Genomic DNA, 40,665 nt, shown 5'->3' with positions numbered 1-40,665 from the left:
TGCTGGAACTCATCAATGTGATAGCGATGGGTGATGATCGGCGTCAGATCGAGGCCGGACTGAATCAGCGCCGCCATCTTGTACCAGGTTTCGAACATCTCGCGGCCGTAGATGCCTTTGATGAACAAGCCTTTAAAGATCACCTGATTCCAGTCGATGGACATCTCGCCCGGCGGAATGCCCAGCAGCGCGATGCGGCCGCCGTGGTTCATCACTTCCAGCAAGGTGCGGAAGGCCGGTGGCGCACCAGACATCTCCAGACCGACATCAAAACCTTCGGTCATGCCGAGCTCATTCATCACGTCACGCAGGTTTTCCTGCGCCACGTTCACTGCGCGCGTTACACCCATTTTGCGCGCCAGATCGAGGCGATAGTCGTTGATGTCGGTGATCACCACATGGCGCGCACCGACGTGCTTACATACCGCCGCCGCCATAATGCCAATTGGCCCGGCACCGGAGATCAGCACATCTTCGCCCACCAAATCGAACGACAGCGCGGTGTGCACCGCATTGCCGAAGGGATCGAAAATTGCCGCCAGTTCGTCAGAAATGTTGTCAGGAATTTTGAAAGCGTTAAATGCCGGAATCACCAGATATTCAGCGAAACAGCCCTGACGATTGACGCCAACGCCTACCGTATTGCGGCACAGATGCGTGCGTCCGGCGCGGCAGTTGCGGCAATGGCCGCAGGTGATATGACCTTCACCGGAAACGCGATCGCCAACGGCAAAGCCCTTAACTTCCTCACCCATTCCCACCACTTCACCCACATATTCATGGCCGGTGATCATCGGCACTGGAATGGTTTTACGCGACCAGTCATCCCAGTTATAGATGTGCACGTCGGTGCCGCAAATAGCAGTTTTACGAATCTTAATCAGCAGGTCGTTATGGCCGGGCTCGGGAATCGGCGCGTCCTTAACCATCCAAATGCCTTCTTCGGCTTTTAATTTGGCGAGTGCTTTCATTTCCCGGCTCCTGAAATAACGCCCAGCTGTTGACCAATGCGGGTAAAGGCAGCCACAGCGTGTTCCAGCTGCGCCTGCGTATGTCCGGCAGAGATCTGCGTGCGGATACGCGCTTGACCTTGTGGTACCACCGGATAGAAGAAGCCGGTGACATAGATGCCTTCCTGCTGCAACAGACTGGCAAACTGCTGCGCCACTTTGGCATCGCCCAGCATTACCGGGATGATGGCGTGATCGGCGCCGGCCAGCGTGAAGCCTGCGGCAGTCATCTGTTCGCGGAAGAAGCGGGCATTTTCCCACAGGCGCTGACGTAAACCGTCGCCTTCACTCAGCAACTCCAGCACGCGCAGCGAGGCGGCAACAATCGCCGGCGCCAGCGAGTTGGAGAACAGATACGGACGTGAGCGCTGACGCAGCCATTCAACCACTTCTTTCTTCGCTGCCACATAACCGCCCGATGCGCCACCCAGCGCTTTGCCCAACGTGCCGGTCAGAATGTCGACGCGATCCATCACGCCGCAATATTCATGCGTGCCACGTCCGGCTGAACCGACAAAACCCACCGCATGAGAATCATCGACCATCACCAGCGCATCGAACTCATCTGCCAGATCGCAAATGCCCTGCAAGTTGGCGATCACGCCATCCATCGAGAACACGCCATCAGTAGCAATCAGGATGTGGCGCGCGCCTTTATCGCGTGCTTCCTGTAAACGCGCACGCAGTTCACTCATGTCATTGTTGGCGTAACGATAGCGCTGCGCTTTACACAGACGCACGCCATCAATGATCGAGGCGTGATTGAGGGCGTCGGAAATAATCGCGTCTTCAGCGCTGAGCAGCGTTTCAAACAGGCCGCCGTTGGCATCAAAGCAGGATGAGAACAGAATCGCGTCTTCCATGCCGAGGAACTCAGCCAGCTTGTGTTCCAACTGCTGGTGGATGTCCTGCGTGCCGCAGATAAAGCGCACCGAGGCCATGCCAAAACCGTGCGAATCCATGCCGTCTTTCGCCGCCTGGATCAATGCCGGATGATTAGCTAAACCCAAATAGTTATTGGCGCAAAAGTTGATAACGGGCGGGCTGTTGGCAACGTTGATTTCTGCCTGTTGCGCCGACGTGATGGTACGTTCTTGTTTGAACAATCCGTCCTGACGTGTTGTCTCAAGTTGTTGACGGATTTGCGAATAAAACTGATTGGACATGATTATGCTCCTCAGATAGCAAATATTTGGCACATATTACTGATCGAAAAGCGAAGCAACGACATTTCAGCCATCAATATCTCGGTTTTGCAGCATAGTTCACGCTGCGGACAGGATTTGTGCAGCGCTTACGGAGTCATCTGGCTGCCTGCGTCTGGCTGAAATGTTATGATGATAGGCATTCGTGGGTGAAACCTCCTGTTTCCCCCCAACTCTTTAAAGGCAAAGCATATGATTATCGTAACCGGTGGCGCTGGCATGATTGGCAGCAACATTGTTAAGGCGCTGAACGACCGCGGTCTGACCGACATTTTAGTGGTGGATAATCTGAAGGATGGCACCAAGTTCGTGAATCTGGCAGATCTCGACATCGCCGATTACATGGATAAAGAGGAATTCCTCAGCTACATCATGTCTGGCGAAGATCTCGGCCCCATCGAAGCCGTTTTCCACGAAGGTGCGTGTTCCGCGACCACCGAGTGGGACGGCAAGTACATGATGGATAACAACTATCAGTACTCGAAAGATCTGCTGCACTTCTGCCTCGAGCGTGAAATCCCGTTCCTCTACGCCTCTTCCGCTGCCACTTACGGCGGCCGCAACGAGAACTTCATCGAAGAGCGCCAGTACGAGCAGCCGCTGAACGTATACGGCTACTCGAAAATGCTGTTCGATCACTATGTGCGCCAGATTCTGCCTGAAGCCGAATCGCCGGTGTGCGGCTTCCGTTACTTCAACGTGTATGGTCCGCGCGAAGGCCATAAAGGCGGCATGGCAAGTGTTGCGTTCCATCTCAACACGCAGATCAGCAACGGTGAAAATCCAAAACTGTTCGAAGGCAGCGACGATTTCCGCCGCGACTTCATCCATGTTGATGACGTGGTCGCGGTGAACCTGTGGTGCTGGGAAAACGGCGTTTCCGGTATCTACAACTGCGGAACAGGCCGTGCTGAATCTTTCCAGGAAGTGGCGGATGCGGTGCTGAACTTCCATCAGAAAGGCCAGATTGAATACATTCCGTTCCCGGACAAGCTGAAAGGCCGTTATCAGGCGTTTACTCAAGCCGACCTCACCAATTTGCGTGCAGCGGGTTACGACAAGCCGTTTAAAACCGTCGCGCAAGGCGTGGGCGAATACATGGCATGGCTGAACCGTAACGCATAAGGAAATCGGCAGCAGCGATGAAAATTCTGGTTATTGGCCCATCATGGGTCGGCGATATGATGATGTCGCAAAGTCTCTATCGCACGCTCAAGGCTGAGCATCCTGAAGCGGTGATCGACGTGATGGCGCCGGCCTGGTGCCGCCCATTGCTGTCGCGTATGCCGGAAGTGAATCAGGCGCTGGCGATGCCGCTTGGCCACGGTGCATTAGCGCTGGGCGAGCGTCGTCGTTTGGGGAAAACCCTGCAGGCCAGCGGCTATGACCGCGCCTATGTACTGCCGAACTCCTTCAAATCTGCGCTGGTGCCGTTTTTCGCCGGGATCAAACGTCGCACCGGCTGGCGCGGCGAGATGCGCTATGGCGTAATGAATGATGTGCGCGTGCTGGACAAAGCTGCCTTTCCGTTGATGGTTGAGCGCTATGTGGCACTCGGCTATGACAAACCGGTTGCTTCCGCGCAGCAGCTGCCGCAGCCATTGCTGTGGCCGCAATTGCGCGTTGATGACGATGAAAAGCAGATGACGGCGGCGCAGTTTGCGCTGTCGGCCGATCGACCGGTAATCGGGTTTTGCCCGGGTGCAGAGTTTGGCCCGGCGAAGCGCTGGCCGCACTATCATTATGCCGCGCTGGCAGAGCAGCTGATTGGCGAAGGTTATCAGGTGGTGCTGTTCGGTTCAGCGAAAGACCGCGAAACCGGCGACACCATTGTGCAGACGCTGTCCGAAGCGGCGCGTGCGCACTGCAAGAATCTGGCCGGCGATACGCAACTCGAGCAAGCGGTGATTCTGCTGGCGAACTGCGCAGCGGTTGTCAGTAACGATTCCGGCCTGATGCATATCGCTGCAGCGTTGAATCGTCCGCTGGTGGCGCTGTATGGCCCAAGTAGCCCGGACTTCACGCCGCCGTTGTCCCAACAAGCGCGCATTATTCGTTTGATCACCGGCTATCACAAAGTCCGCAAAGGTGATGCCGAGCAAGGTTATCATCAGAGCCTGATTGATATTCAGCCAGCGCGCGTTCATCAGGAACTGAGCGCGCTGTTGCATCCGGTGCAGGAGTAAAGATGCACGTTTTGATTGTTAAAACTTCCTCAATGGGAGACGTGCTGCACACCTTACCGGCGCTGACAGATGCGATGCAGGCGATTCCTGGCATCAGGTTTGATTGGGTGGTTGAAGAGAACTTCGCTCAAATCCCAGCCTGGCATCCGGCGGTCGATAAAGTACTGCCGGTGGCGATTCGCCGCTGGCGCAAGCACTGGTTCGGCAGCCAGCAGCGTGAAGAGCGTGTGCAATTTAAGCGTGAGCTACAATCGCGTCAGTATGATGTAGTGCTGGATGCGCAAGGGCTGATCAAAAGTGCCGCGCTGGTTACGCGCCTGGCAAAAGGCGAGAAGCACGGGCAGGACAGCCGCAGTGCACGCGAACCTTTCGCCAGCTGGTGGTATGACAAACGCCATGAAATCAACAAGCAACAGCATGCGGTGGAACGTACGCGCGAGCTGTTTGCCAAAAGCCTCGGCTATGAAAAGCCCTCTACGCAGGGCGATTACGCGATTGCTGGCCATTTCCGTTCTACGCTGCCTGACAGCGCTCAGCCTTATCTGGTGTTTCTGCACGCCACCACGCGTGATAACAAACACTGGCCGGAATCACACTGGCGTGAGTTGATTGAGTTAGTGCAGCCAACAGGTTTGCGCGTGAAGTTGCCGTGGGGCGCTGAGCATGAACATCAACGCGCACAACGTTTGGCGGAAGGCTTTGACCATGTTGAGGTGCTGCCAAAGCTAACGCTGGAGCAGGTAGCGCAGCAGTTAGCCGGCGCGCGTGCGGTGGTGTCGGTGGATACCGGTTTGAGTCACCTGACGGCGGCGCTGGACCGCCCGAATATCACCTTGTTTGGTCCCACAGATCCGGGACTGATTGGCGGGTATGGCAAGAATCAGCATGAGCTGAAGGCGCAGGATAACAATCTGGCATCGGTTTCTGCGCAACAAGTCTTTTCCCAGCTTGAGACGTTAATAGGTTCCTCTGAAGATTGCGGACAATTCCACCGTGGATAAGAAAAAAAAATTTGCCAGGCTGCGTGCGCTTAATCGTCAGCGTAACTATTTGATGAAATCGCTACGCTTACACATTGCTCGGCTGATATTGGATCATCGCACCAAACGTGAGTTTGCAATTTCTGCACGTAAATCGGTTCTTTTTTTACGTGATGACGATAAAATCGGCGATATGGTTGTTTCAACCTCACTATTTCGTGAATTTAAGCGCGCGGGTTATGTGGTTGATGTCTTGGCAGGAAAGAACAATGCCAAAATTATCGAATTCAATCCTTATGTGAATAAGTATTACGTAGTAGAAAAAGATAACCAGCATAAGCTTGAGCAAGCTAAAGCTCTGGCGAAAAATAACTATGATGTGGTTATCGATATGGGAGATAAAATATCTCCCTTCCACTTGCTGTTACTCAAGAAACTCAACGCCCGTAACGTTGTTGGGTTTAATAAGTCAGGCTTCAATATCTATAACAAGTCATTAGATTATCTCGGATACTCTAGTCACGTTACAGAGCGTTACCAGTTACTGATGGAGAGTTTTGAGTTTATCTCATTCAGTACGGATTATGATATTCATGTACCAGACTCGGTGCGCAGTGAAATTCATGACTTTATGTCGACTATCGCAGCGCCATGCAAAGTTGTTATAAATCCCTATGCTGCCGATCCGCGTCGGGATATGTCTCTGTCGCAACTGAGTGCATTAATTGAAAGAATTAAACACGAATGGGATCAGGTTGAAATCATTCTGGTAGGTGATCCTGCAAGAATTAGCCAGTTGACGCATCTGGATGCAGTCATTAATCCATATCATACTTTAGCCAGTGCCTGTGAAATTGTCCGTTTGGCGGACATGGTGATTTCACCTGACACGGCGATTGTACATATTGCCGCAGCATGGAAGAAGCCATTGGTGAGTTTATATGGTAATGACCTTCACGGTGAATATGTTAACAGTAGGGTTTGGGGGCCGGGATACGATGCCGCTCGCCAGCTCTATACTAAAGATAAACATCATCCAGTTTCATCTATTGAAGTGGATGACATTATCCTTACTATGAAGGAGTTGAGCGTACTTAGTTGCAGCCGATCGCAATAAATATTAGCGCATAGATGATTCTTTTACGGCCAGTCTGCGCGATATTTTTTCAATGACAATACTGGGTTGAATAACGTCCATAATGTGTTCGTGTTCCTGATGACCGTTGTCTGGAACAACATGGATGATATCGTGTAATTCGGGATTCTGCAGCGGACCAGTAGCATATGGATTTGCTGTAGTAAATAAACCCACCGTAGGCGTTTTGATTGCAACGGCAATATGCAAAGGCCCGGTGTCGCCAGTCAATAGCACATCCATGTTATTGAGCAGTGCTGTCAACTCAGGCAGGCTGGTATTACCGACGCGATTACTCACCTGAGCATGCAATGATTCCGGTAAATGCTGGAGAAAAGTTTCGGCACGGTGTTTATCATCTGGACCACCGATAAGAATAATACGTAAATCTGCATGTGCAGAGCATAACGAAGCCGCAACACAAGCGAAATTTTGTGGTGACCAGCAACGTTCTGCAGTTGAAGCACCTAATTGAAATCCAATAACTGGCGAGCTATCAAACACTTTTTCAGTTACCGCAAACGGCATCTTCATTTCAATATTTGATGAGTCACAGCCCAAACAACTTACTAATGAAAGCTTACGCTGGATGATATGACCGCGAAAATCGATGAGGTACTTTGATAACCATTTGTCGCGGTAATTGAAATGATCAACGTAATTATCTTTGATAATGCATTTTGAACCTGCCAGCAGTGCAGCAATGTAGTCGTAAGGTTCATGCGAGTGCAACAGAAGCGTTAAATCAGGTTTGGGGAATTTGCCTAAATTTTTAAGCATGTCAGACAAAGTAATGGCTTTATTATTCCAGAAAACCAAATTATCCCAGTCTTCACCATTTTTTAGAAATTCAGAAAATTTCTGGTGGGCAACGAGTGTAATAATGGCAGCAGGATAGCGTTCTCTAACCGCTCTTATTGCGGGTGAATTGAAAAGAAAGTCACCTAATGCCGTAGTGGAAAAAATAACAACATGACGCGCATCGATATTTGCCAGGTCTGGAGGTGTTTGCAGTGGATTGCCTCTCACTAGCATGTACAGCCTGATCGCTTTATCAAGCGCTTTTATTTTCCACAATTTACGCATTATAGGAACTCATTCCATCATCATTAAAATTCTCAAATTCAAGTCTTTAAGACCTTCATCGGTTTTATAAGTTTCATTTTTCCGGAAGTGTCGTTGTTAAGTGGCCCAGAACGGTGTCTCCGGGCCACGATGAGGAGGTTAAAACAGCTGATTCAGTTGATGCGCAACATAACTATTTACGATGCTTTCTTCCACTACCTGCCATGCCCTGCTCTGCGGCACCGGCGACAACGGCTTGTTCGGCTTACACACGCCGGGCGCGCGGAAGCGTGGAGGCTGCGTTTTGGATGGCGGCGGAGTCGTGCCCTGATGCAGCGGCTCATTCAGTAACTGGCTTGGCCGCACTAACGTGATATCGGCTGGCAATGTCGGCAGCATCTGCTGCAGTACGCGTACCGTCGTAGGATGCGGATGGCCAATGGCGATGGCATAACCGTCGCGCTGCGCCAGTTTCACCGCGCGGGTAAACTGCGTGCGGATTGAAGCCTCATCCTGGCTATCGTCGAGGAACACGCGACGTTTCAGTACTTTAACGTTGGTACCTTGTGCGGCCGGGATCGACTGACTGTTGCCAATCGTCATGCTATCGAGAAAGTAGTAGTTGTAGTGATTGAGCACCTGCATCACTTTCTGCATGCCGGGCAGGCTGGAGGTCATTTTGCTGCCCATATGGTTATTCAGGCCGACGGCGTAAGGCACTTTTCCACTGGCTTCACGAATAATCCGCTCGATTTCCGTGCTGCTCATCTCTGGCGTCAGCGTGTCTTTCTCCAGCGGCTGCTTGCTGAGCGGCGCCATCGGCAGGTGAATCAGCACTTCACGACCGCCTTGATGCGCTTTGGTGGCCATCTCGCGTGCATGTGGCGCATTAGGCAGGACCGCAACGGAAATTGCGGTGGGCATCTGCAGCACTTTATTCTCTTCTTTTGGCCGATAACCGAAGTCGTCGATCACGATGGAGAGTTTTCCCGCATGGGCGGAAAGTGTTAGAAACAGGCCGCACAGGGCGGCCGAGAGCTTAGAGGGTTGAAACAAAACTTATCTTCCTAACCACGGTAGTGGATTGACGGCCTGTCCCTGGCGTCGGATTTCAAAGTAGAGCGAAGGCGTGCCGCGGCCGCCGCTGGTGCCCACAAGGGCGATAGGCTGTCCTGCCTTCACCTGAGCACCCACGCTCACCAGTGCGCTTTGGTTGTAGCCATAAAGGCTCATATCACCTTTACCGTGTTCCAGAACCACAACCAGACCATAGCCTTGCAGCCAGTCGGCCATCAGTACGCGTCCATCAGCGATGGCTTTCACTTCGGTGCCTTCTGGCGCATCAACCACCAGACCTTTCCAGCGCAATTCGCCCTGCATCGATTCACCGAAGCGATGTTCAATACGTCCACGTACCGGCCAAACCGCTTGCCCGCCGGGCTTGCCTAATCCGCCGGTACGCGCCATCAGCTCGCGCTCACTCTGCGTTGGCTGATAGTTTGATCCTTTAGCTTTCGCCTGTGCCTGACGTTGACGCACTTTTTCCGCCTCGCGCGCTTCCCGTTCGGCACGTTCACGCGCTTCACGCTCAGCCTTGGCGATTTTGCTCTGCAGTCGGCTTTCGTTCTCACGCATCTCAACCAGGTCAGCCTGATCTTTCTCCAGCGAGCTTTCCAGTACGGTGAGCGTTTTCTTACGCGCCGCGCTGGCCACTTCCAGCTTGCTTTGCTGCGTCTGTTGTTGAGCTAACAACGATTTTTGCTGATCCTGTTTACCCCGCAATGATTGGCGCTGTTCCGCTAATTGCTGTTGGGTTTGCTTGAGATCGTCGATGTTTTTCTGACGTGCGGCGTTGAGATAGCCGAAATAGGCAAGAATACGCTCACTGCGCTGGGCTTCTTCACCACCAAGCAGCAACTGTAGACCATTGTGCTGTCCCTGACGGAAGGCGGCATCAAGCTGTTGTGCCAGCAGTTTTTCCTGCTGCGCTTGCTGCTTTTCCAGCCGCGAGATAGAAGAGGTGACCTGCGCAATTTCACCCTCGAGCGTGCTGAGGCTGTTACGCGTTTCGCGCAGCTGACGGCTGGCCTGCGCAATCACTTTTTCCTGACTTTGCAGTTGATCCAACAGCTTACTGCGCTGCACTTTCTGCGCCTTAACGCTCTTCTCTTTCTCGGCGATGTCCTGCTGGATGGACTTCAGCTGCGTTTTACTGTCATCCGCACTGCGAGCGGCAGCAGGAAGTAATAATGTGCCCGCCAGAAGCAGACTCAGGGAGATTTCGGACCAGCGGAATGACAACGGAAGCGCAGTGCCGTTGTGACGGGTCCTTGTGTGTGTAACGGTCGCTTTTCCCTTCATAGTCGATAATTATTCCACGATGAACAGCCGCTTACCAGTTAGCCCGGCCGGGTTTTACTTTGCTAAAAATGTCTGTCCCGAGCTTACCGGCATAAACTTTGTCTTAATTTTGGGATTAGAACACTTTTTTTGGAAAATGACGCACAAATCGTAACTCTGTTCCCTTAGCGACTGTACATGCGAAGTGGCGCAGGTATACTCAGAACCCTTGTTTTAGCTTATCAGCCCGGTTTGGAGTCGTTACCCCTCATGCAAGAAATTATGCAGTTTGCAAGCAATCACCCCATCCTCAGTCTGGCATGGGTTGCTTTACTCGTTCTCGTGATTGTGACCACCGTTAAAGGTATGTTCTCTAAAGTAAAAACCATCAGTCGTGGTGAAGCAACCCACCTGATTAACAAAGAGGACGCGGTGGTGGTAGACGTTCGTTCACGTGACGATTACCGCAAAGGACACATTTCTGGGGCTATCAACGTAGCGGCAGCAGACATCAAAAAAGAGAGCTTTGGCGAGCTGGAAAAGCACAAGTCACAGCACATAATTGTAGTTTGCGCGACCGGTCAAAGTGCGGGCGAATCTGCGGCGAAATTGAGCGCAGCGGGCTTCGAGAAAGTCTCCGTACTGAAAGATGGCGTGAGCGGCTGGAGTGGTGAAAATCTGCCACTGGTGCGCGGTAAATAACTTCTTTGAGGTAACCGTATGGCGAATGTAGAGATCTACACCAAAGTCACTTGTCCTTATTGCCACCGTGCAAAGGCGTTGTTGGATCAGAAAGGCGTGTCGTTCCAGGAGATTCCCATTGACGGGAACGCGGCGAAACGTGAAGAGATGATTCAACGCAGCGGCCGCACGACGGTGCCACAGATTTTTATTGATGCGCAGCACATTGGCGGCTGTGACGATCTTTACGCGCTGGATGGGCGTCAGGGACTTGATCCTCTACTCCAGGCATAACTTTTCGGTCAGACAATTTTAACTCACAGGATTTAGACACATGTCAGAGCAAAGCAACAGCGAAATGCAGTTCCAGATTCAACGTGTTTACACCAAAGATGTTTCTTACGAAGCGCCAAACGCACCGCAGGTTTTCCAGAAAGAGTGGGAACCGGAAGTGAAGCTGGACCTGGACACCGCCTCTTCTCAGCTGGCTGATGGTGTTTTTGAAGTCGTTCTGCGTGTTACAGTAACCGCAACCGTTGGCGAAGAGACCGCATTCCTGTGCGAAGTCCAGCAGGCGGGTATTTTCACCATCAGCGGTATCGAAGGCACGCAGATGGCACATTGCCTCGGCGCTTACTGCCCGAACATTCTGTTCCCGTATGCACGCGAATGCGTAACCAGCCTTGTGTCTCGTGGTACTTTCCCGCAGCTCAACCTGGCGCCAGTTAACTTTGATGCGCTGTTCATGAACTATCTGCAGCAGCAAGGTGAAGGCGAAGCGCCACATCAGGATGCCTGATGACTACACTCAACGCTTCAATTAGCGTCATCGGTGCCGGCTCGTACGGCACCGCATTGGCCATCACGCTGGCCCGTAACGGCCATCCGGTTCTGCTCTGGGGCCACAATCCTCAAAGCGTGGCGCAGCTGCAAGCTGACCGCTGCAATGCCGCTTTCCTGCCCGATGTGCCTTTCCCTGATAATCTCGTTCCTGAAGCCGATTTGGCTAGCGTGGTTAACGCCAGTCGCGATCTGCTGATTGTGGTGCCGAGCCATGTATTTGGCGACGTGCTGACGCAGCTTAAGCCGCATCTGCGTGCTGATTCGCGGATTGTCTGGGCGACGAAAGGACTGGAAAAAGAGACCGGCCGTTTGCTGCAGGATGTGGCGCGTGAAATCCTCGGCGATGCGATTCCGTTAGCGGTGATTTCCGGACCCACCTTTGCTAAAGAGCTGGCTGCTGGCATGCCAACGGCAATCGCACTGGCATCGACCGATGCGGAGTTCGCTGAAGACCTGCAGCAAAAGCTGCACTGCGGTAAAAGTTTCCGCGTATATAACAATCAGGATTTCATCGGCGTGCAATTAGGCGGCGCGGTGAAGAACGTGATTGCGATTGGTGCGGGGATTTCTGACGGCATTGGCTTTGGTGCCAACGCGCGTACAGCCTTAATCACCCGTGGCCTGACGGAAATGAGCCGTCTCGGCGCAGCGCTGGGTGCCGATGCCACCACCTTTATGGGCATGGCCGGTTTAGGCGATCTGGTGCTGACCTGTACCGATAATCAGTCGCGCAACCGTCGTTTCGGCATGATGCTGGGGCAAGGCGAGAGCGTAGACGATGCTCAACGCATTATCGGACAAGTTGTAGAAGGCTACAGAAACACCAAGGAAGTCAAAGCATTGGCCGCGCGTGTTGGCGTAGAAATGCCAATTACCGAGCAGATTTATCAGGTGCTCTATTGCGGAAAATCAGCGCGAGAGGCAGCATTAACCTTACTTGGCCGTGCAAGGAAGGACGAAAACAGCCAAAGCTGAAGCAGGATGCGCCAGCGTCACCACCTGTAGCGCCCCATCAGGCGCTTTTTTTATCGGGAGCAAACAGCAATGTCGTCTGAAGAGTTAGAACTGGTCTGGAACCATATCAAAGCCGAAGCCAGAGCACTGGCCGACTGTGAACCGATGCTGGCCAGCTTTTACCATGCGACATTGCTTAAACACGAAAACCTCGGCAGTGCGCTCAGCTATATGCTCGCCAACAAACTGGCGAACCCGATCATGCCTGCCATCGCCATCCGCGAAATCGTGGAAGAAGCCTACCGTGAAGACCCAGAGATGATTGTCTCCGCAGCCTACGATATTCAGGCTGTGCGTCAGCGTGACCCCGCCGTTGATAAATATTCCACACCGCTGCTTTACCTCAAAGGCTTCCACGCCCTGCAGGCTTATCGCATTGGCAACTGGTTATGGAGAGAAGGTCGCCGCGCACTGGCGGTTTATCTGCAGAACGAAATTTCCGTCTCGTTTGCCGTGGATATTCACCCGGCGGCGCGCATTGGTCGCGGCATCATGCTTGACCATGCCACCGGCATTGTTATCGGCGAAACGGCCATCATCGAAAATGATGTTTCGATCCTGCAATCGGTGACGCTCGGCGGTACGGGTAAAACCAGCGGCGATCGCCATCCGAAGATCCGTGAAGGTGTGATGATTGGCGCGGGTGCCAAGATTTTGGGCAACATTGAAGTGGGACGAGGTGCGAAAATCGGTGCCGGTTCCGTTGTTCTGCAGCCCGTACCGCCGCATACCACGGCGGCCGGCGTGCCAGCGCGCATTGTCGGTAAACCGACCAGCGATAAACCGTCGATGGATATGGATCAGCACTTCAACGGCGCGGGCTTTGAGTACGGCGACGGCATCTAGCCTTTGATCAGCGCGCCAGCATAATCGAGCTGGCGCCACGCTTCATACACCACCACAGATACCGCATTAGACAGATTCATGCTGCGGCTTTCCGCCATCATCGGAATACGGATTTTCTGCTCAGCGGGTAGCGCGTTGAGTATATCTGCGGGTAAACCACGACTCTCCGGACCAAACACCAAATAATCACCCTTTTGATAATTCACCGCGCTGTGCGCAGGCGTTCCTTTGGTGGTGAGCGCGAACATGCGCTGAGGCGTTTCCGTTGCCAGAAATGCTGCGTAATTAGCGTGTTTTTTTAAGGCGGTATATTCGTGGTAATCCAGCCCGGCGCGGCGCAGGCGCTTATCATCCCAGGCAAAGCCCAGCGGTTCAATCAGGTGTAACTGGAAACCGGTATTTGCGCACAAGCGAATGATGTTGCCGGTATTTGGCGGAATTTCAGGTTCAAATAAGACAATGTTTAGCATAAGGCCCCCAGAAACGAGGGCCGAAGCATAACAAATTATTGACGGGCGGAGTACAGCGGCAGCCACAGCGTAAGGCGTAAACCCCCGAGCGGGCTGTCATCGGCTTTGACCCAGCCGCGATGCTGCTGGATGGCCGTTTCGACGATCGCCAGGCCCAATCCGGTGCCGCCTGATTCACGATCGCGCGCCTCATCGGTGCGGTAGAACGGACGGAAAATCTGCTCGCGATCTTCTGGACTGACTCCCGGACCATCATCATCGACGTGGATGGTGATGCCTTCGATATCCACCGAGAAGCTGACGCTGATATGCGAATTCGAATAGCGCAGCGCATTACGCACGATATTCTCCAGCGCACTCTCCAGCGCATGTGGATTACCGTACAGCGGCCACGGGCCAGGCGGATAAGGCACTTCCATCAGTTTGCCCATCTGCTCGGCTTCAAATTTGGCATCTTCCAACACGCCGTTCCACAGCTGGTTGGCCTTCATTGCTTCACTGACCAGTGCGTTATTGTGTTGCGTACGCGACAGCACCAGCAAATCGTTAATCATGCCATCAAGACGCTGCGCTTCCGTTTCGATGCGCTGCAGCTCTTTGCCTTCCCCATTACGGCGACGCAGTAACGCGGTTGCCAGCTGCAAGCGAGTCAACGGCGTACGCAGTTCATGGCTGATATCGGATAGCAAACGCTGTTGCGCCGTCATCATGCGTTCGAGCGCGCTCACCATTTGGTTGAAACTCGAACCCGCAGCCAGAAACTCTTGCGGTCCCGATTCCAGTTCCGGATGCTGACGCAAATTGCCGCTTGCCACTTCATCCGCCGCATATTTAAGTTTGCGGGCGGGACGCGCCAGGCTCCACGCCAGCCACAGCAGCAATGGCGAGCTGATCAGCATAGTGACAATCAGCAGCAACAGCGGGAGGTCAAACAGCAGATTGACGAAATCCAGCTGTGAACTGGTGGCAGGACGAATCAGGTAGAGCTGATAGTTGTCTTCGCCATCACGAACCGCGAAAGGCCCAACCATTTCAACGCGACCATACTTTTTCTTTTGTGGGTGATCGGCGTTATCCGACTGCCCAATAAAGTTACGGATGATCTGCATTTCATTGTGCTGCGCGCCAATCACCCGGCCTTCGCTGGTCACCAATAACAAGCGCTGACCGGGCGGCGCCCATTTGTCGATGGAGCGGAACAGGCGACGCCACCACATTAAGTCGTTTGGCGGATCTTGTGACAGCTCCGCTTCAACGTGCTGTTCAATCATGGTGCCCTGACGCTGCTCGCTTTCCAGTAATGCGGTCATCTGGCGCGAATCGAGTTTGGGCACCATCAAAACCAGCATCAACACCAACGCTAGCGTGAGCCAGAAGATGGCGAAGATGCGGGTGGTTAAACTTCCAATCATGATGCCGAAACCATCAGATAGCCGCGTCCGCGCAGGGTTTTAAACCACGGATGACCATCACGACGTTCCGGCAATTTACGACGCAGATTAGAAATGTGCATATCAATAGCGCGGTCAAAAGGCGTCAGACGTTTGCCCAACACTTCCTGACTAAGGTGTTCACGCGATACCACCTGACCCAGATGCTGTGCCAGCAAATAGAGCAGGGTGAATTCGGTACCGGTGAGATCCAGGGTTTCGCTATCAAAGCTGGCTTCCTGACGACCCGGATTCAGGCGCAGGCAGTCGACTTCCAGCGTCGGTGAGCTGTTATCGTGCTGCTGTTGCTGCTCGCTCCAGTTTGAACGGCGCAAAATGGCACGAATACGCGCCACCAGTTCACGATCGTTAAACGGCTTAGGCAGATAGTCATCTGCGCCCAATTCAAGGCCCAGAACGCGGTCCAGTTCGCTGCCACGTGCAGTCAGCATAATGACCGGAGTTTGGTGCTGTTGGCGTAGTTCTTTCAACGTGTCGATACCGTTCTTCTTCGGCATCATTACATCAAGCAATAACAAGTCCACGGTGTTGTCTAGCAGGTTAAGCGCCTGCTCACCATCGCTTGCCACAATAACTTCAAAACCTTCCATCTCAAGCAGTTCTTTAAGCAGCGAAGTTAATTCGCGGTCGTCATCAACCAACAGGATTTTATTCATTTTTTATTGCCCTCCGCAGGCAAAATACCGTGTTCCTTGACTTGCAATCCAACGCTTTACGTAGTTTTACACCCCCTGACGGATGTTTGCAGCCACCGCCGTACACTGGCTCTCGTTGAATCGCAAAACGGAACGAACTGGGAGTTAACGATGCGCTACTTAACCGCCGTCGTCATTGCCTCAGCGATGGTTCTCAGTCACGCCAGCGCCGAAGCAGCAGACACGACGACGATTGACGAGATGCATCCGAACAGCGGATTGACGACAGGCAGTATGACGCAAAATCCGCAAAGCTACATGTTCGATGGCATTGAGCTGACTGAACAACAGCGGCAACAGATGCGAGACCTGATGCAGCAAGCGCGACACGAACGCCCAACAATCAGCGTTCAAGATATAGAAACTATGCATGACCTTGTCATTGCAGACAAATTTAACGAATCGGCTATTCGACAGCAGGCAGAGAAACAAGCCCGCGCAGCGATAGAACAGCAAGTCGAGATGGCTCGGGTTCGTAATCAGATGTACCACCTGCTAACGCCTGCACAGCAAGCGACATTGCAGAAAAATTATGAGCGACGATTAGCTGAAGTTCGTCGGCTCTCAGGATTGCAGCCATCATCACCGCTGCAAGCAGTGAGTAGTACCAGCAGTAACCAGTAACATAGTATCCCTGTTTTCCTTGCCATAGACACCATCCCTGTCTTCCCCCGCATGATGCGGGGGTTTTTTTTGCCTGTCATTTCTCTCTAACATCATTGTCTTAAAATTCAATCACGCAGCACACTTCTGCCGATGATAAACTTTAGCCATCTTGAGACCTAAAGGCCGCACCGATGAAGCGTGCGACCCGGCGAGGCATAGCATGGATTCTTCCTATGCAAAGTTAGTCAATCGGGCGGCGTTAGCGGCGACTACGCTGGCGACGCTACTGTTGATCGTGAAAATTTTCGCCTGGTGGCATACCGGTTCAGTCAGCATGTTGGCGGCATTAGTGGATTCATTAGTGGACATCGCCGCTTCACTCACCAACTTGCTGGTGGTGCGCTATTCTCTGCAGCCGGCCGATGACGATCACACCTTCGGTCATGGTAAAGCCGAATCACTGGCCGCGCTGGCGCAAAGCATGTTTATCTCCGGCTCGGCGCTGTTTTTGTTTCTCACCGGCATTCAGCATCTGGCATCGCCCGCAACTTTACATGCGCCGCTGGTGGGCATTGTGGTTACGGTGATTGCGCTGTTTTCAACCCTGACATTGGTTGCCTTCCAGCGCTGGGTGGTGCGTCGCACGCGCAGCCAGGCGATTCGCGCGGACATGCTGCACTATCAATCTGATGTGGTAATGAACGGCGCAATATTGGTCGCCCTCGGTTTGAGCAGCTATGGTTTTGTACGGGCGGATGCATTGTTCGCGCTCGGCATCGGCGTGTACATTCTTTATAACGCCTTGCGGATGGGTTATGACGCGGTACAGGCGCTGTTAGACCGCGTACTGCCCGAGCATGAAACGCAGGAGATCATCAACGTGGTGACCAACTGGCCGGGCGTTCGCGGCGCACATGCACTGCGCACGCGACAATCGGGCCCTACGCGTTTTATCCAGCTGCATCTGGAGATGGAAGATCAGTTGCCGTTGGTGCAGGCGCATCAGGTGGCCGATCAAATTGAGCAGGCATTACTGAAGAAGTTTCCCGGCTCAGACGTGATCATCCATCAAGATCCCTGCTCTGTTGTGCCGAGCAATCAACACGGCTTTTTTCAAGGTTAGCGATTTAAAATCATGCAATTACACAAAAAAAGTGACGTAACGCTAACAACTCTGTAAAAAATTAGCGAAAACTTGTCTGACCTGAATCAATTCAGCATCAAGCGTTTGATATACTATTTTGCAACTATTAAGCCATGCGATCGCGAGCTGGTCCACGCCGGACACATGGCAGGAATAATCCTTAGTTTTTGAACAATCCAGAGGTTGTCATGATCAAAAAAATCGGAGTACTGACCAGCGGCGGCGACGCCCCAGGCATGAACGCAGCCATTCGCGGAGTTGTACGTTCCGCGCTGAGTGAAGGACTGGAAGTTTTTGGTATTTACGACGGCTATCTGGGATTGTACGAAGATCGCATGATCAACCTCGACCGCTACAGCGTGTCAGACATGATCAACCGTGGCGGCACCTTCCTCGGTTCCGCACGCTTCCCAGAATTCCGCAACGATGAAGTGCGCCAGACCGCGATTGATAACATGAAAAAGCGCGGCATTGATGCGCTGGTGGTCATCGGCGGTGATGGTTCTTACATGGGTGCTAAGCGCCTGACCGAAATGGGCTTCCCATGCATCGGCTTGCCGGGCACCATCGATAACGACGTAGCAGGCACCGATTACACCATTGGCTACTTCACTGCGTTGGAAACTGTAGTTGAAGCGATTGACCGCCTGCGTGACACCTCATCTTCTCACCAGCGCATCTCCATCGTAGAAGTGATGGGCCGTTACTGCGGCGATTTAACGCTGGCGGCAGCGATTGCCGGTGGTTGTGAGTTCATCGTGCTGCCTGAAATCCCATATACCCGTGAAGAGCTGGTTGCCGAAATCAAAGCCGGCATTGCCAAAGGTAAAAAGCACGCCATCGTGGCGATTACCGAGCACATCTGCGATATCGACGATCTGGCGCACTTCATCGAAGCTGAAACCAAACGCGAAACCCGCGCCACTGTTCTCGGTCACATTCAGCGTGGCGGTGCACCTTGTGCCTATGACCGCATCCTTGCATCGCGCATGGGTTCTTACTCCATCGAGCTGCTACTGCAAGGTTATGGCGGCCGCTGCGTCGGTATTCAGAATGAGAAGATGGTGCATCACGACATCATCGACGCGATTGAAAATATGAAGCGTCCATTCAAACGCGACTGGCTGGATACCGCGAAAAAACTCTACTAATTTCCTATCAAGGCGCGACGAGATTCGCGCCTTTTTAATGCCTGCTCATATTCCCTCCAGTTATAACAGCTTATTTTTAATTCTTTAATCCGTGGATAAGTTTGTGTCAGTCTTGTTCTATAACGACCTCGGGAGAGCAAGCAATGAATAAGTGGAGTATTGGTGTCACCCTGTTACTGGCTTCAACCAGTGTTCTGGCAAAGGATATTCAGCTGTTAAACGTCTCTTACGATCCAACCCGTGAGCTGTACGAGCAGTACAACAAAGCGTTTAGCGCGCATTACAAGCAGGAAACCGGCGACAACGTGGTGATTCGCCAGTCGCACGGCGGTTCCGGTAAACAAGCGACCTCAGTGATCAATGGCATCCGTGCTGATGTGGTTACGCTGGCGCTGCAATCTGATGTCGATGCTATTGCTGACCGTGGTCGTATCAATAAAGACTGGATCAAACGCCTGCCGGATAACTCCGCGCCATACACCTCGACCATCGTGTTCCTGGTGCGTAAAGGCAACCCAAAAGGCATTCATGATTGGCCGGATCTAATTAAACCGGGCGTTTCCGTCATCACGCCAAACCCGAAAACGTCGGGCGGCGCACGCTGGAACTATCTGGCTGCATGGGGCTGGGCGCTGGATCAGAACCATGGCGATCAGGCCAAAGCGCTGGCTTACGTGAAATCGCTGTTTAAGAACGTGGAAGTACAGGATTCCGGCGCACGTGGTGCGACCAATACCTTCGTAGAACGTGGCATTGGCGATGTGCTGATTGCGTGGGAAAACGAAGCCTATCTTGCAGTGGATAAGCTGGGTAAAGACAAGTTTGAAATCGTCACCCCAAGCGAATCGATTCTGGCGGAGCCAACGGTTTCGGTGGTGGATAAAGTGGTCGACGAGCAGGGCACGCGTAAAGTGGCCGAAGATTATCTCAAGTATCTCTACTCGCCGGAAGGCCAGACCATCGCGGCGGAGAATTTCTACCGTCCACGTGATGAAGCCGTTGCGAAGAAATTTGCCAATAAATTCGCTCCGGTAAAATTGTTCACTATCGACAGCAAGTTTGGTGGCTGGACGCAAGCCCAGAAAACCCACTTCGCCGATGGCGGCAGCTACGATCAGGTGATGAAGCCATAACGAATAAAAAAACGGCCAGCGAGAGTGCTGGCCGTTTTGTTTTAGTCCGTGACTTTCATCACCTGCCAGGCGAGGATGCTGGCAGGTGATGAACAGAGGAATCGGGCTATGCAGGGCAGTCGTCGTACCCTGAAGTTACTTACCGCTTTATTGGTGCTGTTGATTGTTGGACTGATCGCCGGCGCCATCCATTTCCATAAAAACGCCAACGCCTTGTGGCAAATTATCAGCGAGAAGTGCGTACCGAATATGGCGGCGAAGGGCAAACCCGCGCCATGTCAGCAGGTGAACAGCGCGCAGGGTTACGTTACGCTGAAAGATCTCAACGGGCCGTTGCAGTATCTGCTGATGCCGATCGAAAAAATTACCGGCATGGAAAGCCCGATCCTTCTTGAACCCGCAACGCCGAATCTGTTTGCCGAAGCCTGGCAGCAACGCACATTGCTGGCTCAGAAGCACGGCGCGCCGATTCCCGATAGCGCGCTGTCGCTGGCCATCAATGCGCAATACGGGCGTACGCAGAATCAGCTGCATATTCATATTTCCTGTCTGAGGCCAGATGTGCGTCAACAGCTGGATGCGCTGGCACCGAGGCTAAACGCGCAGTGGCACAGTGAAACGCTGCGTAAGCATGGTTATCTGGTGCGGTCGATTTCTGCGGCAGAACTGGCGCAGCAGAGTGCGTTTATCCGTCTGGCGGATGAAGTGCCGCATGCGCGCACCGAGATGGGGAAATACGGACTGGCGCTGGCACAGTTGCCGGATGGCCGTTTAGCGCTGTTGGCGCTGGAGCGTAACTGGCTGAAACTGAACAGCGGCTCGGCGGAAGAGCTGCAGGATCATAACTGCAGCATATTGCCGCAATAACCCATCTTTCGTAGGGTTGCCATTTATGGCGACCAATAAAAAAGGCGGCTAATCAGCCGCCTTTTTCTGCATCGAAAACGCTGACTTACGCGTTTTTCGCTGCTGCTGCCGCTTTCACGATCACCGCAAATGCATCTGCTTTCAGTGAAGCACCGCCAACGAGTGCGCCATCAATATCTGGCTGGGTGAACAGCTCAGCGGCGTTTTTGTCGTTGACCGAGCCGCCGTACTGAATGATCACTTGCTGAGCGATAGCTGCATCTTTCTTCGCGATATGGTCACGAATGAATTTGTGCACCGCCTGAGCCTGCGCTGGAGTGGCTGATTTGCCGGTACCGATAGCCCAAACTGGCTCGTAAGCGATAACCGCGCCTTCGAACGCTGCAGCGCCCTGGGTTTCCAGCACGGCGTCAATCTGACGTGCGCACACTTCTTCGGTTTTGCCCGCTTCGTTTTCTGCGTCAGTTTCACCGATGCACAGAACCGGCACCAGGCCAGCTTCTTTCACTACGGCAAATTTCTTCGCGATGAACTCGTCGCTCTCTTTGTGGTATGTGCGGCGCTCAGAGTGGCCGATGATGATGTATTTCGCGCCAACGTCTTTCAGCATGTCTGCGGAAGTTTCGCCAGTGAATGCGCCAGACAGATTAACGTCAACGTTCTGAGCACCCAGAGCAATGTGGCTACCGGAAATGGCGTGCTTCGCCAGGTCCAGATAGATGGCTGGCGGTGCAATCGCGACGCCACAACCATCAACACCAGACAGCTCTTTGCGCAGGCCTTCAATCAGCTCTTTAGTGATCTGCTTGCTACCGTTCAGTTTCCAGTTACCCATAACCAGTGGATGTCGCATTCTTTCCTCCGCATAACGCGATTCATGAAATAGCGCTGCCATCGGGCAGCGATGTCTGCGAGACAGTATAGAGATCAAATGCGTTGCTGGCTTTGCTTTTCGTCATTTTTGCCGGTGCGATCAGGGCGTCGCGAGCGCCAGTTTTATCGGCTCAACGGCGAAGGTCAAACCCTTGTCGCCGTTGTCTGCCACCACGAAACGCAAGGCACCTTCGGTGCGGGAAAAATAGCGTGCACCTTTACCGGCGCTGAGCAGGGAATCGAGTTTTTTACGCCCATCTTCGGGCGATAAGCCGGGGATGAAGAAACGCAGCAGGGCGGTCATATAATCCATGGCGCGTGCCTGTGCGGCTTTCATATCGGGGCCGGGAACCGGCAGCCAGGTGATTTGCAGAGTTTTGATTTTGCCGGTGCCTTGCTCCAGCGCCGTTGAGGCATACAGCGTTTCGCTGATTTTGCTGGCGGCACGCGTCAGGTTGCTTTTATCACCGCGATTATCAATGGCGCGATATTCCTGCAGCAGTTCATTGGGATTGGCCGCGTTGTACTTCTCACGGAACTGAGCAACGGTCATATCGAAGGTCGGCGCACCCGCGAGCAGATAGGGCGCAGCAGGCAGATGATCGCTACGATCTAACGTGGGTGCATCCTCCGCCCAGACGGGAAATGTCAGTGCGAGGCCAAGCAGCAGCGCGACTGGCAGGTTGTTCATTGCTTCGGCCCTAAATCATTCACTTAGCCCACGATTAGAACGGTTTTTACCGGGCAAAGTCAAAACCCACACTGGGAAAAATCTCACATTCTTTGTGCCGCGCCGATTACCAGTAATGCTCGCTGGTCATGTGGCCGGGTTTGCGTTTGAAATGTTTGCGCATCTCTCGCGTATCTTTCAACAACTGCTGAGTATCACGCACCATCTGTGGATTGCCGCACAGCATTACATGGCTGGTTTCTGCCGTCAGTGGCAAGCCGACGGCTCGCTCCAGTTCTCCGCTTTCAATCAATTGCGGCACGCGACCGTGCAGCGAACCGGCAATCTCTTCGCGGCTGACTACCGTTTGAATGTGCAATTTTCCCTGATAGCGCTGCTGCAGCTCTTGCATCAAGGGCAGGAAGCTCAGGTCATCGGCAAAACGCGCGGCGTGCACCAGCACAATATTGTCGAAACGATCCAGATCTTCGCCCTGTTGCAGAATCGATAAATAGGGGCCGATCGCCGTGCCGGTCGCCAGCATCCACAGCGTTTGGCAGTCTGGAATTTCGTCGAGCACAAAGAAACCGGCCGCCTCTTTGGTGATCATCACCTGCACGCCGGGCTGCAGCGCCTGCAAACGCGGACTCAGTTTACCTTCCGGCACCGTGACCAGATAAAACTCCAGCAGCGAATCCTGCGGCGCGTTGACGTATGAATAGGCGCGCTGCACGCGCTCACCGTCAATTTCCAGTGCCAGCTTGGCAAACTGTCCCGCCGTAAAGGTATCAATCGGTGCTTCGACGCGCAGGCTGAACAGTGCATCGGTCCAGTTTTTTACTTCTTTAACTTCAGCATTGATCCACTCTGCCATGTTGGCTCCTTATTAATGATTATTCAGGCTCGTTACTATCATCGCCATCGGCCTGATGGATTTCCAGTCGGTACAGCGTCAAAGGGCTCTCAGCGACAAACGCAGCGCACAGATCAGCAACTGTAGCGGGCGGTTTACAATCTGGACTACCAACTTGACGGCTTAAGACATACAGCTTTGCCCGCGCCTCTCGATTTGTCACTGAATCCTGATATTTTTGCCGCCATAAATCCGAGGCGGCCTGTTTTGTGCTGCTTATTCTTTGTTTCTCAGGCAGACATTTTGTTCCATGTTGATAAGTAAAACGCAAAATCGCTTTCTGTTATTTATGCTGATCGTGCTGGTGGCGGTTGGGCAGATGGCGCAAACCATCTATGTGCCAGCGATGGCCAACATGGCCGAAACGCTCAATGTGCGCAGCGGCGCAATCCAGCAGGTGATGGCCGCCTATCTGATGACCTATGGCGGATCGCAATTGATCTACGGTCCGCTCTCGGACAGTTTTGGCCGTCGTCCGGTGATCCTGATTGGCATGACGATCTTTGCCGTCGGGGCGTTGATCGCCATGTTCGCGCCCTCGCTCGATATTCTGGTGCTCGGCAGTGCGGTGCAAGGTTTAGGTACCGGCGTCGCAGGCGTGATGGCGCGTACCATGCCGCGCGATCTCTATTCCGGCATCGCCCTGCGTCAGGCGAACAGCCTGCTGAATATGGGCATTCTGGTGAGTCCGCTGCTGGCGCCGGTGATTGGTGCGCTGCTGACGCATCTGTTTGGCTGGCACGCCTGTTTCGCCTTCCTGCTGCTGCTGTGCGTCGGCGTCACCGCGTCGATGGCGCGCTGGCTGCCGGAAACGCGTCCTGTTGATACGCCCGCCACGCCGTTCCTGCGCCGTTATGCCACTTTGCTGAGCGACGGTAACTTCGTGCGTTATCTGCTGCTGCTGATTGGCGCGCTGGCCGGTATCGCGGTGTTTGAGGCCAGCTGCGGCGTGCTGATGGGTGGCGTTTTGGGGCTGGATGGATTAACCGTCAGCATCCTGTTTATCCTGCCAATCCCGGCGGCGTTCTTTGGCGCCTGGTTTGCCGGACGTGAGCAGAAATCCTGGCACACGCTGATGTGGTACGGCGTGAACAGCTGCCTGTTGGCTGGATTATTGATGTGGGTTCCCGCCTGGTTTGGCATGATGAACATCTGGACGCTGCTGGTGCCGGCTGCGCTGTTCTTCTTCGGCGCGGGCATGCTGTTTCCGCTGGCAACCTCGGGTGCGATGGAGCCGTATGCGTGGCTGGCGGGCAGCGCAGGTGCGTTAATCGGTGGTTTGCAGAACCTCGGTTCCGGCGTGGTGGCGTGGCTTTCTGCGCTGTTACCGCAGCACGATCAATCCAGCCTTGGCATGCTGATGTTCGTGACGTCGCTGGTGATGCTGCTGTGCTGGTGGCCGCTCTCACGTCATCCGGAGAGCGGCAAGCAGGCGATTACAGGATAAATTGATGCAGCGCCGCGTCTTTGCGATCCAGATAGTGGATTGACTGGATGCGGCGAATGGTGCGCGATTTGCCGCGCACCAACAGCGTTTCGCTGGTGGCGATGTTGCCGTTACGCGTGATGCCTTTCAGCAAATCGCCGGTGGTGATGCCGGTGGCAGCGAAGATAACATTATCGTTGCGCGCCATTTGGTCCAGCTTCAGTACCTGACCCGCTTCAATGCCCATCTCGGCGCAGCGTTGCAGTTCATTCTCGCCAAGCCGACGATTCTCTTCGCTATCGCCTTTCACTTCGTGACGCGCTAATAAACGCGCCTGCATGTCGCCATCCATCGCGCGAATTACTGCCGCCGACACCACACCTTCCGGTGCGCCACCGATGCCGTACATCACATCCACTTCGCTATCCGGCATACAGGTCAGGATCGAGGCTGCGACATCGCCGTCCGGGAAGGAGAACACGCGCACGCCGAGCTGCTGTAGCTGGGCAATCACCGCATCGTGTCGTGGCTTGGCCAGAATCGATACCGTTAACTGGCTGAACGGTTTGCCCAATGCCAGCGCGATATTCTTCAGGTTGATATCAAGCGGCAGATTGAGGTCGATGGCGCCACGTGCGCCCGGTCCAACAATCAGCTTTTCCATGTACATATCAGGTGCGTGCAGGAAGCTGCCTTTGTCTCCCACCGCCAGCACCGCCAGCGCATTGGCCTGGCCCATCGCAGTCATGCGCGTGCCTTCGATCGGATCGACCGCAATATCCACGGCATCGCCACGGCCGGTACCGACTTTCTCACCGATATACAGCATCGGCGCTTCGTCGATTTCGCCTTCGCCAATCACAATCTGGCCGTCGATATCGATGGTGTTGAGCATAATGCGCATGGCGTGAACGGCTGCGCCGTCGGCCGCATTTTTATCGCCGCGTCCTAACCAGTGATAGCCCGCCAGAGCGGCGGCTTCGGTCACGCGGGAAAATTCAATCGCGAGTTCTCGTTTCATGGTGGCACCTGATAAAAAACAGGCAGGCAGTTTAACACAGCGGGGAAACGTGGCAGGGGAAAAACCCGCGGCAGGGCGCCGCGGGTTAGCAGGATTTTACTCTTCGTCTTCCCACGCTTTGGCGCGAGCGACCGCTTTCTTCCAGCCGGCGTAACGGACGTTACGTTCGGTGGTTTCGATGCTTGGGCGGAACTCACGCTCAATCACCGCTTTAGCGCGAACTTCTTCCAGATCGTTCCAGAAACCGACCGCTAAGCCCGCCAGATACGCTGCACCCAGCGCCGTCACTTCACGCACTTCCGGACGCTCAACGCGCGTGCCGAGAATGTCAGACTGGAACTGCATCAGGAAGTTGTTGGCAACCGCACCACCATCCACGCGCAGTGATTGCAGGCGGGTGCCCGCATCGTTCTGCATCGCTTCCAGTACGTCGCGCGTCTGGTAAGCAATCGACTCCAGCGTGGCACGGATGATGTGGTTCGCGTTAGCACCGCGCGTCAGACCGAAAATCGCGCCGCGTGCATACGGATCCCAATATGGCGCACCCAAACCAGTGAAAGCGGGCACCATATACACGCCGTTGGTGTCTTTCACTTTTAACGCGAAGTATTCAGAGTCGGTTGAATCGCTGATCAGCTTCATCTCATCACGCAGCCACTGAATCGACGCACCACCGATAAACACCGCACCTTCCAGCGCATAGTTCACTTCGCCGCGTGGGCCGCACGCGATGGTGGTCAAGAGGCCATGCGTTGAAGTCACAGCTTCTGTGCCGGTGTTCATCAGCATGAAGCAGCCGGTACCGTAAGTGTTTTTCGCCATACCCGGTTGTACACATAGCTGGCCATACAGCGCCGCTTGCTGATCACCCGCGATACCGGCGATTGGAATACGCGTACCGCCTTTACCACCAATGTTGGTCTGGCCGTATACTTCAGAAGAACCTTTCACTTCAGGCAGCATTTCACGCGGGATATCGAGGATCTCCAGCATGCGATCATCCCACTCCAGCTTGTGGATGTTGTACATCATGGTACGTGAGGCGTTGGTGTGATCGGTGACGTGCACACGTCCCTGCGTCATTTTCCAAATCAGCCAGGTATCAACGGTACCGAACAGCAGTTCGCCACGTTTGGCACGATCACGCGCGCCTTCCACGTTATCCAGAATCCACTTCACCTTGGTGCCTGAGAAGTACGGGTTAATCACCAAACCGGTGGTGTGCTGGATATACTCTTCCAGACCCTCTTTCTTCAGCTTGTTACAGTAATCTGCGGTGCGTGGATCCTGCCAGACGATGGCGTTGTAAACCGGTTTGCCGGTCTCTTTATCCCACACGATGGCGGTTTCACGCTGGTTGGTGATACCAATCGCCGCGATTTGATCGGAGTTAATGTCGGCGTGTGCCAGCACTTCAACCAGCGTTGAGCTTTGTGACGCCCAGATATCCATTGGGTCATGTTCAACCCAACCCGCTTTCGGGTAGATCTGGGTAAATTCGCGCTGAGAAACCGCGACGATGTTGGCATCATGATCAAGCACCACGGCGCGTGAGCTGGTTGTGCCCTGATCGAGTGCAACTATATATTTTTTATCAGTAGTCATTGTGCTTTCCTGATGTGGTATCGATGAAACTTACGCTTTACGCTGCTGAGCGCGCGCAACCGGTTTTTCTGCTGTGCTGGCTTCCGCGCCGTTAACTGGCAGATGGCGGCCAATCAGCGAACGGTAACCAAAGGCTCCGAGGCAAGCACCGACCAGCGGGCCAAAAATCGGAACCAGGAAGTAAGGAATATCTTTGCCACCGGTGAAGGCTACGTTGCCCCAGCCAGCGAAGAAGGCGAACAGTTTTGGACCGAAGTCACGCGCCGGGTTGAGTGCGAAGCCGGTCAGTGGACCCATTGAGCCACCGATTACCGCGACCAGCAAACCAATCAACAGCGGAGCCAGCGGACCACGCGGTACACCGTTGCCGTCATCGGTCAGCGCCATGATCACCGCCATTAATACCGCTGTAATCACCATCTCAACCAGGAACGCCTGAGCGACGCTGATGTGCGGGTTCGGGTAGGTAGAGAAGATACCGGCAAGATCGAGGCTTTCAACGCTGCCGCGCACCATTTGATGGCTCGCTTCATAATCAAAGAACAGATTGTAGTAGAGACCGTAAACCAACGCGGCAGCGCAGAACGCGCCGGCAACCTGCGCCAGAATATAAGGAACAACTTTACGACCTTCGAAATTAGCGAACAGGCACAGCGCGACGGTAACGGCTGGGTTAAGATGCGCACCAGAAACGCCTGCGCTTAGATAGACTGCCATGGAGACGGCTAAACCCCAGATAATACAAATTTCCCACTGACCGAATGATGCACCGGCCAGTTTCAGTGCAGCAACACAGCCTGCACCAAAGAAGATAATCAAACCTGTGCCGAGAAATTCAGCGATGCACTGACCTTTTAGTGTGTTAGTTGTCTGACTCATAATGGCATTCCTGAAGCGAGGTTAAATTTTATCAGTTTTTGTTCTCATCCATGAGTCGCCCAGCTATCAATGTAGGGTTGATGTGAATTTATCGTTAACGAGCATAAACGAGAAATAGCGAAATTGAAAACTGTGTACTCCATCATAAAAATGCGCGTTTTCGCGTCTTTTGCGTTGCTTTAAGACCCATTTTTCCCGCTTTGCTGGTCGATGCTGATGTGATCGCGCACACAGATGCGCGAAGATGCGCATTTTTTTTAGGCATAGACTGAAAAGTGTTACAGACTGCCCTCGCAAGCCTTGTGCCACTGGACTTGCTGGGTTCGGCTACATACAATCGAGTCATCGTGGCTGAGCGCACCATAATAAGGCATGCACTAGCCCCATCAACGCCTTGCAAGATTTAGGAGAGGTCAGAAAGATGTCATTTGAAGTGTTCGAGAAACTGGAAGCGAAAGTACAGCAGGCGATTGATACCATCACTCTGCTGCAGATGGAAATTGAAGAGCTGAAAGAGCAAAACAATACGCTGAAAAACGAAGTCAGCCAGGCTTCAGGCAACCAGGATGCGCTGGTGCGTGAAAATCAGCATCTGAAAGAAGAGCAGCATGTCTGGCAGGATCGTCTGCGGGCACTGCTGGGAAAAATGGAAGAAGTTTAAGCGTCGATGCTTAAACCAACGGGTGCCGCGGCACCCGTTTTTGTTGCGGCTTACTCGATGTCGAGTGCGTCTTCAGACAGGATGATGCCGGTATTGTCGGCATACAGATGGTCGCCAGAGAAGAAGGTCACGCCGCCAAAGTTAACGCGCACGTCACTTTCGCCAATGCCCTCACCCGCTGCGCCCACCGGAATCGCCGCAATCGCCTGAATGCCGATTTCCAGCTCTTCAAGGTCGTCTACCTGACGTACCGAGCCGTAAACCACAATGCCTTCCCACTCATTTTGCGCCGCCAGACTCGCCAGCTGAGCATCGACCAGTGCGCGACGGACCGAACCGCCGCCATCCACCAGCAATACGCGACCCCGACCGTTCTCTTCCAGCAAATCGTAGAGTAAGCCGTTATCTTCGAAACATTTCACTGTGGTGATTTGACCACCGAATGAGCTGCGCCCACCAAAGTTCGAAAAAAGCGGTTCAACAACATTCACAGCTTCGTGGTAGATGTCACAGAGTTCAGATGTATCGTATTTCATGAGGGTTTTCGTCTGTTTGCCACAGGAGCGCTAAGTATATCGCTATCTGGCGATTGTTGGCAAAATCATCAACCGCCAAAAAAAGCGCTGCATCAATATCCTGCGTAAAAAAAAGCCCGGCACAGTGGCCGGGCAGCGATTTCGCGGGTGAAGCTTACAGAATGAAGCGGCTGAGATCTTCGTCGGCCACCAGCTCATCCAGATGCTTACCAACGTACTCGGCATCGATAGTGATCGATTCACCGTTACGATCGCTGGCGTCATAGGAGATATCTTCCATCAGACGCTCCAGCACGGTATGCAGACGACGCGCACCGATGTTCTCGGTGGTTTCGTTCACCTGCCATGCGGCTTCGGCGATACGACGCACGGCGTCATCGGTGAAGTCGATATTGACCCCTTCGGTGCCCATCAATGCTTTGTACTGCACGGTAACCGAGGCGTTTGGCTCGGTCAGGATGCGCTCGAAGTCATTGACGGTCAGCGCCTGCAGTTCAACGCGAATCGGCAGACGGCCTTGCAGTTCTGGGATCAGATCTGACGGGCTAGCGACCTGGAACGCGCCGGAAGCGATAAACAGAATGTGGTCGGTTTTCACCATGCCGTGCTTGGTGGAAACGGTGCAGCCTTCAACCAGCGGCAGCAGGTCACGCTGTACGCCTTCGCGTGACACGTCTGGACCGCCTGCATTCTGGCCGCCGCGCTTACAGATTTTGTCGATTTCATCGATGAACACGATACCGTGCTGCTCAACCGCATCGATAGCATCCTGCTTCAGCTCTTCCGGATTCACCAGCTTGGCCGCTTCTTCTTCAATCAGCAGCTTCATGGCTTCTTTGATTTTCAGCTTACGCGGTTTCTGCTTCTGGCCACCGAGGTTCTGGAACATCGATTGCAGCTGGCTGGTCATCTCTTCCATGCCCGGAGGCGCCATGATCTCAACGCCAGCCGATGAAGCAGCCAGATCGATCTCAATCTCTTTGTCATCCAGCTGGCCTTCGCGCAGTTTCTTGCGGAAAGACTGACGCGCTGTTGATGGCTCAGCCGCTTGTTCAGCCTGGCCCCAGTTGTTTTTCGCGGGTGGGATCAGCACATCAAGGATGCGCTCTTCCGCCATCTCTTCCGCGCGGTATTTGTTCTTCTCGATCGCCTGGCTGCGCACCATCTTGATGGCAGAATCGGTCAGATCGCGAATGATAGAATCCACCTCTTTACCGACATAACCCACTTCGGTGAATTTGGTGGCTTCCACTTTGATGAACGGTGCGTTAGCCAGTTTGGCTAAGCGACGGGCAATTTCGGTTTTACCGACGCCGGTTGGACCAATCATCAGAATATTTTTCGGTGTCACTTCGTGGCGCAGCTCTTCGTCGAGCTGCATGCGGCGCCAGCGGTTACGCAGGGCGATCGCGACCGCCTTCTTTGCGCCGTCCTGGCCGATAATAAAGCGGTTAAGCTCGCTGACAATCTCGCGTGGAGTCATCTCAGACATGATGTTTAGTCCTTAGCCTTAGACGGTAATGCTTCGAAGTTAATATTGTGGTTGGTGTAGATACAGATATCGCCAGCAATGTTCAGCGCTTTCTCCACGATATCGTGCGCACCAATGTCGGTGTTTTCCAGCAACGCGCGTGCCGCTGCCTGGGCGTAAGGCCCACCAGAACCAATTGCAATCAGGTCATTTTCCGGCTGGATAACGTCGCCGTTGCCGCTGATGATTAATGAGGAGTTTTCGTCGGCCACCGCCAGCAGCGCTTCGAGGCGGCGCAGCATGCGATCGGTACGCCAATCTTTAGCCAGTTCGACCGCCGCTTTCACCAGATGGCCCTGGTGCATTTCCAGCTTGCGCTCAAACAGTTCAAACAGGGTGAAGGCATCTGCGGTACCGCCAGCAAAACCGGCGATCACTTTATCGTTGTAAAGACGACGGACTTTTTTAACGTTGCCTTTCATTACGGTATTGCCGAGCGTAGCCTGGCCATCACCGCCAATCACTACCTGGCCGTTGCGTCGTACACTTACTATTGTTGTCACGGGCAGACCCCTTGTTGCAGTAGAAAAGGAACTCCGCGCACTCGGCGCGGAGTATCATGCAACCAGATATGGGGTAGGAAAAAGGGGTTTCAACCCCCAGCAGCGAGGGGAATACAACTTCCGTGGCCGGAACTGTGTAAGCGTTTGACTGTGTTGTCGGCGCTGCTGCGATCTTTGAACGGCCCGATCACCACGCGATTCCAGCCACCGCCGGTAGTAATGCGGCTCTCGAATCCTTCAAATGCCAGACCGGCGCGTACTGATTCCGCCTGATCGGTACCTTTGAACGATCCACACTGCACCATCCAGCGCTGTGAAGAGGCTTTCTCTTCGGTTTTCGCCTTGGCTGTTTCCTGCGGTTTGGTTTGCTGCGTTGGCCCACGCGTGATAGGCGCAGCTTGCTGTTGCTGCTGACGCGCGGCCTGTTGTTGCTGCAACTGTTGCTGGCGCTGCTGCTGTTGTAACTGTTGCTGTTGACGTTGCAACTGCTGCTGTTGTTGCTGCTGCTGAACCTGCTGCTGTTGTTGCACCTGCTGACGCTGCAGCGTTTGCTGGCGCTGCGCCGGGGTTTGTTCGTTCCACGGCACTTCGTTCAACTGCGTCGGCTGCTGGCGCATATCGGCCTGCATCTGCTCCAGCAACTGGCGCTGTTCATCGGTCAGCTGAGTTTGTGATTGCACGCCACCGGCTGAAGGCTCAGTCGGCGACGGAACGGTAATTTGGCGATTTTCCAGCTCTTTGATGTACTTCCAGCGCTCTTCCGGCTTCGGCGGCAGGCCGTTACCGTTGGCTTTGTGGTTTGGAATGACCTCAATCTCTTCTTTCTTATGATGCGAGATGAACCATAAACCACCGGCAAAGGTGACCAGCACGGCCACGGCCAGTACCATCATGAGCTTTGAAGTGCCTGATCCGCCTTTGCTTTTCTTGCTGCGGCTGGCGGGTTTTTTGCGACGCGTCCCTGTTGAACGCCCGCGGCCTACATAATCTTTCTGTGCCACTTTCGTTCTGCTACCCTTCAAAAAAATGCCAATGGGCATGTAAATGTGCTGTTAATTGCCCGGCAATGAATGCGCCATGTTACGCAAGGGCTGGAACTTTGACCAGCACAGTCTGCCTTCAGAATCCGCTGAAAATGCAGGCTTCTACGCGCTATTTTTCCCGTTTTGCTGCCGGTGCCGTACTGCCGCGCACGCGCAGCTCTGCATCCAGCAGGCGTGAACCGTTATTCACGCGTTTACCCTGCAGCTCATCAAGTAATAGCAGCATGGCTTCACGACCGATGGAAAAGCGCGGCTGTGCCACGGTGGTCAGCGGTGGATCGTAGTATTGCGCCAGTTCGATATCATCAAAGCCCACTACCGACAAATCCTGTGGAATGCGCATGCCGAGTTTGCGTGCCTGATTCATCGCGCCCAGCGCCATTAAATCGCTATGGCAGAAGATCGCTTTCGGCGGCTGCGGCAAACTCATCAACTGCTTAAGCGCATTTGCACCGGCTTCAAAGGTGAAGTCGCCGTGCACAATCATCGTCGGATCGATGGCGATGTTGCTGCGACGCAGCGCCTGAATGTAGCCCTGCAAACGATATTGGCTCAGCGGAATATGTTCTGGCCCGGTGATACAGGCGATTTGGCGATGACCGAGCTGCAACAGGTGATTTACTGCTTCAAAAGCGGCGGTCAGGTTATCGATATGCACCGTTGGCAACGCCATTTCCGGCGCAAATTCGTTGCCCATCACCATTGGCGGCAGGTTACGCTGATCTTCAATGCCCGCCTCAAATGGCAGCTGAGAACCCAACAGCACCATGCCGTCGATCTGTCGCGTCAGCATTAAATTCAGGAAGGTTTTTTCCTGTTTGTTCTGATGCGCGCAATCGCCAATCAGTACCAGATAACCTTCATGCGCAGCGGTGACTTCCACGCCGCGAATGATCTCACTGAAGAAGGGATCGCAGATGTCCGGCACAATCACCAAAATGGTTTGCGTTTCACCGCGTTTGGCATTGCGCGCCAAACCGTGCGGCGCATAACCCACGGCAATCACGGCTTTTTCGACCTTGAGCCGGGTCGCAGCAGAGACTTTTTCTGGATTCATCAACGCACGTGAAACCGTGGCGGTTGAAACGCCTGCTTTCTCGGCCACATCTTTCATGGTGGCGGCGGTGGAGGGTTGCTTCTGGTCCAACGTATAACTCCTGACGCGGTACAGCGCATTGATTTTCTGACATTACCGGGCTTCAACCGGGTCGGCACTATTGTTAACCCAAGGTCGCGCCGGGTTGTTACTTAATTTGCATAAAAATTGTGACTTGTGCGACTTTTTTCGATCTGGCTCGCAGATGTGGTGCGGCCTAGCTCTCGGTGGGATCGATATCCAGCGTCCATTTCACTTTGCGCGACGCAGGCAAGGTGGCGATCAGCGGCAGCGATCCGCTCAGCAGCTGTTGCAGACGTTTGCGTGACGGATGCTGCAACAGCAGCTGCCAGCGCCAGCGTCCGCTGCGCTTCGGTGCCAACGCCGGAACCGGCCCCATCAGCCACATCGCCTCATCTTTTAGCGGGCTGGCTTCCAGCAAATTGCGCAGCTGAGTAAGGAATTCCGCCGCCTGCTGGTTATCCATATCTTCAGCGCGGAACAGCGCATGGCTGGTCCACGGCGGCAGCTGCACCGACTGACGCTCCAGCAAGGTTTGATCGGCAAAAGCGAAATAGCCGCGATGCAGCAACGTTTGCAGCAGCGGATGTTCCGGATGATGGGTTTGCAGCAACACTTCGCCCTGTTTACCGGCTCGACCAGCGCGGCCCGCGACCTGCGTATAAAGCTGAGCGAAGCGCTCGGCGGCACGGAAATCGGCGGAGAACAGCGCGCCATCGACATCGAGCAGCGACACCAGCGTGACATCCGGGAAGTGATGGCCTTTCGCCAGCATTTGCGTGCCCACCAGAATGCGCGCGCCGCCGCGATGCACATCGGCCAGATGCTGCTCCAGCGCACCTTTGCGGCTGGTGGTGTCGCGATCGATGCGCGATACCGGCACGCCGGGGAACAGCGTGCCCAACTGCTGTTCCAGCTGTTCGGTGCCGACGCCAACCGGCATCAAATGCGTTGAACCACAACTTGGGCACTGATTCGGCAGCGGGCGCTGGCTATCACAATGGTGGCAGCGCAGCTGACGATGATTCTGGTGCAGCGTGTAGTAGCTATCGCAGCGCTGGCACTCCGCCAGCCAACCGCAATCGTGGCACATCAGCGCCGGAGAGAAGCCACGGCGATTGAGGAATAGCAGAACCTGATTGTCGGCCTGCAAATGTTGGCGCATTTTGCCGAGCAGCGCCGGTGCCAGCCCGCCTTTAGCTGCTGGCCTTTAAGATCGATCAGCTGCTGCAACGCCGGTTTAGCATTGCCCGCGCGTTTGGTGAGATTAAGCTGGCGATATTTGCCGACGCGCACGTTGTGCAGCGTTTCCAGCGCCGGCGTGGCCGAACCCATCACAATCGGAATGTCTTCTTCATGGGCGCGGAACACCGCCAGATCGCGTGCCTGATAGCGCCAGCCTTCCTGCTGTTTGTACGAGCTGTCGTGCTCTTCATCAATAATGATGACGCCGGGACGGGCCAGCGGCGTGAACAGCGCCGAGCGTGTGCCGATAACAATCGCCGTTTCGCCGCTGCGCGCGCGCAGCCATACGGCCAGGCGTTCGCTGTCATTCAGTGCCGAGTGCAGCACATCAATCGGCGCGTCGAAACGTTCGCGGAAGCGGGCGATGGTTTGCGGCGTCAGGCCGATTTCCGGCACCAGCACCAAAGCCTGTTTGCCGCGTGCCAGCACGTTTTCCAGCACGCTAAGATACACCTCGGTTTTGCCCGAACCGGTAATGCCGGCCAGCAGCCACGGCGCATAGTGATCGTCTTCACTGCGCATCGCGCCCACCGCCATCGCCTGATCGGTATTCAGGCGCAGGCGATCACCTTTGACGGCAAAGCTGGTGCGCCAGTCGTGCATCTGCGGCGTATGTTCACGCAAATCGCACAAGCCTTTAGCGCGCAACGCTTGCAGCACGGCATCGGTAAAATCGTGTTCGCTGACCTGATGACGATAGAGCGGTCGCTGACGCAGCATCGCCAGCGCTTGCTGCTGTTTCGGCGCGCGCTTCAGACTTTCCATCGCCACTTCACGGCCAGCATCATTAATCACCCATTGCCACAGCGGCGCTTCCTGCGCCGGTTTGCCCTGACGCAGCAGCACCGGCAGCGCATGGCTCAGCACTTCGCCGAGCGGTGAGTGATAATAGTTGGCGGCCCAATGCAAAATGCGCCACAGGGCGGGCGAGAACAGACTTTGATCGTCGAGCACGCTTTCTATTTGCTTGAGCTGCGTCAGTGGCAGATCGCTGGTCTCGCGCGTGCCGACTACAATGCCGATCATTTTGCGATTGCCGAACGGCACATTCACGCGTGCGCCCGCCACCGGCTGCGGCGCATCGGCAGGCAGCAAGTAGTCAAACAGGCGAGGTAGCGGAACGGGCAGGGCAACCTGAACAACGGGCATCTGAATCTCTATCCAGTTCTGAATTAAGGAGAAGTAGTGTACACGCCTAATTAGGAAGCGGCTATTTGCTAAAACCGGTTAATTTCTGTATACTATGCCGCCTTCGATGAGATCGTTTGTCGGAGCATACACTTAATGTTCAACCGCGTGTGGTGCTGTGCAGGCTGAGCCTGGCACGGAGAGCGACACGGCCTTTTATGAGGTTCTCCCATGAAACAAGGTATTCACCCTAAGTACGAAGCAGTAACCATGACTTGCTCTTGCGGTAACGTGATCAACACCCGTTCAACCATGGCTTCTGGTCTGAACCTGGACGTGTGCGGCAAATGCCACCCGTTCTACACTGGTAAGCAGCGTATTGCTGACACCGGTGGCCGTGTAGATCGCTTCAACAAGCGTTTCAGCGTGCCAGCAAGCAAGAAATAAGATTTTTGGCCGTCGAATCTTCGCGATTCGGCAGCAAGAAAAAACCCAGCCTTGGCTGGGTTTTTTTATTTCTGGCTTCAGTATTCCCAGCTATCGGGATCGATGCCCATTTCACGCATAATCTGTTTCGCTTCTTCCGGAATCTCATCGCTGCGTTCTTTACGCAAATCGACATCGTTCGGCAGAGGCTGCCCGGTGAAAGCATGCAAAAAGGCTTCACACAGCAGTTCGCTGTTGGTGGCGTGACGCAGGTTATTCACCTGACGGCGGGTGCGCTCATCCGTTAAAATCTTCAGCACTTTCAGCGGGATAGAAACTGTGATTTTCTTAACCTGCTCGCTCTTCTTGCCATGTTCAGCGTAAGGGCTGATATATTCGCCGTTCCATTCAGCCATGGGTTACCTTAATCAATAAAAGTTGAATATGGGGAAATCCGTTGATTATGCCCGATTTTTCGATGCCTGACCCCTTAAACCGCAGGTTTTATGCTTGAGCACCGCTTCTGCAAAGGAAAGCGCGCTGAACACCAGGCGATGACGGACAATTTTAGCGGTTATTGATGATTTGCTCAATCTATACGCAAAGACATTTAGATGTCCAGATGTATTGACGTCTATGTGCGGAATGTTATTCTGTTGCTCTTCTTTTTCTTCAGGAACAGTAAGCACCATGACGCGTAAACAGGCAACCATCGCAGTACGTAGCGGTTTGAATGATGACGAGCAATATGGCTGCGTTGTCCCACCAATTCATCTCTCCAGCACCTATAACTTCCTCGACTTCAATGAGCCGCGTGCGCATGACTATTCACGTCGTGGTAACCCAACGCGCGATGTGGTTCAGCGCGCGCTGGCAGAGCTGGAAGGTGGCGCAGGCGCGGTATTAACCAATACCGGCATGTCGGCGATTCATCTGGTGACAACCGTGTTCCTGAAGCCGGGCGATCTGCTGGTGGCGCCGCATGACTGTTACGGAGGTAGCTATCGTCTGTTCGATAGCCTGAGCAAGCGCGGCGCGTATCGCGTGAAATTTGTCGATCAGGGCGATAAAGCGGCGCTGGCCGCTGCTCTGGCCGAGAAGCCAAAACTGGTGCTGGTCGAAAGCCCAAGTAATCCACTGCTGCGTGTGGTCGACATCGCCAGCATCTGCGCCGCCGCGCGTGAAGCGGGCGCCATTAGCGTGGTAGACAACACCTTCCTCAGCCCGGCGTTGCAAAACCCGCTGGCGCTGGGCGCCGATCTGGTTGTTCACTCCTGCACCAAATACCTGAATGGTCACTCTGATGTGGTGGCGGGCGCGGTGATTTCGAAAGATCCGGCGATGGCCACCGATCTGGCGTGGTGGGCGAATAATATTGGTGTAACCGGCGCAGCGTTTGATAGCTACCTGCTGCTGCGCGGTCTGCGCACGCTGTCACCGCGTATCGCCGCAGCACAACGCAATGCATTGGCGATTGTTGATTACCTGAAGCAACAACCGCTGGTGAAAAAACTGTATCATCCGTCTCTGCCGGAAAATGCCGGTCATGAGTTTGCGGTACGTCAGCAGCGTGGCTTTGGTGCCATGTTGAGTTTCGAAATCGATGCCGATGAGGCTCGCCTGCGCCGCTTCCTGAAAGCGCTGCAGCTGTTCACGCTGGCCGAATCGCTCGGTGGCGTAGAGAGTTTGATTTCGCATACCGCAACCATGACGCATGCCGGCATGTCTGCAGAAGCGCGCGCGGCAGCGGGAATTTCGGAAACACTGCTGCGTATTTCTGTTGGGATTGAAGATCACGAAGATTTAATCGCCGATCTGGATAATGCATTCCGGATCGCAGCCGAGGAGTAATCATGACGAGTTCAGTGGGCGCGGGAACGCCGATCAAGCAGTTGCATAAATTTGGTGGCAGTAGCCTGGCCGACGCACGTTGCTATCAGCGCGTGGCCAGCATCATGGCGGATTACAGCCAGCCAGGCGACTTAATGGTGGTCTCTGCCGCAGGCAGCACCACTAACCAGTTGATCAGCTGGCTGAAATTGAGCCAGAGCGATCGCTTATCTGCCCATCAGGTGCAACAGGCTTTACGGCGTTTTCACAGCGAGTTAATTGCTGCGCTGCTGCCTGCTGAATATGCCGAAACCCTGACGTCTTCCTTTATACGCGATCTGGAAAGACTGGCGGCGCTGCTCGATGGCACCATCACCGATGCGGTGTATGCCGAAGTGGTGGGGCACGGTGAAATCTGGTCGGCGCGCTTGATGGCCGCAGTGCTGAGCCAGCGTGAGATCGAAGCCGCCTGGCTGGATGCGCGTGACTTCCTGCGTGCTGAACGTGCCGCGCAGCCGCAGGTTGATGAAGGTAAATCCTGGCCGCTGTTGCAGGAGTTGTTAACACAGCATCCGCATAAGCGTCTGGTAGTGACCGGATTTATCAGCCGCAGCGAAGCGGGTGAAACCGTACTGCTCGGTCGTAACGGCTCGGATTACTCGGCTACGCAAATTGGTGCGCTGGCGGGCGTCGGTCGCGTGACCATCTGGAGCGATGTGGCGGGCGTTTACAGCGCCGATCCGCGTAAAGTTTCTGATGCGTGTTTGCTGCCGCTGCTGCGACTCGATGAAGCCAGCGAACTGGCGCGTCTGGCTGCGCCGGTGTTGCACACCCGCACCTTGCAGCCGGTTTCCAATAGCGACATCGATTTGCAGCTGCGTTGCAGCTATCAACCGGAGCAAGGCTCGACGCGCATTGAACGCGTGCTGGCCTCCGGCACCGGCGCGCGTATCGTCACCAGCCACGATGATGTGTGTCTGGTGGAGATTCAAATCCCCGACAATCACGATTTCAAAACGCAGCAAAAAGAGATCGATCTGCTGCTGAAGCGCGCGCAGCTGCGTCCGCTGGCGATCGGCGTGCATCCCGATCGTCGCCTGCTGCAGCTGTGTTACACCTCGGAAGTAGTGAATAGCGCCTTCAACTTGTTACAGGATGCCGCACTGCCGGGCCATCTGCAGCTGCGCGACGGCTTAGCGCTGGTGGCGCTGGTGGGCGCGGGCGTGACGCGTAATCCGCTGCACAGCCATCGCTTCTGGCAGCAAATCAAAGATCAGCCGGTGGAATTTGTCTGGCAATCGGAAGATCACATCAGCATCGTGGCGGTACTGCGCGTCGGCCCGACGCAGCACCTGATTCAGGGACTGCATCAGTCGCTGTTCCGCGCAGAAAAACGCATCGGTTTGATGCTGTTCGGCAAAGGCAACATCGGTTCACGCTGGCTGGAGCTGTTTGCCCGCGAGCAGGAAACATTGTCGGCGCGTACGGGATTTGAGTTTGTGCTGGCGGGCGTCGCAGACAGCAGCCGCAGCTTGCTGAGCTACGACGGTCTGGAAGCCAGCCGCGCATTGGCGTTTTTTGATGATGAAGCGGTCGAGCGTGATGAAGAGTCGCTGTTCCTGTGGATGCGTGCGCACCCGTTCGATGATTTAGTGGTGCTGGACGTCACCGCCAGCGAGCAGCTGGCGCAGCAGTATCACGATTTCGCCAGCCACGGCTTCCACGTCATCAGCGCCAACAAGGTTGCCGGTGCGTCGAGCGGACAGAGCTGGCGTCAGGTGCGCGATGCTTTCGCCAAAACCGGTCGTCACTGGCTGTATAACGCCACCGTCGGTGCCGGTTTGCCGGTCAATCACACGGTGCGCGATCTGCGCGAAAGCGGCGATAGCATTCTGGCGATCAGCGGCATTTTCTCCGGCACGCTCTCCTGGCTGTTCCTGCAATTTGACGGCACGGTGCCGTTTAGCGAGCTGGTCGATCAGGCGTGGCAGCAAGGCCTGACCGAACCGGACCCGCGCGTTGATTTATCCGGGCAGGATGTAATGCGCAAGCTGGTGATTCTGGCGCGTGAAGCGGGCTACGACATCGAGCCGGATCAGGTACGTGTCGAATCGCTGGTGCCGGCGATTTGCGACGGTGAGTCGATTGATCACTTCTTCGAAAACGCCGATGAGCTGAATGACCAGATGCTGCAGCGTCTGGAAGCGGCGCAGGAGATGGGCTTAGTGCTGCGTTACGTGGCGCGTTTCGATGCCAATGGCAAAGCGCGCGTCGGCGTGGAAGCGGTACGTCCCGAGCATCCGCTGGCCGCGTTGCTGCCGTGCGATAACGTGTTTGCCATCGAAAGCCGCTGGTATCGTGATAATCCGCTGGTGATTCGCGGACCGGGCGCAGGCCGCGATGTTACGGCCGGCGCGTTGCAATCGGATATCAACC

At 54.4% G+C, this 40,665-nt stretch carries 39 protein-coding genes and 1 pseudogene; 19 read left to right on the top strand and 21 right to left on the bottom strand.

The features are described 5' to 3' along the window. Together tdh and RTY00_RS00385 are read right to left on the bottom strand one after the other, a co-directional pair. A partial coding sequence (gene tdh / locus RTY00_RS00390) for an L-threonine 3-dehydrogenase (protein WP_312663070.1) occupies positions 1 to 971 on the bottom strand: 971 nt, incomplete at its 3' end. Further along, positions 968 to 2,176 carry a glycine C-acetyltransferase gene (locus tag RTY00_RS00385; RefSeq protein ID WP_312663069.1) on the bottom strand — a complete coding sequence of 403 codons (1,209 nt, stop codon included), beginning with the start codon at positions 2,174 to 2,176 and terminating at the stop codon, positions 968 to 970. The genes tdh and RTY00_RS00385, both read right to left, overlap by 4 nt. Before the next feature lie 231 nt (positions 2,177 to 2,407). On the opposite strand from RTY00_RS00385, the gene rfaD reads away from it, so the two are divergent. The 4 genes from rfaD to RTY00_RS00365 are packed head-to-tail and all read left to right on the top strand — an operon-like array spanning position 2,408 to position 6,498. Further along, a complete protein-coding gene (gene rfaD / locus RTY00_RS00380; RefSeq protein WP_008109718.1) occupies positions 2,408 to 3,340 on the top strand; it encodes an ADP-glyceromanno-heptose 6-epimerase in 933 nt (310 codons plus the stop codon). A gap of 17 nt (positions 3,341 to 3,357) precedes the next feature. Then, complete coding sequence (gene rfaF, locus RTY00_RS00375) at positions 3,358 to 4,401, top strand: ADP-heptose--LPS heptosyltransferase RfaF (protein ID WP_312663068.1); 1,044 nt, start codon at positions 3,358 to 3,360, stop codon at positions 4,399 to 4,401. A 2-nt stretch (positions 4,402 to 4,403) separates the two neighbouring features. Then, a complete protein-coding gene (gene rfaC / locus RTY00_RS00370) occupies positions 4,404 to 5,402 on the top strand; it encodes a lipopolysaccharide heptosyltransferase RfaC (protein WP_312663067.1) in 999 nt (332 codons plus the stop codon). After that, on the top strand, positions 5,395 to 6,498 hold the full coding sequence (locus tag RTY00_RS00365) for a glycosyltransferase family 9 protein (protein ID WP_312663066.1): 1,104 nt from the start codon (positions 5,395 to 5,397) through the stop codon (positions 6,496 to 6,498). The genes rfaC and RTY00_RS00365 overlap by 8 nt, the downstream gene beginning before the upstream one ends. A gap of 3 nt (positions 6,499 to 6,501) precedes the next feature. Here RTY00_RS00365 and RTY00_RS00360 read toward each other — a convergent pair whose 3' ends face one another. The 3 genes from RTY00_RS00360 to envC form a co-directional block, all read right to left on the bottom strand. Then, entirely contained in the window at positions 6,502 to 7,602 is a 1,101-nt protein-coding gene (locus tag RTY00_RS00360) for a glycosyltransferase family 9 protein (protein WP_312663065.1), read from the bottom strand. A gap of 138 nt (positions 7,603 to 7,740) precedes the next feature. Then, positions 7,741 to 8,637: a divergent polysaccharide deacetylase family protein gene (locus RTY00_RS00355; RefSeq protein WP_312663064.1), complete on the bottom strand. Its 897-nt coding sequence runs from the start codon at positions 8,635 to 8,637 to the stop codon at positions 7,741 to 7,743. 3 nt (positions 8,638 to 8,640) lie between these two features. Next, positions 8,641 to 9,942 (bottom strand): murein hydrolase activator EnvC, encoded by a 1,302-nt coding sequence (envC, locus tag RTY00_RS00350; protein ID WP_154194954.1) that lies wholly within the window; start codon positions 9,940 to 9,942, stop codon positions 8,641 to 8,643. Between the two features lie 249 nt (positions 9,943 to 10,191). On the opposite strand from envC, the gene RTY00_RS00345 reads away from it, so the two are divergent. The 5 genes from RTY00_RS00345 (at position 10,192) to cysE (ending at position 13,305) form a co-directional block, all read left to right on the top strand. Beyond that, positions 10,192 to 10,623: a rhodanese-like domain-containing protein gene (locus tag RTY00_RS00345; RefSeq protein ID WP_008109709.1), complete on the top strand. Its 432-nt coding sequence runs from the start codon at positions 10,192 to 10,194 to the stop codon at positions 10,621 to 10,623. 18 nt (positions 10,624 to 10,641) lie between these two features. Beyond that, a complete protein-coding gene (gene grxC, locus RTY00_RS00340) occupies positions 10,642 to 10,896 on the top strand; it encodes a glutaredoxin 3 (RefSeq protein ID WP_007885328.1) in 255 nt (84 codons plus the stop codon). A gap of 40 nt (positions 10,897 to 10,936) precedes the next feature. After that, on the top strand, positions 10,937 to 11,401 hold the full coding sequence (gene secB / locus RTY00_RS00335) for a protein-export chaperone SecB (protein WP_007885330.1): 465 nt from the start codon (positions 10,937 to 10,939) through the stop codon (positions 11,399 to 11,401). After that, complete coding sequence (gene gpsA, locus RTY00_RS00330; protein WP_312663063.1) at positions 11,401 to 12,420, top strand: NAD(P)H-dependent glycerol-3-phosphate dehydrogenase; 1,020 nt, start codon at positions 11,401 to 11,403, stop codon at positions 12,418 to 12,420. Before secB ends, gpsA begins: the two co-directional genes overlap by 1 nt. A 69-nt stretch (positions 12,421 to 12,489) precedes the next feature. Next, positions 12,490 to 13,305: a serine O-acetyltransferase gene (gene cysE / locus RTY00_RS00325; RefSeq protein WP_008109705.1), complete on the top strand. Its 816-nt coding sequence runs from the start codon at positions 12,490 to 12,492 to the stop codon at positions 13,303 to 13,305. On the opposite strand, the gene trmL is transcribed toward cysE, so the two are convergent. Genes trmL through cpxR form a run of 3 tightly spaced genes read right to left on the bottom strand, consistent with a single transcriptional unit; the run spans position 13,302 to position 15,882 of the window. Further along, positions 13,302 to 13,775 carry a tRNA (uridine(34)/cytosine(34)/5-carboxymethylaminomethyluridine(34)-2'-O)-methyltransferase TrmL gene (trmL, locus tag RTY00_RS00320; RefSeq protein WP_312663062.1) on the bottom strand — a complete coding sequence of 158 codons (474 nt, stop codon included), beginning with the start codon at positions 13,773 to 13,775 and terminating at the stop codon, positions 13,302 to 13,304. The genes cysE and trmL overlap by 4 nt on opposite strands. A gap of 35 nt (positions 13,776 to 13,810) precedes the next feature. Then, positions 13,811 to 15,187, bottom strand: coding sequence for an envelope stress sensor histidine kinase CpxA (gene cpxA, locus RTY00_RS00315; RefSeq protein WP_312663061.1), 1,377 nt, complete (start codon positions 15,185 to 15,187; stop codon positions 13,811 to 13,813). After that, positions 15,184 to 15,882, bottom strand: coding sequence for an envelope stress response regulator transcription factor CpxR (gene cpxR, locus RTY00_RS00310; RefSeq protein ID WP_007885339.1), 699 nt, complete (start codon positions 15,880 to 15,882; stop codon positions 15,184 to 15,186). The genes cpxA and cpxR overlap by 4 nt, the downstream gene beginning before the upstream one ends. Positions 15,883 to 16,032: 150 nt before the next feature. Between cpxR and cpxP the strand changes: the two genes are divergently transcribed. The 5 genes from cpxP to RTY00_RS00285 all read left to right on the top strand — a co-directional run bounded on the left by cpxP (position 16,033) and on the right by RTY00_RS00285 (position 20,822). Continuing rightward, the gene (gene cpxP / locus RTY00_RS00305; RefSeq protein WP_008109700.1) at positions 16,033 to 16,545 is read left to right on the top strand and encodes a cell-envelope stress modulator CpxP; all 513 of its coding nucleotides are present in this window, start codon (positions 16,033 to 16,035) and stop codon (positions 16,543 to 16,545) included. A gap of 202 nt (positions 16,546 to 16,747) precedes the next feature. After that, positions 16,748 to 17,650: a CDF family cation-efflux transporter FieF gene (gene fieF / locus RTY00_RS00300; protein ID WP_312663060.1), complete on the top strand. Its 903-nt coding sequence runs from the start codon at positions 16,748 to 16,750 to the stop codon at positions 17,648 to 17,650. A gap of 209 nt (positions 17,651 to 17,859) precedes the next feature. Then, a complete protein-coding gene (pfkA, locus tag RTY00_RS00295) occupies positions 17,860 to 18,822 on the top strand; it encodes a 6-phosphofructokinase (protein ID WP_101760662.1) in 963 nt (320 codons plus the stop codon). A gap of 143 nt (positions 18,823 to 18,965) precedes the next feature. Then, the gene (locus RTY00_RS00290; RefSeq protein ID WP_061720313.1) at positions 18,966 to 19,955 is read left to right on the top strand and encodes a sulfate ABC transporter substrate-binding protein; all 990 of its coding nucleotides are present in this window, start codon (positions 18,966 to 18,968) and stop codon (positions 19,953 to 19,955) included. A 108-nt stretch (positions 19,956 to 20,063) separates the two neighbouring features. After that, on the top strand, positions 20,064 to 20,822 hold the full coding sequence (locus tag RTY00_RS00285) for a CDP-diacylglycerol diphosphatase (RefSeq protein WP_312663059.1): 759 nt from the start codon (positions 20,064 to 20,066) through the stop codon (positions 20,820 to 20,822). 85 nt (positions 20,823 to 20,907) lie between these two features. Here RTY00_RS00285 and tpiA read toward each other — a convergent pair whose 3' ends face one another. From tpiA to fpr, 3 genes are all read right to left on the bottom strand, one after another. Next, on the bottom strand, positions 20,908 to 21,675 hold the full coding sequence (gene tpiA, locus RTY00_RS00280) for a triose-phosphate isomerase (protein WP_008109693.1): 768 nt from the start codon (positions 21,673 to 21,675) through the stop codon (positions 20,908 to 20,910). A 120-nt stretch (positions 21,676 to 21,795) separates the two neighbouring features. Continuing rightward, positions 21,796 to 22,386 carry a YiiQ family protein gene (locus RTY00_RS00275; RefSeq protein ID WP_312663058.1) on the bottom strand — a complete coding sequence of 197 codons (591 nt, stop codon included), beginning with the start codon at positions 22,384 to 22,386 and terminating at the stop codon, positions 21,796 to 21,798. Between the two features lie 106 nt (positions 22,387 to 22,492). Beyond that, on the bottom strand, positions 22,493 to 23,239 hold the full coding sequence (fpr, locus tag RTY00_RS00270; protein ID WP_312663057.1) for a ferredoxin--NADP(+) reductase: 747 nt from the start codon (positions 23,237 to 23,239) through the stop codon (positions 22,493 to 22,495). A 289-nt stretch (positions 23,240 to 23,528) separates the two neighbouring features. On the opposite strand from fpr, the gene emrD reads away from it, so the two are divergent. Continuing rightward, on the top strand, positions 23,529 to 24,725 hold the full coding sequence (gene emrD / locus RTY00_RS00265) for a multidrug efflux MFS transporter EmrD (RefSeq protein WP_312663056.1): 1,197 nt from the start codon (positions 23,529 to 23,531) through the stop codon (positions 24,723 to 24,725). Here the strand turns inward: emrD and glpX are convergent. The 3 genes from glpX to RTY00_RS00250 all read right to left on the bottom strand — a co-directional run bounded on the left by glpX (position 24,715) and on the right by RTY00_RS00250 (position 28,209). Next, entirely contained in the window at positions 24,715 to 25,725 is a 1,011-nt protein-coding gene (gene glpX, locus RTY00_RS00260; protein WP_312663055.1) for a class II fructose-bisphosphatase, read from the bottom strand. The genes emrD and glpX overlap by 11 nt on opposite strands. Before the next feature lie 96 nt (positions 25,726 to 25,821). Continuing rightward, complete coding sequence (gene glpK / locus RTY00_RS00255) at positions 25,822 to 27,330, bottom strand: glycerol kinase GlpK (protein WP_179453188.1); 1,509 nt, start codon at positions 27,328 to 27,330, stop codon at positions 25,822 to 25,824. 30 nt (positions 27,331 to 27,360) lie between these two features. Beyond that, entirely contained in the window at positions 27,361 to 28,209 is an 849-nt protein-coding gene (locus RTY00_RS00250) for an MIP/aquaporin family protein (RefSeq protein ID WP_312663054.1), read from the bottom strand. Between the two features lie 421 nt (positions 28,210 to 28,630). Here RTY00_RS00250 and zapB point away from each other — a divergent pair, with 421 nt between their 5' ends. After that, positions 28,631 to 28,870 carry a cell division protein ZapB gene (zapB, locus tag RTY00_RS00245; protein ID WP_007885384.1) on the top strand — a complete coding sequence of 80 codons (240 nt, stop codon included), beginning with the start codon at positions 28,631 to 28,633 and terminating at the stop codon, positions 28,868 to 28,870. Positions 28,871 to 28,920: 50 nt separating this feature from the next. On the opposite strand, the gene rraA is transcribed toward zapB, so the two are convergent. The 6 genes and pseudogenes from rraA to priA all read right to left on the bottom strand — a co-directional run bounded on the left by rraA (position 28,921) and on the right by priA (position 35,994). Then, entirely contained in the window at positions 28,921 to 29,406 is a 486-nt protein-coding gene (gene rraA / locus RTY00_RS00240; protein WP_061720294.1) for a ribonuclease E activity regulator RraA, read from the bottom strand. A 154-nt stretch (positions 29,407 to 29,560) separates the two neighbouring features. Next, the gene (gene hslU / locus RTY00_RS00235) at positions 29,561 to 30,898 is read right to left on the bottom strand and encodes an HslU--HslV peptidase ATPase subunit (protein WP_008109676.1); all 1,338 of its coding nucleotides are present in this window, start codon (positions 30,896 to 30,898) and stop codon (positions 29,561 to 29,563) included. Between the two features lie 5 nt (positions 30,899 to 30,903). After that, entirely contained in the window at positions 30,904 to 31,440 is a 537-nt protein-coding gene (gene hslV / locus RTY00_RS00230; RefSeq protein ID WP_008109674.1) for an ATP-dependent protease subunit HslV, read from the bottom strand. An 89-nt stretch (positions 31,441 to 31,529) separates the two neighbouring features. Further along, the gene (gene ftsN / locus RTY00_RS00225) at positions 31,530 to 32,441 is read right to left on the bottom strand and encodes a cell division protein FtsN (RefSeq protein ID WP_312663053.1); all 912 of its coding nucleotides are present in this window, start codon (positions 32,439 to 32,441) and stop codon (positions 31,530 to 31,532) included. A gap of 151 nt (positions 32,442 to 32,592) precedes the next feature. Continuing rightward, positions 32,593 to 33,630 (bottom strand): DNA-binding transcriptional regulator CytR, encoded by a 1,038-nt coding sequence (gene cytR / locus RTY00_RS00220; protein WP_312663051.1) that lies wholly within the window; start codon positions 33,628 to 33,630, stop codon positions 32,593 to 32,595. Positions 33,631 to 33,796: 166 nt separating this feature from the next. Then, positions 33,797 to 35,994, bottom strand: a pseudogene (priA, locus tag RTY00_RS00215) (primosomal protein N'). Positions 35,995 to 36,204: 210 nt separating this feature from the next. On the opposite strand from priA, the gene rpmE reads away from it, so the two are divergent. Beyond that, entirely contained in the window at positions 36,205 to 36,420 is a 216-nt protein-coding gene (gene rpmE / locus RTY00_RS00210) for a 50S ribosomal protein L31 (RefSeq protein ID WP_007885402.1), read from the top strand. Positions 36,421 to 36,497: 77 nt separating this feature from the next. On the opposite strand, the gene metJ is transcribed toward rpmE, so the two are convergent. Further along, entirely contained in the window at positions 36,498 to 36,815 is a 318-nt protein-coding gene (gene metJ, locus RTY00_RS00205) for a met regulon transcriptional regulator MetJ (protein ID WP_007885403.1), read from the bottom strand. Between the two features lie 274 nt (positions 36,816 to 37,089). On the opposite strand from metJ, the gene metB reads away from it, so the two are divergent. Both metB and RTY00_RS00195 read left to right on the top strand, forming a co-directional pair. Next, positions 37,090 to 38,250 (top strand): cystathionine gamma-synthase, encoded by a 1,161-nt coding sequence (gene metB / locus RTY00_RS00200; RefSeq protein WP_008109665.1) that lies wholly within the window; start codon positions 37,090 to 37,092, stop codon positions 38,248 to 38,250. A 2-nt stretch (positions 38,251 to 38,252) separates the two neighbouring features. Then, the coding region (locus RTY00_RS00195; protein ID WP_312663050.1) for a bifunctional aspartate kinase/homoserine dehydrogenase II at positions 38,253 to 40,665 on the top strand (2,413 nt) is incomplete at its 3' end.

This window comes from Pantoea sp. CTOTU49201, assembly GCF_032054795.1.
Taxonomy (GTDB): domain Bacteria; phylum Pseudomonadota; class Gammaproteobacteria; order Enterobacterales; family Enterobacteriaceae; genus Pantoea; species Pantoea symbiotica.
The sequence above is the reverse complement of the archived record's forward strand: the minus strand, read 5'-3'. Positions and strand labels throughout refer to the sequence as shown.

What these genes read in the sequence shown, in the direction of transcription:
- RTY00_RS00385 (WP_312663069.1), bottom strand. Translation starts at nt 2,176, where the DNA reads ATGTCCAATCAGTTTTATTCGCAAATCCGTCAACAACTTGAGACAACA.
- rfaD (WP_008109718.1), top strand. Translation starts at nt 2,408, where the DNA reads ATGATTATCGTAACCGGTGGCGCTGGCATGATTGGCAGCAACATTGTT.
- rfaF (WP_312663068.1), top strand. Translation starts at nt 3,358, where the DNA reads ATGAAAATTCTGGTTATTGGCCCATCATGGGTCGGCGATATGATGATG.
- rfaC (WP_312663067.1), top strand. Translation starts at nt 4,404, where the DNA reads ATGCACGTTTTGATTGTTAAAACTTCCTCAATGGGAGACGTGCTGCAC.
- RTY00_RS00360 (WP_312663065.1), bottom strand. Translation starts at nt 7,602, where the DNA reads ATGCGTAAATTGTGGAAAATAAAAGCGCTTGATAAAGCGATCAGGCTG.
- envC (WP_154194954.1), bottom strand. Translation starts at nt 9,942, where the DNA reads ATGAAGGGAAAAGCGACCGTTACACACACAAGGACCCGTCACAACGGC.
- RTY00_RS00345 (WP_008109709.1), top strand. Translation starts at nt 10,192, where the DNA reads ATGCAAGAAATTATGCAGTTTGCAAGCAATCACCCCATCCTCAGTCTG.
- grxC (WP_007885328.1), top strand. Translation starts at nt 10,642, where the DNA reads ATGGCGAATGTAGAGATCTACACCAAAGTCACTTGTCCTTATTGCCAC.
- secB (WP_007885330.1), top strand. Translation starts at nt 10,937, where the DNA reads ATGTCAGAGCAAAGCAACAGCGAAATGCAGTTCCAGATTCAACGTGTT.
- gpsA (WP_312663063.1), top strand. Translation starts at nt 11,401, where the DNA reads ATGACTACACTCAACGCTTCAATTAGCGTCATCGGTGCCGGCTCGTAC.
- cysE (WP_008109705.1), top strand. Translation starts at nt 12,490, where the DNA reads ATGTCGTCTGAAGAGTTAGAACTGGTCTGGAACCATATCAAAGCCGAA.
- trmL (WP_312663062.1), bottom strand. Translation starts at nt 13,775, where the DNA reads ATGCTAAACATTGTCTTATTTGAACCTGAAATTCCGCCAAATACCGGC.
- cpxA (WP_312663061.1), bottom strand. Translation starts at nt 15,187, where the DNA reads ATGATTGGAAGTTTAACCACCCGCATCTTCGCCATCTTCTGGCTCACG.
- cpxR (WP_007885339.1), bottom strand. Translation starts at nt 15,882, where the DNA reads ATGAATAAAATCCTGTTGGTTGATGACGACCGCGAATTAACTTCGCTG.
- cpxP (WP_008109700.1), top strand. Translation starts at nt 16,033, where the DNA reads ATGCGCTACTTAACCGCCGTCGTCATTGCCTCAGCGATGGTTCTCAGT.
- fieF (WP_312663060.1), top strand. Translation starts at nt 16,748, where the DNA reads ATGGATTCTTCCTATGCAAAGTTAGTCAATCGGGCGGCGTTAGCGGCG.
- pfkA (WP_101760662.1), top strand. Translation starts at nt 17,860, where the DNA reads ATGATCAAAAAAATCGGAGTACTGACCAGCGGCGGCGACGCCCCAGGC.
- RTY00_RS00290 (WP_061720313.1), top strand. Translation starts at nt 18,966, where the DNA reads ATGAATAAGTGGAGTATTGGTGTCACCCTGTTACTGGCTTCAACCAGT.
- RTY00_RS00285 (WP_312663059.1), top strand. Translation starts at nt 20,064, where the DNA reads ATGCAGGGCAGTCGTCGTACCCTGAAGTTACTTACCGCTTTATTGGTG.
- tpiA (WP_008109693.1), bottom strand. Translation starts at nt 21,675, where the DNA reads ATGCGACATCCACTGGTTATGGGTAACTGGAAACTGAACGGTAGCAAG.
- RTY00_RS00275 (WP_312663058.1), bottom strand. Translation starts at nt 22,386, where the DNA reads ATGAACAACCTGCCAGTCGCGCTGCTGCTTGGCCTCGCACTGACATTT.
- fpr (WP_312663057.1), bottom strand. Translation starts at nt 23,239, where the DNA reads ATGGCAGAGTGGATCAATGCTGAAGTTAAAGAAGTAAAAAACTGGACC.
- emrD (WP_312663056.1), top strand. Translation starts at nt 23,529, where the DNA reads ATGTTGATAAGTAAAACGCAAAATCGCTTTCTGTTATTTATGCTGATC.
- glpX (WP_312663055.1), bottom strand. Translation starts at nt 25,725, where the DNA reads ATGAAACGAGAACTCGCGATTGAATTTTCCCGCGTGACCGAAGCCGCC.
- glpK (WP_179453188.1), bottom strand. Translation starts at nt 27,330, where the DNA reads ATGACTACTGATAAAAAATATATAGTTGCACTCGATCAGGGCACAACC.
- RTY00_RS00250 (WP_312663054.1), bottom strand. Translation starts at nt 28,209, where the DNA reads ATGAGTCAGACAACTAACACACTAAAAGGTCAGTGCATCGCTGAATTT.
- zapB (WP_007885384.1), top strand. Translation starts at nt 28,631, where the DNA reads ATGTCATTTGAAGTGTTCGAGAAACTGGAAGCGAAAGTACAGCAGGCG.
- rraA (WP_061720294.1), bottom strand. Translation starts at nt 29,406, where the DNA reads ATGAAATACGATACATCTGAACTCTGTGACATCTACCACGAAGCTGTG.
- hslU (WP_008109676.1), bottom strand. Translation starts at nt 30,898, where the DNA reads ATGTCTGAGATGACTCCACGCGAGATTGTCAGCGAGCTTAACCGCTTT.
- rpmE (WP_007885402.1), top strand. Translation starts at nt 36,205, where the DNA reads ATGAAACAAGGTATTCACCCTAAGTACGAAGCAGTAACCATGACTTGC.
- metJ (WP_007885403.1), bottom strand. Translation starts at nt 36,815, where the DNA reads ATGGCTGAATGGAACGGCGAATATATCAGCCCTTACGCTGAACATGGC.
- metB (WP_008109665.1), top strand. Translation starts at nt 37,090, where the DNA reads ATGACGCGTAAACAGGCAACCATCGCAGTACGTAGCGGTTTGAATGAT.